Raw genomic sequence first — 42,258 nt, 5'->3', positions numbered from 1 at the left:
AGCTGATCACCGAACCGGGCCAAATCCTCCTGAAACGACACGATCGCCGCAACCTCTCAAATCGAGAGTGTTGCGACGATCGCGTGAACCCGCCAGGAATGCGCCAGGCCGCTTGCTGTCGCGCGTGGGGTCCAGCATGCAGCCGAGCAGCAATGTTCTGGAGATGCGAAAGGCCGCTGACCTCGAACGAATTCGAGGTCAGCGGCCTTCGTCGATGTGCTGGGTCCGGCGGCCTAGGCGCGCCGACGGGTCTTCAACAGGTCGAGGCGCTCCTTGAGCAGTTCCTCGAGTTCGTCCTTGCTGCGACGCTCCAGCAGCATGTCCCAATGGGTGCGCGGTGGCTTGACCTTCTTGGTCTCCTGGGTGGTGCCCTCCATGAGGGTGCCTTCCTGGCCGTTACGGCACAGCCAGGTCGGGGGGATCTCGGCGTCGTCGGCGAACGGCACGTCGAATTCCTCGCCGTTGTCCGTCTTGTACCGAGCGATCCGCCGCGGAGCCAGGTCGTGGTCGCGATCGGTCTCGTAGCTCACCGCTCCGAGCCGACTGCCCCGGAGTACGCGATCTGCCATGGTGTGCCTCTCCCTAGGTGCTCGAGTCTTGTTGCGCTGCGACCGTGTCCGGACGAGCTCGCGCTCGCTGGACCTTACGTGCAACGAACGGGCCTGCGCTAATAGTTCCCGACACGGCGACGGTGAACCGTTCCATTGTAGTCGGTGCGCGGTACCGGCCGTGCCACGGCCGTGGTGTCGCCACGGCTGGGGACCTCCAGGTTCATTCAGTGAGACCGACCACTAATGTTCTGCCTCATGTCGCGCCGCTTGCTGGTGTCCTGCCTGTGGTGTGGGCGGGAGATCGTGGAATCGGAGGCCGGACGTCGTCGCCGGTACTGCCGCCAATCGTGTCGCCAACGCGCCTACGAACACCGCAACAGCTTGAAGGGGACGGGGATTCCCGACGACTCCGTTGTGCTCAGCGCACAGGAGGCGGCGGGCCTCGCCGACCGCTGGTTCGCCGCGAGATGCGCCGCGGAGGACGTCGCCACCGCGATCGGCGAGGGCGCGAACACCGAGGAGTTGAAGGTTCTCAGCACGACGCTGCTGGAGCTGACCAGGGACGCCGAACGCTTGCGCTGATCGCTGATCGCTGATCGCTGATCGCTGGTCGGCACGGCGGAGTCGAATATCGCGGGCCGGAGCCCGGTGGCGCGGCCGGCTCGGCACGAATCGAGCCGAACGAGTCCCGTGGACTGTGGAGTCGTTCGGCTGACGACGGTCACGGCCGCGCGTGCTTCAGCCGAGTGGCTGAGCACTCGCCGTGCGAAGCCGAGACTTGGCGAGTGCGGCGAGCGGCTGCGTGGGGTCGTCTGTCTGGTCGATTTCGGTTGCGCGATTGCGCAGGTAGATGGTGGTGAGTGCCAGCCACATGATTGCCGCGAGCCCACCGGCGGCGGCCAGGGTGGCGCTGTCCGGGTGGATCAGCGGCTGTGCTCGCATGGCCTGCCAGGTCACGATCGACAGCATCCCGGCGTAGCCGAGGGCCAGCACGCCCATGACCGCCGCCCGCGCACGTTCGGTGCGCAGCCATGGCAGCCGCGGGGCCAGCCAGGTCAACGCGAAGGCCGCAAGCAGCAGCACCTGGATACCGTGCAGCCCGACGAAGTGTGGCACCCGCAGATCACCGCCGATCGTGCTCCAGTGGGTGATCGGCATACCGCCCACGCCGTCGCGGGGCACGTTGGCGGCACGCGCAGCGTCATCGACGACAGTGTGTCCGGCGATGAGTTCCACGATGTTGCCGTTGGCATCGCGGACACGCTGCTTGCCCGTGAAACCCATCTGATAGGCGATCGCCATCCCGGCGACCGAGAGTGCCAGGCCGGCGTGAATGGCCCGCGCGATCGGCCGGTCGACGATTCGCTGCCACGAAAGAATCAGCGCGATAATCAGATTGGCGAGAAACAGGCCGGGCACACCGGACATGAACACCTGCTGGCCGATCGAAGTCACGGTGTCGGCGCTGTGGTTGTTGAAGTGACTGAAGGTGCCGCGTGCGGCCTGTACGGCGATGAATCCGACGTCGGCGAATCCGGTGATCGCGAACACCGTACCGAGCCACCAGGTGGCTCGACTTCCTCTGTGCGGCAACGACAACAGCCATGCCAGTGTGAAGCCGTAGAGCATGAAGGCGAAGCCGAACTTGAAGGGTTTGAGCCAGACAGACTCGCCGAGCAAGGTCCGGTCGTCGATGATCATGCCGCCCACCGAGACCAGCATGAGCGCGGCCATCGCGGTCACCATCCACAGCAGTGGGCGGTGCAGTCGGTCTGCCGGGCGGACACGGTTCGGGGTGCGGCGGTGTCGGGGCGTGGAATCCCTGGTTGCGGAGTCGATGTCGATCGTCGGCATGCTACGACGGTAGGAATCGGCACCGCCCGAACACGTCCCGCTACAGCGCCATTCGCGGCTGATACCGGAGTACTAGGGGAACAACCGGAGGCGTTCGCGAGTCCCTCATCGACTCACGAACGCCACCGGACTATCAGAGGCGGCTCAGTCGTCGGCCGCGTGCCCGACCTCGATGCCGCGGGCGGCAAGCCACGGCTGTGGATCGACCGGTCCGAGGTCCGGAATATGCACTTCGTAGTGCAGGTGCGGGCCGGTGGAGAAGCCGCGGTTGCCGACGGTGGCGATGACGTCGCCCGCGTGGACCTCTTGGCCGACACTGGCCAGGATGTCGTTCACGTGGCCGTAGACGCCGACACTGCCGTCGTCCTGCAGGACGCGTACCCACAGGCCGAAGCCGGAAGCGGGGCCTGCCTCGATGATGGTGCCGTCGGTGACGGCCGCGATCGGGGTGCCGAGCGGATCGGCGAAGTCGAGGCCTGCGTGGAGTGTGCCCCAGCGCGTGCCGAAGTTCGAGGTCAGCACACCCATGATCGGGCGGACAGTGTGTGGCCGGGCGGCTTCGGCGGCAATCTGGTTCTGTTCCCAGATCTCGGCCTCGGGCACGTCCTGCGGTGTCGGTGCCTCGGGTGGTGTGAAGGAGATGAACTGCGCGGCGTTGCGGGCTTCGGAGTCGGCCATTACGGCGGGGGACTTGCCTGCGGTCAGCTGGGCCGCGGAAGTCGCGTCGGCCTGATGCTGATCGGTGGCGGCGAGCACGCCGAATGCGGCGCTGACGACCGCAGTGACGGCGGCTGCACGGGTGGCGATGCGGTACCGGCGGGAACGGGTGGTGGCGCCGCTACGGCTGATTGATAACGGAACGGTCACGGGCATGCTTCGAACGTACGGGAGCGTGATGCAGGTTCCGTAATCATGTGGTTACCGTCACAGTGGAGCAAAAGCCCTGTTCGAAGATCACAAGTACATAACGAAACTGCGTGACAATTGAGTCGACCTGGCGAAATGCCGAAATAGGCCGAATTGACCAATCGGATGCCAGTTGATCACACTAGTTAAGTGGCCACTAACGGAGTTCGTGCGCTGGAGGCGCTAGCCGACCCGACTCGCCGGGCGATCTTCGAGTCGCTGCCCACGGCGCCGTTATCCGTCGGTCAGCTGGCGACCGCAGTCGGAGTGAGTAGCTCCGCGGTCTCCCAGCATCTGCGGGTACTGCGGGAAGCGCGGCTGGTGATGGTGCGTCGCGACGGGAACCGACGGCTGTATTCCCTCGACCCGCGCGGGCTCGGTGACGCACGCGACTACCTGGAACAGTTCTGGCCGAGCGCGCTGGCCGCGTACGCGGCCGCGCTCAGCACAGCACGGGCCGAGGAAGGGATCTGATCGCAGGCGGGTGTTCAGCCGACCCGGCGGTAAGTGGCGCGGCGGCGATCGGTGCCGGTGCCGGGCCAGGTGCGCTTGGTGAGCTGCTTGTCGACGGCGTTGATCACCTCGGTGACCCCGATCCGCAGCAGGCCAGGGTCGGGGGTGTCGGCATCGGGGTCGCCGATTTGGCCCGCCCAGAGCACCGCATGCCTGCCGAGCAGGTGCGGGGGCGGTCCGCCCCAGCGCGGCGGGGTCGGGCCGAACATCTGCACCGTCCTGGTGCCGAAGGACGTGGCCAGATGTGCGACGCCGGTATCGCCGGAAATGACGAGCTCGGCCTCGGCGACGGTGGCGGCCAGCTCGATCAGGTTCTGTTCGCCTGCGAGCACCCGCCTGGTAGGCAGGCTCGCGCGTGCGGCGACATTCAACGCGATATCCCGTTCGGTCTCGTCGCCGGTGAGCACCACCTCGCGGCCGAGCACAAGTAAGTGGCGGACGACGGCGGCGAATCGGTCCGATGGCCAGCGCCGGGCCGCCGCACCCGCACCGACATGGACGACGACGCAGTCCCGATGGCTGGTCGTCGATACCGGAGGCACCAGTCCGAGGTTGCGTCGGTCGGCGACGATGCCATCGGATTCGAGCAGATGACACCAGCGCTCGACATCGTGCATGTCCGGTTGCCATTCCGGACCTTCGAGGTCGGTGAAGGCGGCGTTGCGGTAGCTGAGAATGCGGCCGGGATCGGTCTTGGTGAGCGTGACGATGCTTTCGGCGCTCGGACCGTGCAGATTGACGGCGAGTTCGGGCTGTGGGCCGTCCCAGCGGAATGCGCTGAGCTCACCGGTCGGCACCATGGCGTCGACGGAGGCGATCAGGTCGACGATCGGCTTCAATCGGTGCGGCGCCGCCAAGACGATGTGGTCGTGGGGCCTCGCTCTGCGCAGCGCACGTAACGCCGGGACCGCAGTGAGCAGATCACCGAGGCCACGTGCCTGCAGCACGAGTACAACCGCCACCCTCTTCTCCTAGCCACCCGAGACTCACGAACCCGACCCGAACGCGCGCACCCGGTGCACACGACGAGAGTCACTTAGGGATGACTACCCGACCTCTTCCGGCAGTAAACGTCGACGACTCGGACGTTATCTATGCCACAGGCTCGGTATCCATGCCGCGGTCTCCGTCCGAGGACTAACCTCCCAGGTGGTGGCAACTACTCCCAAGGAGGGTCCCATGGTCTCCCGGCTCAACCCCTACATCAGTTTCGGAGACACGGCCCAGGTAGCGCTGGAGTTCTATCGAGAGGTGTTCGGCGGAACCCTGTCCATCGACACGTTCGGCAAGTTCGGCGACAAGGACGCGCCAGGCGCGGAGCTCGTCATGCACGGCATGCTGGAGACTCCGAGCGGTTTCACGCTGATGGCCTCCGACACCCCGCCTGGTATGGAACACACACCGGGAAGCAGTATTTCGATCAGCCTCAGCGGCGACGACAGCGCCGAACTACATGACTACTGGGACAAGCTGGCCGCGGGGGGCGCTGTGACGGTGCCGCTGGAGAAGCAGATGTGGGGCGACGAGTTCGGCATGTGCACGGACAAGTTCGGCGTCGCGTGGATGGTTAACATAACTCCCGCCGCTCAATAGGCGGATCGGGTAGCCCGGCCACTCGGCGCGTTGTTCGGCAAATGGCCAGAAAACCATTCCGGCAGGGCCTAGCATCTCGATATGACGACAAACAGCGTGGTAGAGGGACCGCTGCAAGTGCTTGCTCGCAGTGCGTGGCAATCAGTTCTCGTCACCGGCATCCTCTCGGTGATCCTGGGTGTCCTGATTCTGGTATGGCCGGGCAAAACGTTGTTGGTGGCAGGCATCATCTTCGGCATCTATCTGGTGGTTTCCGGTGTGCTGCAGTTGCTCGCCGCTTTCGGTGCGCCGGCGAGTGCCGGTATGCGGGTGCTCTCCTTCATCACCGGCGTCCTGTCGATCGTGATCGGCGTGTTCTGTTTCCGCGACGAGCTTGCTTCGATTCTGTTGCTCGGCATTTGGATCGGCATTGCGTGGCTGTTCCGTGGCGTGGCCTCGGCGATGGCCGCGATCTCCGAGCCGGGACTGCCGGGGCGCGGTTGGATCGGTTTCTTCGGAGTGATCACCGCGATTGCGGGTATCGTGCTGATCGTCTGGCCGGTCGCGTCGGTGGCGACGCTGGCGTGGGTTGCCGGCATCTGGCTGGTGGTCCTCGGCATCATGGAGATCATCACGTCGTTCGGTGTTCGTAGGGACGCCAAGCGCCTGCAAGAGGGCCTCTGAACTCGCGAAAGAATATCCGGCCCGCATCGGTGGTGCGGGCCGGGTTCGTTAATGGGATCGTCGGGGTTTCGTTGCCGACAATCGATGTCTCCGCGCCGATCTGCCGCACGCCGGTGGCCGCGGCGCCCGTCGATGACCGAGCTGCGCTCGGGGTGACCCTTCGGTTGAAAGCGCTGGCGGATCCGGTTCGGGTGAAACTGATGTCGCTGCTCGCGCAGCGCGACGGCAGCGTGAACACCCGTGATCTGGCGGCGGCCGTCGGGCTGGCGGAATCCACGGCGAGTCACCGTCTCGGGCAGTTGCGTAATTCCGGGTTGGTGGAGTCGCCGCGCCAGGGGAGGAGCGTGCAACTTGCTGCTGGCCGAGATGCGTTGTCCGCCTTGTGTTTCGTCCTCGACCCAGAATGCTGCCGGTAACAGGTGCCTTCGATATTTCCGCAGCGATGTCATCGACGTGATCGGCATCGCGGTTGTGCAAGCTCCGCAAGCGCGGCACGCGTGACCGATACCGGAGCAGAAGTCCGGCTGAACCCACCACTGCGGGAAGGGGACGATGCGCGATGGACCATAGTAACGACAGCACGCCTTCCAGACCGGTCTGGATCCCTGCTGAGCTATATCCATTCGCAAGCCGCTTCGAAGAGATCGACGGTTCGCGGGTGCACTATGTCGACGAGGGCAGCGGGCCGCCGCTGATCCTGCTGCACGGCAATCCGACGTGGTCGTTCCTCTACCGCGACGTGATCAGCGGGTTGCGGGATCTGTACCGCTGTATAGCGATCGACTATCCGGGGTTCGGACTCTCGCAGGCTGCTCCCGGGTACGGGTTCACCCCCGCCGAGCACGCCGACGTGGTCGAACAGTTGGTTATCCGGCTCGACTTGCGCGATGTGACGCTGATGGTGCAGGACTGGGGCGGCCCGATCGGATTTGCCGTCGCCACGCGACACCCCGATCGGTTCGTTGCGTTCGTCGTCGGCAACACGTGGGCATGGCCCAAGTCCGATCTGGGTACCCAGGTGTTTTCACGGTTCTTGGGCGGTCCGATCGGGGGCCGGTTGATCCTGCGCCACAATTTCTTCGTCGAACGGATCATCCCGGCCGGTGTTCGGCGCAAGAAGCTGACCGACGCGGTGATGAACGCGTATCGCGGCCCGTTCCCCACGCCGGAATCACGTCGCCCGGTGCATGTCTTCCCTCGCGAAATACTCGGCAGCAGAGCTTTTCTCGCCGAGGTCGAGCAGGAACTCGCGGTGTTGCGCGACCGTCCGGCGTTGCTGGTGTGGGGTACGAAGGACGTTGCGTTCCGCGTGCCAGAACGCCGCCGATGGGAGCGGCAATTCGCGGACCATCGAACTGTCTTGCTCGATGGTGCGGGGCATTATATCCAGGAGGATGCTGCCGACGAGATCGTTGCCGCGATCATCGCGTGGAACGACCATTGACAGCGTCGAACTGCTCGAACATCAGTGCGGTATCACGAATCGACAATCTCCTTGCCGAATCGGGAGTCCCGAATCGGTGCAGGCCGGTTCATTCCGCTCTGTGTACGGAGCGGGCCAAGATGAATCCGCTGACCACGAGCACCCAGGCAGGGAATGCCAGCTCCACCCACATGCTCGCTTCGCTGATGATCAGTAGCGCCACGGCCAGCACGTAGCTGAGAACCGCCAGCCAGCGGGGCATCAGCCTGGTTTTCAACCAAATCGTCGCGAGCGAGATCATGAACACCGCGGCCATGCGAAGCGCGTAGGTCTGGCTTGCCGAAACCAGGACCATTCTGCCGAAGTTCATCACCTCGGCGTGTGCGGCTGGGTCGGTGACGCTGGAGTTGCTTGCTACCAAGCCGGCGGCGACGGCGGTGGCGACGAACATCATCGCCACGAAAAGCAGCCCGCTGCCCAGGAATACGGACACGAAGAACCTATCTTCGAAGCGCCCGAATCCGTCACGTACGACGCCGATGAACCATAGGAAGCTGATGCCTGCGAACGGCATCAGCACCGTCGCCGTCGTGATCGCGCTCTGTTGGCTCTGCAGCCACTGAGCTGAATCTTCGTGGCCCGCAGGCATGTGGATGCGAATCAGGATCAGCGTCGTACCGAACAACGCCGAGAAGACCACGCCGGCCAGTGCGGCGGCTCGCGGCGTCGACAACTGGCGCGGGGTCGGCGCCGGGTTGCTGTGTTGCGGCGTTGTCGACATGGAATCATCCTGTCAAACCTGGGCGCCGGTGGCAGGTATACGGGTTTCTCCGGAAAATATGTCGGACGTCCAGTATTTCGGCTAGGCCAATAACTTCGAAGCCTGCGGATACTTGAATGATGCAGCCGGATCGAGGAGGGCGGTCGATAATGGCATTGAACTGTCCCACTCGAAACGCAGAAGAGCGCCGGGACTCGAATTTGTGTGCCGGCTCGGTCTCGATCATTGATGATAGCCGGTAGTTTGCGGCGATATATGGCAAGCGCCTACCATGTTAGGGTCCGGCTTTCCCATTGGCGGCCAGGGTAGGTGACGCTATGTCAGCGACCGATCAGGACTGGAGCAAACCGGCAGCGATAGCTATCCCGAGGGAGGGCTATTTCGAGCTGGAACGTGGCCGGTATGGCCCGATCTATCCGCGGACGCCCGCGTGCTATGGGTTCTCGATCATTGCGAAGGTGAAACCTGGTCGAGAGGAGGCGATTCGCGCGTACGGCAAGCAGATCGAAGATGCGGTAGCGGGCAGTCCGGATGTGCTGGCGCCGCTGCGGCTGCACTATCTTCGGTGGGTATTGTTCGACGTCGGCTCGGGATTGCATTTCCAATATCAAGGCATCTTCGACACCGACTTCGACAAGTACACAGAGGATGCCGTTGCGCTCTTCAGTCAAACCGGTATCACCACTGTTTTTACCAACCTCGAGGGATTCCCCGAGGACTGGAAGGAAAACCCGGAGGCATTCGTCGAATTCGTTCGAGAACACCAGTTTCCGAGCTTCCTCGAATACGGCGAGTACCCCTTCGTCACCGCCGACAAGATCAAAAAAGCGCTCCGGCTCGAGGCGGCGTTCTCCGACATGCTCGATCAGATGCAGTAGATGGCCGGGCCCATGCTCGAGCTCGACGATATTCAGCACATCCTGTTGACCCGCACCCCCGCGATGACGGGCCGCTACGAGTTCCTGTCCTTCGATGATCCCGCCGGAGGCCGGGCCTGGCTGACCGCGCTGGTGGATCGGGTGCAGTCGGCTGCGGACGTGCGCGCCACGATGGACAGCTCCGAGCGCTGGATAACGCTGGCCTTTACCTGGGGCGGGTTGCGGGCGTTGGGGGTATCGGAGGAAGCGCTTTCCACCTTCCCCGACGAGTTTCGTGAAGGCATGGCCGCCCGTGCAGACATCTTGGGCGACACCGGCGCTGCGCACCCCGACAATTGGGTGGGTGGGCTGGCCGGCGATGACCTGCACGCCATTGCGATCTTGTTCGCCCGAACCGAAGCTGAACACCAGCGGTGCACCGCCGAGCACCACGAGCTGGTGGCGCGCTGCCAGGGAGTGCGTGTGTTGTCGTTCTTGGATTTGAACGCGACGCCCCCATTCGACCACGCCCATGACCATTTCGGATTCCGAGACCGGTTGTCTCAGCCCGCGATCGACGGATCCGGTGAAGAACCGACACCCGGCTCGGGTGCGCCGCTGAAGCCTGGTGAATTCATCCTGGGTTACCCCGACGAGGAGGGGCCACCCCACGGATTGCCGCAGCCGGAGGTGTTGTCCCGCAACGGCAGCTACATGGCATACCGGCGGCTGCAAGAACACGTCGGTGCGTTTAGGAACTATCTGCGCGAGCACGCCGATACCCCGGACGGTCAGGAGCTACTCGCCGCGAAGTTCATGGGCCGCTGGCGAAGCGGGGCACCCTTGGTGCTGGCTCCCGACCGTGATGATCCGCAGCTTGGTGCAGATCCCCTGCGGAACAATGACTTCAACTACAGGCAGATGGACCCGCATGGCTACGCGGTACCGCTGGGTTCGCACGCGCGGCGACTCAACCCGCGCGATACCGCAGTAAATATGAACCGCCGCAGGATGATTCGCCGCGGAGCCACCTACGGGCCTGCGCTGCCCGAGGGTGCCCCTGATGACGGGGTGGACCGAGGCATCGCCGCGTTCATCATCTGCGCCAGCCTGGTCCGTCAGTTCGAGTTCGCCCAAAACGTCTGGATCAACGATAAGACCTTCCACGAACTCGGTAATGAACACGACCCCATCTGCGGTACTCAGGATGGCGCCCTCGACTTCACGATTCCCAAGCGACCCATCCGCAAGGTGCTCCAGGGGCTGCCTGCCTTCACCACCCTCACGGGCGGTGCGTACTTCTTCCTGCCGGGCATCAGTGCCCTGCGGTATCTGGCCACGCTCGACAGTCGAGAGGTGACGTCATGAGCACCCTGCCGTGGGCACGCACCTACAACCAGAACCACATTCCGCGCAGGCAAGACGGGCGGCGGCGGATAAGCATCTACTGGACGTGGAGTTATCCGTGGGAGGCCCAACGCGATCCCGCCGAAATGTACAACCGCTTCTCCACGATGACCGAAGTCCGCAACGTCACGTGGCCGAGCTACGAAACCCCCGAATACGACGCAGCGCACTTCCTGCAAGGCATCGCGGGCACCTTGGAGCTGTTCCATCGCTCCACGCTGGCGTTTCAGCGGCTGGCCGGCGAGGCTACCGGTCATCCTGTTGCAGTGTTCCAGCGCATCGATCAGGCCGGGTACACATTGCCGATCGACGAGCGGATCTTGGCTGACACCGACACACTGATGGTGTTCGGGCTCGATCATGTTCTCTCCGAACAGGAAGCCGCACCCGAAGAGAGCGCCGCAATCCGGGAGTGGCTGCAACGCGAAGGCACCTGCCTGCTGCTAGCGCCGCACCACGATGTCGGCTTCACCGACGACTACACACAGCGGCAAATCGAATACGAGCATCACGGCGACGCACTGGTTCCCCGCCAGCAGCGATTCGGCCAGTACACGCGCTCGCTGATGCAAGCGCTAGAGGTGCCGGTGCACAACAAGTGGGGCCTGCGTCCCGCGGTCGTCGATGGCACCGATGAGATCGCACCCCTGACCGGGTTCCGCGATCTGGACGCGCCGCGGCTGCTGGACAACGTCACTACATTCAACTTCCACCCCCATCTGCCGCACTACGAGCTCACGGCACCGGAGAGCGACTCGCTCCGAGTCCTCGGCCGTCAGCGCGTCGACCTCGAACGACCCCATCCTTTTACCGCGGCGGGCAGCACGGAGTTCAACGCGCTGATCTGGATGCCGCCCGCGGGCAGGCGTGCAGGCGACATCGTACTGATCGACTCTACGAACTTCACCACACTGTTCGGTGGCACCGAAAGCCTCGAGAACCTCTGGCACAATCTCGCCACCATGAAATGACGTCGCAGCCGTCGAACTCGCGAACCCTCGGGCGCGGTCAAAAAGGCTGGCGTACATCGAATTACCTTTTCGGTGGAAACCTCAGCGCGAGAAAGCCATCATCGCCGCGGTCCAGGGATCTGCCATTCGGTGATGATCGGCACCGGATGCGTTCGCGCGAATGCCGCACGGGCATCCTCGGATTCGAGCGTGACCATTGCGCGCGGCTGCAGGATACACGAGTGAACGATGCGGCAGACGATTTCCGCGCGGGAATGCAGGTCGGCGGAATCGGGTAGCAGCCCGTTTCCGGCAGTGCTTGGCACTACGGTGGCTGTCGCTGCCACCGACATCGTGAACGGGGGTCCGCCATCGGTGGTGAGTTGGGGGAGCACGCGGTCCGGTTCCAGTGCCAGCATCCGGTTGGCGAGCGGGTGTGCCACCGGGTGATCACCGTGACGACGATGTCGGCGACGAGGGTATGGACATCGTTGTTGTGCACAGATATCGCGTCGAGTTCGGCCAGCATCGACTCCATTTCGCGGGTCATGACCGCCCGCACCACATCGTCGCGGGAGCTGATCCGTCGATAAACGGTGACTCGATCGACGTCGGCCTGTCGGGCGATGTCCTCGATCGTCGTCTTCTTGACGCCGCCCTTTCCGAACTGGATCAGCGCAGCTTCCAGGATGCGAGCCTCCATCGAATCATCGATCTCGGGCTTGTTTGTCGAGGTCGCAGCTGCGGAGGTGGCGAATCGAGAATAGCGAGGAGCAGACGTCGTGCCGCATACGCCAGCAATTTGTTCTGCAACATTGCAATGGGAAATGTTGCAAAGTACAGTTTGTGCATGGCTGAGACTGCCGGTGCAGCGGAGCACCACTACTGCGGTGAAGAGCATGCGATCAGCGCTCGGGACGTTCACTTCGACTTCGAGTCGGTGCCGATGCATTACATCCCAGGTGAGGTGCTGGCCACGCACATCGTCAATGTCATGCACCTCGTGCTTCCCGAGGGTGAGCGAGCGATGGCCAACTGTCTGGCCGAAGCATTGCCGCTGATCCAGGACGAGCGGCTACGGGAAGAGGTTGCGGGATTCATCGGCCAGGAGTCGATGCACGCGAGTAGTCACGAAGGTGCCCGCCGCCATCTGCAATCGATCGGTCTCGACGTCGAATCGTATGTGCGAAAGATTGCATGGCTGGTCGATCGGATCCTGGGTGACCGCGGACTGACCGGCCGCGCGAAGGACGCTTGGCTCAAAGAGCGTCTCGGCCTGTTCGCCGGGATGGAGCACTACACCGCTGTGCTGGGCGAATGGCTCCTGGAGGCCGACATCCTCGAGGAAAAGGGGATGCATCCGACAATGCTGGATCTGGTCCGCTGGCACGGTGCCGAAGAGGTCGAACACCGCAGCGTCGTTTATGACGCATATATGTACGTCGACGGCAGCTATGCGCGCAAGGCGCGCACCGCAGTCCTCGCCAGTGCGACCCTGCTACCACTGTTCATCGTTTCGACCGCACACCTGTACCGGAAAGACCCGGAGCCGAACAAGGGCAGGCTGTGGCCGTTGCAGTTCGTGAATGCCACTGTCCGCGGAGTCATTCCGAGCTTTACGGTGTTCTTCACCGAGCTGCCGCGCTACCTGCGCCCGGGTTTCCATCCCTCTCAACTCGGCCCGATGGACGCTGCGCTGCGTTACCTCGCTCGATCTCCCGCCGCGCGAGCGGCAGGCCACTGATGGGAACCGACACAGTGGCATCGGAATTCACACCGCCCGCGAGTACGGCTTCGGCGCCACCGTATTCGCGCGGCGCAACGGCAGGCAGATCGCCGATTGCATCCGATCCGGTGGCACCTCGATCAATGCTTGTGTCGCGCACGCGACCATTCCGACACCGCCCCTCGGCGGAGCCGGTAGCTCCGGGTCCGGTCGCGTGCACGGCCCCGACGGGCTCGAGTAATTTGCCGACGCGAAAGTCACTACACGCCAACGGTTCCCGTCGCGGCTGGCGCTCACCACGTTCACTCGTAGCACCACGGTCGACACCGTCGTCGACCGACTTGTTTCGGTGCTACCCGGAAGGACCCGCTGACCATGGCTACTGACACAGAACACCGGCACATCGCGATCGTCGGGGCCGGCTTCGCCGGCATCGGTCTGGCGATAAAGCTTCGCGAAGCCGGGTTCGACGATTTCGTGATTCTGGAGCGTGCCGATGACCTCGGCGGCACCTGGCAGGCGAACACCTATCCGGGCTGTGCGTGCGATGTTCCATCGCACCTGTACAGCTACTCATTCGCACCGAATCCCGACTGGTCGCGCACCTACGGCCGACAGGAGGAGATCCTGGAGTACATTCGATCGGTGGCGGTGACGCACGATGTGGTGCGCCACATCCGCTACAACGCGGAGATGCTCGATGCGCGGTGGGACGATGCGGAATCGCTGTGGCGCGTCAGCACCGTGACAGGGGATTTCACCGCGGACTTCGTGATCTCCGCGACCGGCGTTTTCAGCGAGGCGAAGTACCCGTCGTTGCGTGGGTTGGAGACATTCCAGGGCAAGGCATTCCATTCACTGCACTGGGATCATGAGCACGATCTGACCGGGGAGCGGGTCGCGGTGATCGGCACGGGTGCCTCGGCCGTGCAATTCGTGCCGGAGATCCAGCCCAGGGTCGGCGCCCTCACCCTGTTCCAACGATCGGCGCCGTGGATCGTGCCGCGAATGGACCGCAGGACGCTCGGACTGGAGCGACAACTGCTGCGCCGAGTGCCGATGGCAGGCAAGGCGATCCGGGGTAGCTTCTATACGCTGATCGAGGGTTTCGGGCTGATCGGATTCGTGGACAAACGGTTCCGTCACCCGTACGAGCTGCTCGGCAAGTGGCAGCTGCACCGTCAGGTCCGCGATCCGCATCTGCGCAAGGCACTGACTCCGGACTACATGATCGGCTGCAAACGCGCGATCTTCTCCGACGCGTATCTACCCGCTCTGGATCGAGACAATGTCGAGGTCGTTACCGACGGCATCGCCGAAGTGCGCGCACACTCGATCGTGACCCGTCGCGGCGTCGAGATCCCGGTCGACACCATCATCTACGGTACCGGATTCGAGCCGGTCTCCGCGGCTTTCGGGCGATTCACCGGGCGAGACGACGTCACCATTGCCGAGCTGTACGCGAAGCGTCCACAAAGCTATCTCGGCAGTGCCCTGTCGGGATTCCCGAACTTCTTCTTCACTCTGGGGCCCTTCGGGGCGGCTGGAAACCAATCGGCGATCTACATGATCGAGTCACAGATCGCCTACATCGTGGACGCGTTGAAGACCATGCGGGCCACAGGCGCACGCCGCGTAGAGGTACGACCGGAAGCGCAGGAGGCGTTTCTCGACGAGATGCAGGAACGTAGCCGCTCGACGGTGTGGCTCACCGGCGGATGCCACAGCTACTACCAGACACCGGAGGGCAACAATGCCGGCCTGTACCCGAACTGGAGCTTCGAATACCGCAGCCGTACAAGTCGATTCGACGCAGGCTCCTATGAGGTGAGTGCATGATGGACATCGGGCAGCTCAACCCGCTGCGCTGGATCGGCAACACCCTGTACGAGGTGCGCGGCAAGTCGGTGCTGATCACCGGCGCCGGACAAGGAATCGGTCTGGAACTGGCGAAGATCCTGTACGCCCGCGGGGCCTCGGTAGCGCTCGTGGACATCGACGAAGGCGCCGCCCGCACCGCGGCGGGAGCACTCGGAAATCGCGCCTGTGCCATCGCTGCCGACGTCGCGGATCGCGAGTCGATGGACAAGGCGATCGCGGAGGCTGTGGCCAGGTTCGGTGGCCTCGACGTCGTAGTCGCGAACGCGGGTGTGGTCCCGCGTCCGGCAACGTTGCGAACCATGGACAGCAGCGATTTCGACCGCGTCATCGGCATCAATCTCACCGGTGTGTTCAATACGGTTCGTCCGGCCCTCAACCACGTCGTCGCCGCGAAAGGCCATGTGGTGGTGGTCTCGTCGGCGGCCGCCTTCGCGCCGGGTATGGGCGGTGCGCCCTATATGATCAGCAAGGCGGGCGTCGAGCAACTCGGGCGTGCGCTGCGGGTCGAATTGGCGGCAGTCGGTGCTACGGCAGGCGTCGCGTACTTCGGCGTTGTGGAGACGGCCATGACACACGACACCCTCGATCGCGACGAGCTCGGCCGCGCGCTCGGCGACCTGCTGCCCTGGCCGCTCAACGTGCGAATCACCGCGGCCGAGGCCGCCGCGACAATTGCCGAGGGCATCAGTCGGCGTGCCGCACGGACCATCGCCCCTAGCGGCTGGGAGCCGTACGCCCTTTTGCGTGGAGTTGTCAACGTGGTGCTGGACAACCGACTCGCCCGCGACGCCGGAGTGCGGGCGCTGGTCCGCGAGGTCGAACAGCGCAACGGGCGGCCTGCATCATGACCACCGTCCGAGGACCGGCGCGCTCCCGGACATCTCGTCAGCTGGCGGGCATGACAGTCCACCCGGCCATCAGTATGGCTTCGGTCGAGAACGAGATCGCGACATGCCGTTCGCATCCGCGGGTACGGCGCGAGCGACCTGTCATAGGCCTTCGTCGAACGGGTATCGGGCATCGAGTGCGGACCGGTCACCGAGTCCGTAGTTCATGACGAGGTCATCGGCGACCTGGACGAGCACATCCCGCCCCTCGACCGCGGATACCCAATCCATCGGCAGCCCGGAGACACCCTGGATGGCGCCGATCAGGTTGCCGGCGACCGCACCAGTGGAGTCGGAGTCACCCGAATGGTTCACCGACAGTAGTAATGCTGCGCGCACATCGTTTGTCTCGACCGCGTGCAAGGCGCAGAACACACCGATGGCCAAGCATTCCTCGGCGATCCACCCCGCGCCCACCTGCTCGAGGAGTTCGGCGGTGGCCGCATGTTCGGACAACTCGACCGCGCGTGTCAACGCTGCCGCTGTTTCGGCCGCCGCGGGTACCTCCGCGAGCTGGGTGACCGTCTGCTGCAAGGCAATTGACAGTTCGATACCGCTCACCACGCGATCGATCAGCGCTGCGAACGCGCCAGCCGCGAGATATCCCGTGGGATGCCCGTGCGTCAGTTGCGCGGCCCGCGCGGCCGTGGTGAACGCACGATCGGGCCCCAAACCGGCCAGTCCGAACGGCGCGGATCGCATCACCGTGCCGCATCCTTTCGACCCCGGGTTCACCGGGCCGGGATCACCGAACGGATGCGGCGTGAGATACCCCCGCGCCTGCTGCCCCAGCCCGGACATGCACGCATTCCCCGGCGCCCGCACCGCATACAGAAAGGGCAGACCCGCTAGCCAGCCATCGGTATCCGAGGTGGGTCCCTCTTGTCGCTGGGTCTGTAACCAGCGTAAATACGCCCGACGCAATGCAGGCACCGGATCTACGCCGGGCACCGACCGTAACAAACCCTCCGCGGTGAACAGGGTCATCTGGGTGTCATCGGTAATCTGCTGCGGCGCGCCCTCGGCATACTGTGGTAGGAATCCCGTCACACCTTCGGGGCCGTACCGCTCGCGAATCTGCTGGAGCTGTAGGAATTCGATAGGCCACCCGAGCGCGTCGCCGACCGCCCCGCCCAGCAGGGAGCCCCGGACCCGGTCGAAGACCGTCATGTAATCCACCACAAGACAACATCATTACGCATATATTCCGCGTAGGTCCCGCCGCCTCGGTCCACTACACAGCGGGCGCATCAATGATGAACACGCGTGTACCTCGGACGGGGAAGGCGATGGCTGCGGTGATCCCCGCTCCGCGACTCCGCTGGGATCCACGCAGCCTGCCTACCAAATCCGCGACTACATCGACGTTATAGTGCCGATTGCGGTGGAGTCCGGCACCAGGTGAGGTTCCCCGGATCGGTACCGGCGCTTCCGCAGGGCTCGGACTGCTCGACAGATCCTAGGTAATCGACATGTGCAACATTCCGTGAACGGAGTACAAGCGTGACGATCAGCAGGCGTGGTTTCTTTGCTCGCGGTGCCGCGGCCGCAACGGCTGCCACCGCGGCGTCGGGCGCAACAGGGGCCGGTAGAGCCCGCGCCGATGTCGACCCTGACCGGCCGAACATCCTCGTTGTGCTCGTAGACGAGATGCGCGCGCCGATGTGGTTCCCCGACCAAGAAGCGTTGGACGGGATACTGCCACAGATCGCTCGAATCCGCCGAGGCGCTGTGTCATTCGAGCAGCACTACACCGCGGCCAACGACTGCACGCCGTCGCGTGGGGTTCTGCTGACCGGCTTGTACTCGCACCAGACCGGTTGCATGATGACCTCGCAGTCGACGTTGTCGCCGTTGTTCCCCACCTGGGGCTCGATGATCCGCGAACACGGATATGAGACGACGTGGTGGGGCAAGTGGCATCTCGGCCACGACTCGGACACGATTCCGGGGTCGTTAGCGAATTATGGATTCACGGGCGGCACCTATCCGTCTCCCAACGGTGCGCCCGGACAGGGCTTGCAGATGGACCCGGCCATCGTCGACCAATTCATCGGTTGGTTCGACGCGGAAGCGGGTCGAGCGCCGTGGTGCTGCACGGTGTCGTTGGTCAATCCGCACGACATCCAATGGTGGCCTCGATGGACCCAACGCCTCCAAGCGCAGCTCGACATTCCACGCTGGATGAACGACCTGCCCCCGAACTACGAAACCCTCGAGCAGCTGGCTCGGAAGCCACGCCTGCAGCTTGCGTTGGTGGAAGCCTCGGCGGTCGCGTTCGGGTGGGCACCCTACGGAACTCCCGGTGCCGAGCAACAGTGGATCGACATGCGCAACTTCTATTTGTGGCTGCAACAGCAGGTCGATATCCAGATCGGCCGGGTGCTCGACGCGCTGTACGAGCGCCCGGACGTCGCCGCCAACACCGTCATCGTCTTCACCTCCGATCACGGGGACTACGCGGGCTCGCACGGGCTGCACGGTAAAGGTGGCGCGGCCTACGACGAGGCGATCAGGGTGCCGCTGTATGTGCACGATCCGCGCGGTCTGCTGAGCCCCAAGTCTTCGACCAGTACCCGTGAACAGCTCACCTCCAGCGCCGATATCACTCCGCTGCTGCTGACGATCGCCTCGGGCGGGAGCGCATGGCGCGGGGACGCGAGGTACGCACACCTCGCCGATCGTCTCGATATTGCCGCCCTGTGCCGCGATCGGAGCAAACCGGGGCGGCCGTGGATCGTCCACGCTACCGACGAACCCACCATTGAAGAGGCGGCCGTGCTCTTCAACCAGAATGCGCCTGCACATGTTGCAGCGGTACGTACCGCCGACGCGAAATACGTGTCTTATTCACACTTCATCAACGGACGGATAGAAATAGACCCAGCTCAGCAACAAGAATACGAGCTCTACGACTACGCGGCGGTGGGCGGGCAACTCGAGCTCGACAACCAAGCCGTAACCAACGGTGATCTGCGCGCCCGGATGGAACCGCTACTGCAACAAGCCATTGCGGAACTGAACCAGCCGCTCCCAGCCCACCTGCACCAAGCGCAGGAGCAAGGCTGGGCGGATTACCTGGCGCAGGAACACAATATCCTCGCCATTGCGCAACACGCGCTCGGCGAACTGCAAAACGCCCTCCCCAAGTAGTCCCGCGGGGACGGTTCGTGCGCTGTCCGGTCGTGAAGATCCTCTGGCGATCTTCGGTTGGGCGGCACACGTGGATCCGATCGCTGAACTGCAGCGTCCGCTGCCGGAAAGTGTGAGACCCGGTCCGAATCGGGCCGGGTCACCGGGTTTCGAGCTGTTCAGCGCGGGGCGAGGCGGTGCACGACGATGCCGGACTCGAAGGTGGTCGTGTCGAGCAGTTCGAGGTGGCTGACGTCGCGGCCCTCGAAGAGCCGGGTGCCCGTGCCCGCGATGGTCGGGAAGATCCAGAAGTGGTACTCGTCGACGAGCTTGTTGTCGAGCAGGAGGTGCGACAAGGAGCCGGTGCCGAATTTGAGAATGTCAGCCCCGTCCTGTTCTTTCAGCACGCGAACCGCTTCGGTGACGTCGCCCTGCAGGACTGTCGCGTTCCAGGTCGCGTCTTCTTGCCGCAGGGTCTGTGAGGCAACGTATTTGGGCATGGCGTTGATCCGGTCGGTGTACTCGTCGCCTGCGGGCCGGGTCGGCCACACACCGGCGAAGCCGATGTAGGTTTCGCGGCCGAGCAGAAGTGCATCGGAGGCGAAAAGCAGTCCGGCGGCGTAGTCGGTATGCTCGTTGTCCCAGTACGGGGCGCCCCACCTGTGCGGTTCGGCGATGACGCCATCGGTGGTGACAAAGGTGGATTCGATGAGTTTGCGCATTGGCTTGTCCTTGATCGGTGTGCTCGGTTCGTTGACCCAACTGTGCCGACAGGGGTTTACGGTTTCCTTTCGGTCGGTTGACGGACTGCGCTCACGCTCATTGAGTCACCGTCGCGGGCGCCGACGAGTCAACCGCGAACGTCTGTCACCGGACATCCCATAGGTCCGATCGGTTACCCGCCCGTCGGCCGACCCCGTCCAGAGCGCCCGTCGGCAGAGGGGCGAATCAGGATCGGTTCAAGGTCAGATCCAGCCGGGCGATGTGGAACCGAATATCGGTGACATCGACAGAGGTTTCCGTGAAACGGTTCCCGCCCAGTACGTTTCGGACGAATTCGCGTACCACGGCGGGCTGCGCTTCCAGGCCCGACAGCAGCTCCGGCGACAGTTCTATCGTCCCGTCGAAATACCGTGGCTGACTGGAGATTCCCGGCCGCTGTGGCGTCTGGCGCAACCCGTCGACAGTGTGCAGGATCAGATCGAGCTGCGTGCCGTCGCCGAAGTCGATCTGAAGCGGTGTCGGGGTGACTGCCACATCGAAGGTACGCACGTGCGCTCTCCACCCCTGCACAGAGACGCCGTCATAGTCGTATGGCGACGGGGTGGCCAGCGTTTCGAGCGAACGATCGGCAGGCGAATTCTCCAGCACAGTCCCGGCGAGGGGTTGATCGGTGCGGACGAATGTCCACGACTCCGCGTTGAGTTGCTTTGTCCAGTAGCCGTTTCGACCGCCGTCGCGGCCCTCGACTCGCAGTTCTCGGGCCGACGAGCCGGGCCCGGTCCGGTGAATGGAGATGCGGTCGGTGATTTCACCCGGCACCTTCGGCTGTCGCATCCAGTCCGGTGCGGGCAGCTGAATCGCGGCGTATCGGCTGTCCATGCGTTCCGACAGCATGTCGGGAGCCTCGGGCAGACCGCGCTGATCGTGGTAGGAGTAGCGGAAGAACACCTTGTCGGCGCCGGAGATGTCGAAATCGTAGAGGCGCGTGTAGAAGTCGCCGAAACGGTTGACGATCAGCGAGGTCGAGGCGCTCGTTGACAGCGCGACCGCCTGGAACCGACCGCCGTAGGGCGTCGCCATCTCGTAGCTGTGATCCACCGGCAACCAGGGATCGATGTACTGGATTCGTTGACCATCATGGGTGAGCGCATAGACATGCGAAACCTTCGCTCCGCCGACCGGGTGATCGTTGCCGGCGGTATCTTGCCAGACGTGGTCCTCGTTGGGCGAGAGAACCGACCAGGACCAGGTGCGAGTGCCGGCGGGCAGTGTGTTTCCTGGGCCGGTCCACAGCGGGGTGCCGTAGCGGCTGCTCCAGTTCCAGTTCCGGGGTGCGCTGAGCGCGTGGTCCATGGTGTAGAACCGGCCGTCGCGGTCGACCATCATCACCTCGTCGTCGTCGGCGGAGACACCGACGACGCGACCCTCCAGGCAGCCCGGCAGCGACACGGTGCGCCAATTGCCTCGAGCGGTGGCCTCTTTCACGTATACGCGGCCGTCACGGTTGGCAAATGTCCAGCGTCGGTTGAACGACTCGGTCGTGGTGCGGAAGTGGACCCGGTCGGGCAACTCGACAGCGGCAGGAGCCAATACCTCCAGCCCGGAGGTGGATTCGTCGACAATCACTTCGGGGGTGCCGACCGTGCCCACCGGCGCACAGCCGGGGTCGGCGACAGTCACCGATTGCGTTGCCACCCCGGCCAATACCAGCCCCGTCACTGCGACAACGGCGGTCCGCCGGATGGCGTCGGGTCGCATCACAGCCACCCCGCGGCGCCGAAGCCCAGGATCGCGACGGCGTCGACGCCGAGGATTGCGCCGACGGTGAGTGCTTTGGCACGCACGGTGGGCAGATCATGCACAAAGAAGCAGGCCGCGAAGAACGGTACATAGCCGATGAGCCAGATGAGGACGGGGAAGCTCGGCTGCCACCACGACCATTCCCAGGTAAGTACTCCGGCCTTGTTGAGCAACACTTCGACGCCGACCGCCGCGGCCGAGTTGACGGCGATGAGAACCGGCCGGTTGGGCAGGCCGAAGATGCGGGTCTCGCGGGGCGGCAACATCTTTGCCGCCGCGATTCCCATGACGGCGAACATGAAGCAGATCTCGATATTGAGACCGATGAGGATCTGATACGCGGTGGGGCCGGACGCGCCCCAGACCGGCGCGCGATCGGTGAAGTGAAAGACCAGGGCATTCCAGATCTCGTTGAACCAGTCCATGCCCCACAACGCGATTCCCGCGAACAGGACATTCCAGTTCCGCCGCTCGATTTCGACGGCATATATGTAGATGACGAGCAGTAGAAGTGGGATCACATACCACTGGAATTGACTCGCATCGCGAAGTATCTCGAGCGCCTCTCGGGCGTTGTCGGTCAACGGCGCACCTCCCTCTCGTGATCGCCGGGCCAGGCGAGTATTACACATCGACACAAAACGTCAACATGTAACGTACGGTCGAGTGATCGAGCGCGCGAGGCTCAGGACCGGGTTCTTTCAGGCCGAGCCGGTAAGGTGACCGGCATGCGGGTCGGGCAACCGAGTAGAACCGCAATGGTCGTAGCACGCGCGAGGGCCCACCATCAGGTCCTCGACGAGCAGCGGATGTTCACCGATCCGTTGGCTCTGCAGATCATCGGCGAATCTGGCTTGCAGGCAACTGAATTCGACAACGATCTCGATCAGGATCTGGCTCGTCGCCGGCGGTTGTTCATCGGGGCGCGCAGCCTTTTCGCTGATGACACCGTGACGGCCGCGGTTGCCCGGGGGGCTGGTCAGGTGTGATCCTCGGTGCTGGGCTGGACACCACCGCCTACCGCAATACCCATACGCGGTGTTCATCTGGCTCGGCGTTGTCGTGTACCTGACCAGGCCGTCGGTCGCGGACACCCTTCGTGTGACTCGCAGCATTGTGTGGCGGTGTTTTCGCGGTGTCAGGTGGCGCTGCTGGGAGCGGATTCGTAGTAGCCCCGAGATTAAAAGTGCTGTTCTGTTGCGCGGGGGAGTGCCGGTAAGGATCGGGTCACCGCCACCGGCAAGGGGAATGGCGGTAGGCTCGGGTCACGATCGCTTTGCCTTAAGGCAAGTAGTCGGTGGCGGTTGGGGTTTCGGTGTTGAAGCCCTTGGGCTTCCTCCTGGCAGAACGGTAATGACTGATCAAGATGTCGGTGGGCCGGGAGTTCGCCCATCGGATCGGTGAGCGTCTCGACACTGCCGTCAGCAACCTCGCGCACGCTGTACACAGGGCGTACACGGATAAAACCGAGAAGCTAGGCGCCCAGGCGAAAAGACGGTCGGAGGCCGACCACACTCTTGCCGCCCGGATACGACAGGACTTCGGTGACCGAAGCGGACGATCGACAGCCGGGACCGGCCCCCATGGCGATGGGCCATTAATGCTGCATGGAGTAATGGCCCTGCAACAGCTTGTCGATCGCTACGGCGACGAGATCGTCTTTCACGGCTCGGATCTCCGTCTCACGACGCTGGAACCGCGCCAAGCCACTTGGAAGCGAGGGCTTTACCTTGACGGCGATCCCGCAATCTGTGCCGACAAGACTAGCGACATTCCGATTTTCATGAGCCTGTTCAAGCGTTACGAGACCTCCTATGGCCCCGACGCTGACGGAACGATGATCTACCGGGTCAAAGGACTCGACACCGGCGATGTGGATCTGGACGGTACCGTCGGTTACGTCCACGTATTGAAGCGGTCAGACTTCTCCGAGGTCACCCTCCCCCTCCCCGAGGGTTACCCAGGCCCCCTGACGACGCGGACCCCCGAACTACGAGCGTTCTTCCCCCTTCAGCCGCTGGCCATCGTCGAAATCCGAGCAGATGATTTCCCTTTTCCGCTTCTGCCGAAGTAGTAGTCGCAGATGAGACATGGGGCCGCGTCTCCTGTAGCTCGAGCGAGTGCAGCCCAACCGGCGGCCGCTCACCGAAACGCCGGGACCTCCAGCGCAGGCAGAGAGCTCGACCGCTCCGCCAGAGTCGAGAGAATCGGACCGGACGAGCGTAGACAAACGTTCTTGAACACCAGGCCGGTCTCTGCACGAAGCCCTCGACACCACCACTCTCGGCGGTCGGCTGGTCTTCCATGTTTTCGCCGCGCTCGCGGAGGTCATCCGCGAGCATATCTGAGCTGACCGAGGCGTTCGCCAAATCGGTTGTGGTGGATGGCGGTTCGCCCAGAGCTCTAGTTTCGGCTTCGGCGGAAGCAGAACAATCCGCGTAGGGTTGTTCGACCTCGGGCTCCCCTGCTTACAGTTTCTCGGTCATAAACTGCGATAGCACCCTGTCCACATCGCCGAGGGCGACAGCGAGATCCCGCTCCGGCCCGCGGTGCGAGGTTCGAACTCCATGTGACCGGCGGCGACACTGTCTGCTCCTCGTGCCCGAGTATCCGGCAAGGTCAATGATGGTACCAGGCAATGGATCTCACTCCAGAACGGGATTCACACACCTCGCGGACTGAGTGCAGCCCGGGCATCGTTCAGCAGCGCCCGTGACCAGCGCCGGTCACCGACCGCTGGGGCCTGGGAACCGACGGCGACGGAGCCGGGCTCGGTGGCGGGGCTGACCGCGCCGGTAGAAACGGCGATGTGAACCCAAGCGGCTGTCGAAGTCAGAATTTCGAGGGTGGCCCCAGTCTCATGACGCGCCGCCGAGAGCGTTGTCGAGCAGGACGGCGAACCGAGGTAGACCGATCGGACCGGGGTCGATCCCGGACATCTGAAGACGATGACGTTGGGCGGGTGGACGCCGTGGTTGCTCAACAAAGTCGGCGTGCGTGATTTCGAAGCGCAGGAAGTGTTCGACACCTGCCTGCGGCAGAATTCGGTGCTGGTTGACCCCCTGTCCGATTGATCCTGGCTTCAACCGAGCTAGGAGGACGAAGGGATGCTTTCTGTGGAGGATTGGGCTGAGATTTGTCGTTTGCGCAGGTCCGAGGGGTTGCCGATCAAGGCGATCGCCCGGGTTCTTGGCGTGTCCCGCAACACGGTGAGAGCCGCGTTGGCCTCGGATCGGCCGCCGAAATATCAACGGCCGTCGAAGGGGTCGATCGTGGACATTGTCGAACCGCAGATCAGAGAGTTGCTGCAGGCTTATCCGACGATGCCCTCGACCGTGATCGCCGAGTGGATCGGCTGGACGCGGTCGGTCCGGGTGCTCTCGGGTCGAGTAGCGGAGTTGTGGCCGGTGTATTTGCCGCCGGATCCGGCGTCGCGGAGGCGTATGTGGCCGGGGAGATCGCGCAGTGCGATGTGTGGTTCCCGCCGATCACGCTGCCGGTCGGGTTCGGGCAGGTTCGTGATCCGAAGCGGTGCCGGTGCTGACGATGGTGACGGGGTATTCGCGGTGGCTCTCGGCTCACCCGGATCAGCCTGTGACACCGGTGCCGAGCCGCGCGGCTGCGCAGTCGTTTGGCCGTCGATGTCCGACAGCTGTCCGCAAATCCGTTCTCCCCCAGGCATTTCTGTGCTTTCATGCTGATCTAGCATCGACCCTCCGTTGCGCTGGGGCTGCAGGAGGGCAGATGACCGAATCGTTTGGGCCAGGTGCTGGTGGGGCATCGGCTGCCGCGGCACGAGAGATCGCCGGGCAGGTCACCCGAGAGCTGACCGCCGGCGCATCCCACACCAGCAGGCGTTTGCATGACCTGGCGAGCAGAACTCGGGAGTCTGCCGGGAATCTGATCCACACCGACCACCAGAGCGCGATACCTATCGATTCTGCTGGTCGTGCTCTGATTCACGATGATCAGGTCGTTGGGGGACGCAGCGAAGCCGCGTACACAACATGGTTGCAGCAACTGCGGGCACGGGGTGTGGACACCGACCGAGCGATGTCAGATCTGGGAACCGTATGGGACTACCTGCGTCACGACCCCAAGTGGGCCTTCGACCCTGAACGCAACTACGGGGGTGTGGTGATGTTCGGCAGCCCGGACAGCGGCGGTGCAGCGGTGCTCGCCAACTTCATCCGTGACCACGGTCTACAGGACACGCCTGCCGTGTTCTCCGGCTACGCGGACCCAGACAAGGGCGCGATGATCCCCGAAGCTATCCGGTTCAGGAAGGCGGCGCAACGGGTCGGGTTGGGATCCCGTCACGTCATCGAAGATCATTCGGCCCGCAATACCGGCGAGAACGTCGTGAATTCGTTGGCATTGCTACGAGAACACCGGCGAGATGTCGGATCGATCGTTGGGGTGTGTACACCCCAACACGCTCGACGTGTGTGGGCCACGATAATGAAGCAGGGCCCCGATGTGGAGCACGCGGCGATGATCACCGCCGATGTCTCGGTGGAGAATTACTTGCGCTACGGGCTGCGCGATGATCCCACGCGGGTGACACCGCCAAATGAGGTCACCTCGGCGATTATGGGAGAGATCAAGCGTCTGGACGACTATCCCGGCGAAGGACACATCATCACACAGGAAGTGCCGTGCGACGTGCGCGAGGCATACGACAGGCTGAGCGAGACATTCCGCCCCTCCGAGCGCAGGTTCTGACGCGGCTCCAGGTCAATAGATCACCATCGCCCACCACACATCCGCGCGAAGCCCGCCGATCGGCCCGTCCTCCCGGACAAACGAGGACGCTTACGGACTGGCAACGTGGATACACCCCGATCCCGCAGCACCAACAAAGAGCGTTCTCGAGCACGTGGGGGCTTGGTCGCTGAGCTTGGTCAGCTCGAAACGATCAACGGGCTCGTGCGCGGTGGTCCGCAGTTCATGATCGAGATCGTCGATGACGCGGCGTAGCGCGTCGACCACCTCGATGCTCGGTTCGCTGTCGAGCCTCTTGATCGCGCTAATGGCGGCGCTGAAACGTTCTTGCAGACTGCTTATTTCGTGATCCCTCGCAAGGTCCCCGTGCTCGACCAGCATACGACCGCCCATGCCCCCGCCGTACCGGTTCGTACGCCCCCGCGCTAAAGCCTCGTCGGCTGGGCTGTATCCAGAACATGCGACAGCCCTGGCGGATACGACCCGCGAGGGCTGTCGCTCGACAACATCAGGCAACCGTGGATCGCGTCGCCGCGGTGGGCGAACCGTGGCTCAGCTTCTTCACCGCGGACGAAATCCGCGGTGACTTGCTGTCCTTCGGTTTCGTCGGGTCGAAGGCCATTCCGCGGCACAGCTTTTAGCCGCCCACGGCATCCGAACAACCGCTCGCCCTATGGATTCCGGACCGCACCTGATCCACGCAAGCACGGCGTGAGGGGGCCAGGATCCCTTGTCCCGGGACGTCATTCGGATCACGTCACATGCCTGCTACCACCGATCTGAGGGCCGCGCGCGGACTCACGGCACCGAGCGAGATCGCAGTGCGTTCGGAGCGGCGGCTTGCTCACGCGGTGGGATCGGCGCCCGGTGGCGCCGGAGGCGAGGCCGGCTGGTGGCCGATGAGCGGGATCCGTCGCAGGTCGATGTTTCGGCGCTCGTGCCTGCAGGAACAGCGCGGGATGAGGTCGGCTGAGAACCGGAATCGCCGAACCGTGCGGCTCAGTGGTGTGACTGTGGTGGCCGCATCCGCTATCACTTCGCGCCGAGAGTAACTGGGACCGAATCTCTTACGGCTCATAGGCGCAACACCGGAGCGTATGGCATCTCACCGATTCGGTGTCAATAGCACCAGCGGGATCTCACGGGTGGTCTTGCGCTGGTAGCCGGCGTAGCCGTCGTACGCCGCGACAACCCGGGGCCACAACGCCGCGCGTTCTTCCGCGGTGGCCACGTGCGCGGCCATCGGTTGCTTGGGGCCACTCTGCAGCGACACCTCGACATCGGGATTGTCACGCAGATTCAGAAACCACGCCGGGTGGGTGGGGTCGCCGCCGCGCGAGGCCACGATCACGATCGTCTCGCCGTCGATGACCGGCGCAGTCAGCATGACCCTTCGCGGCTCACGGGTCTTGCGACCGATGGTGGTGAGCTCGAGAGTCGGCATCCCCACAATGGTCTTGCCCAGCTTACCGCCGCTTACTTTGAGCAGGGCACGGTGGATGGCATTCTGAATCTTCAGCTGGGCATCACTGGGCATGCTGTGAAATCTACACCTGGGAGTGACACAGGGGCTTGGGCGTGCCAGATCCGCTCTGCTGCTCGGGGCCTTCCCCGGACGATGTCGAGCCGAGCGGCGACATCCTTCGGCATTTGGTTTGCCAAACCGTTACCAAATTTGTCCGATTCGTCGAATTCTCGTGTCAGATAGGCGTTTTCCTGTTTGCGGTGAATGCGCTTGTGGAACTGTGTAGCGCATGGATTCGACGAACGCCGCCGCGCGGTTGCTCGCAGAGGTCCTCGCGGCCGGATTCACTATCGATGGGTTCATCCGCGCTCTACGCGCCGACCCGAACGCCGACACCGCCGTCCTACCTCCACTTTCGGAGCTACGCATACCACCACCCGGACACAGCCACCGATCCGCCCAACAAGCGCGACACTATGGTCGACATCCCGAGCGGCTGTAGGCCCGGCGTATCGAGCGGGCCTGCCCTGTGACCGTGCGCGACCCCGTCTTGACCCCGTGGGACGCAACTTCGATGTAGCCGATCCGCCGTCACGGTGGCACTTAAGCTGCGGCTCATGCCTATTAGTCGTATGAGCGTCCTCGGACTCGTCAGCTCGGCCCTCGTCGCGGCGGCCATCGGACCGGCCCCGATTGCGCTCGCGCATCCCGCGCGCCCGGTCGCGGTCGCGGCGGCGGCCTGCGGAACGGCGCTTTCCTCGGCTGAACTGGACGCCATCGTCCGGTCGTCCGACACCGCAACGTTGGCCGGAGATTCTCTCCAGCGGTTGGAGACCGCTGTGTGGCGCCATCGTGAGATCACCCGGATCCTGATTGCGCACGGTGATCGGCGTGGGGTGTTCTCGCTGGGGCTCGATGCGGTAGAGGAGTCCGCGGTTATGCCGCTGCAGCGCGATCCGAGCACGTTCCTCGACCCGGAGTACGCACATGCGATCAGTCTCGAACTGCTGAGTCGCTATCTCGACAACGTGCACGCCGCCTTCGGTGGAGGAGTGGTCGAACCGCAGTGGGCGAACTACTTCGAGATGGCGCAACGCTGTGATGTCTCCGCGGCGCGACTCGCCATGGCGGGCTACAACGCCCACCTCACCGTCGATCTGTCGTATTCGGTGGCCGCGGTGGCCAGTGCGCCGCAAAACGCGCCCGACTACTTCAAGATCGTCGACGCCATCGCCACTGCGGGACAGGTGATCGTGTATCGCACCGAGCAGGTCTACCACGGTGACCTCGGTCCGCTGTGGCGGTTCTACTTTCTCGGCGACGGCCTGGACCTGCTGTTGGGTCGCGGGGTGGCGACCGGTCCGCTGCTACGGCTCGCGGACCTCGGTGCCAATGTGGTGATTTTCGGTAACGGTCTGGCATTGCGGGATTCGGCGCTACACGATCCGACGACCGCGGAAATCCATCTGCTGACCGACACTGCTGAAGTCGCCTTCGATGTCCTCGTGCAGCTTCGCAGTCTTTGACCCTGGTATGGCGCGTTGTCGCGGCACAGCGGCCGCGGAAGCAACGGGCCCCACCACATCCTCGGCCCACGCCGGACATCGTCGCAGAGACCGGCACGACCGGCAGGTCGAATGCGGCGGCTAGAACCTTTTACCACTACCGAAACCGTGGATATTTGCCACCTGAACCTGTCGGAATGACGGAGTGGTCGGTGTTTGCCTGCGTCGACGGACGGTGATCTCGTACTCGGGTTGGGCGCCGGTGACGCTGCCGTCTGGTCAGCATTACGTTGCTGCATCATTGCTGGAGATTGCTTCGATGTTGCCAATTATCCGGTCGTCGAGACCGTAGTCTCGGGCTCACCAGTGGATGCGGGACGCAGTGGTCTCGCGAGGAGGAGGCGACACGAGATGCCCAAGTATTTGTGGCGGGTCAGCTACTCCCAGGAAGGAGCACGTGGCCTGCTCGCTCAGGGCGGTAGCGCCCGCCGAGCGGCCATCGCGGAGATGGTCGAAAGCGTGGGTGGCCAGGTAGAAGCCTGCTATTTCGCTTTCGGTGAGGACGACCTTTTCGTCATCGGCGATGTTCCGGACGAGGTTGCTGCCGCCGCGCTCGCAATCCGAACTGCGGCGTATGGAGCGGCGGTCTCACATACCGTGGCACTACTGACCCCTGAGCAGATCGATGAGGCAGTCGCGCGTGACGTCACATACTTGCCGCCTCAGGTCGGTCCGTAGTTCCTCCTGCCTGGTGTAGGGATTGTCATTTCGACCTGCTGAGCATGACAGCGCCCACCGGCCCCCGCCCACGGTCGCAGGCCGAGGATTCGGTAATCGCCGCGGGTGGCCGAGGTTTATCAGTTCCCAGATCGCGTCGGTCTTGTAGGTTTCGATCAGGTTGTCACCGCCAACTCGCCGGGCAAGACGAACTCGCCGTGCCCGGCTGGTTGGCGGGCCTGTGGCGGCGTCGATACCGATACTTGCGTGGGTGACGAGCGTGACAGTTCCGGTCGACGTCGATGTGTGTCGTCCAGCGCTCTCGATGTTGGGGTAAGCCAACGGGGATGGGCCCCAATTCAATTGATCAGCGGGGATACGAACCGAGTGCCAGGGGAGAAGGCGCTGGAGTTCGGGCACGTCCCAGATCCGACTATCGGATGGGTGTTCGGACAGCATCGGATGCGGCCATGAGAGGGCGTTTGTCCCATCGCGGTGCTGGAAGCAGCGCCAGGATCGTGGGCAGGCCTTGGATTGTGGGGGCAGTGCACCGAGTCGTCATGTCGATCAGTCGAGGCCGGGCTATCTCAGTGCTTCGGTCACTGCTGTCGGTGTCGGCGCAGAACTGTTACCGGCCAAGGGATCTCGACGGGAAAACGTCTGCGCCCACACCGCTGTGGGAATGCCTCAACATCCTCTGAACCGAGCTTGTTCGATAGGCTCACTGCTGGAACGACTTCCGCTACTCGCCGCTGCGATGTCGGTGGGGTCCGCCCCCGGCCGTATGGCTGGTGCGGGTAATAGGCCCGCGAGTGTTGTTACGTGGGAAGGACATCGACTGATGATGGTGCGGCGAAGGGTCGCGGGGGTCATGGTCTCGGTAGGGATCGGTGCGCTGGTGTGCGGAACGGCGGTGACACCGGCGCAGGCGGATCCGCTACCGCAGTGGACGCCGATCGGTACCACGCTCTACACCTTCGGCGATGCGAATTTTTGTACCGGAGCGATCAACGTGTCTGTGGAGGCCGCACCGCATCTGCCCGGCCACGTGCTGGCGCATGTCACACCACTGGGTTATCAGCGCGGGCCCTGCGGCAATCACGTGATGCTGGGGTGGGTGGGCTCAGCGGGCGGGCGGACCCAGGACGTGTACGTGCACACCGATGTGGCGCAAGGTGACACCGTGACCGTCGACCTGTGGGTAGGGATGGGGCCGGCCAAGATCATGGCCGACACCTGGCCGATCCAGGGCACGTTCGCGGAGTGGTATCTGCTGGTGCCCTAGCCCCGCGCCGGGTGCCGAGACTGTTTCAGAAGTGCCGCTGGTCAGCGCTACGGTGTTGTGTCCTGCGGCAGTGGTGGCGTGAAAGATGTTGTCTGCGTTAATGCCGGGCCACGATCCGCAACGCAGCCATCGACCAACGGCTCCGCGACCACTGAGGGCGGGCAACCGCCCGCCCTCAGTCCGCTTCGAAACCTGCCTAGGAGGCGTCGCTCAGTCTTGCTGCTCCGGGTAGATGGTCCGCCCCTCCTTGATGGTCTCCAGCACCTGGATGTTCTTGATCTCCTCCGGTGCGACCGTCAGCGGATTGCGGCTCAGCACAACGAAGTCGGCCAGCTTACCCACTGTGATAGAGCCTTTGGTCGCCTCCTCGAAGTACTGGTGAGCGGCGTGCAGCGTTGTCGCCTTGATCGCGTCCAGCGCCGAAACCCGCTGCTGCTCGCCCAACACATGCCCGCTGCGGGTGACCCGGGTAACCTGGCTGGCCAGAACCGCGATCGAGCTGGGCAGCGCTACCGGCGCATCATGGTGCGAGGTGTAGCGCAGCCCCCGCTGCAACGCGGACGCGGCAGGCGAAATCCGGGCTGCGCGCTGGTCGCCGAGCACAGTTTCGCGGTACCAGTCGCCCCAGTAGAAGGTGTGCATCGAGAAGAACGACGGAATCACGCCCAACTCCCGCATGGCATCGAGCTGATCCTCCCGCGCGGTCTGCGCATGGATCGCCACCGGCCGCGGGTCGATGGGCCGATAACGTGTGGTGGCCTGACGCAATGCGGCAATGAACTGATCAAGAGCGGCATCGCCGTTGACATGTGCCAGGATCTGCCACCCTTTGCTGTATGCGTCACCGACCGCCTCCAGCACTATGTCGTCGGTCATCGCCGGATACCCCCGGTAGTGTGGGTCCTTACCCTCCGGGGGTGTCAGGTACGGTTGGGTCAGCCAGGCGGTCCGCCCTTGCGGTGACCCGTCGAGCCCGAGCTTCAGCCCGCCGATCCGCAGTCTCTCCCTGTACTGCGACGCGGGCGCCTCTTCGAGCTTCGCAGCCAGCGAAGAGTCCGGGTAGGCGACAACATCGATATCGAATAGGCCGTCGTCGGCAGCCGCTCGCAGAGCGTCCAGATCCGTCGTCGTCATTACCCGGCCGTCCTGCGCGGTCGTGAATCCGAACGCAGCCATCGCCCGCTGACCGAGCCCGATCAGCCGGCGGCGTTCCTTTTCGTCGAAGTCTTCTGCTGATTTCCCCCATGCCGCAAAAAGGCAGTTTCCTCGAGTACCCCGTTGGGCACCCGGGTTCCGGGCCAGCGGCGGATCACCCCACCCTCGGGATCCTCGGAGCTCTCGTCATACCCGAGCAACTCGAGGCCCTTGCTGTTGACAGCCCCCAGATGGCTGGACTGGTGGATCACCAGGACCGGCCGCTCCACCGAAACGGCGTCCAGATCTTTACGAGTCGGATGTGCGAGGCCCGCCAATTGGGCATCGTCATAACCGAATCCGATGATCCAATTCCACGTCCTCCCGGTCTCGGTATCCGTCCAGGCCTCCAGCGCGGCCTGCAGCGCAGCAAGGTCGTTGACCACGCCGTCGGGCGCGGGCAGCAGATTCGCCGTGCCTGCCTGGAATCCGATCAGCGACAGATGGCTGTGGGCGTCGACGAACCCGGGTAGCAGCGTCCGACCGCGCAGATTCACCAGCCGCGTATCGTCACCGGCCTGCACCAGCACATCAGCCAGGTCCCCGACGGCCGCGATCCGACCACTCTTCACCGCGACCGCCTCCGCGCTGGGCCGGGCGTCGTCGACGGTGACGATCTCCCCGCCGAAGTAGATGGTGTCAACTGCCGTGATGGGAACGATCTCGGTCATGATTCCTCCGGAGTTGGTCGCGAAGTCGATTTTCCAAGTATCGAGCGGATTCCCAACGCACACAGGCCAATTGGCGGACCGGTCAAGAGGTTTCAGACAAATGGATGGCGCCCGCTTCGCGCTCGAACGCGAGTCCGCGTCTTGGCGGCAGGGTCACGGAGATGTTCTGCCGAGGCAGGGTGCCGCCCCCTCGTTCCACACCTGTACACCTGGATATCCCGGGCGTCCTGAACCTGCAACCCGTCCGACCGGCCCCCGGGCGACATCGAGAACTGGACTCGAGCAGAAGTTCCGAAGACCATGTCGTTCTCCTTGGGCTTGGGCGTTTTGGAGAGAAGCCACAGTTCGCATGAATTCTGCCTCGAGGACAACTCGATAGCGCTCATACGAGCAAATGCTAACTGGGGCAACATGATTCGATCACCACATCGGGGATGCCATCCGCAAATTGCAGGGAACATACGTTCGATCGGTTGCGTCTCTGGCGCGTCAAACTTTTTGGCAGGGTTGCTCGGTTTACGCTCCGAGCACAGCGAGCCAGCAAGGAGCCGGTCTGTGGCGAGGTCACGGCGGTTGAAGATCCCGGTCGCGGACAAGGTGTGGGTCGTGTTGTCGGTGCTGGCCGGGGAGATGAGCGCTGCGGAGGCAGCACGGCGGCGCGCGGTGAGCACGGCATCGGTCGGGAAGTGGAAGCAGGCGTTCCTGGAGGCCGGGACGAAGGCGCTGGACGAGGTGCCCTCCGGTCCGGCCGGGGCGCAGGGCGCGCCGGAGCAGCGGCGGCTGCGGATGGAGAACGAGCAGCTGAAGTTGGCCCTGGCGGAGGCGACGGTGCAGTTGCGGGTGTGGCAGCACGGTGCTGCCTTGGTGGATCAGGTCCCTTCGCTGACCTCGAAGCCCTGAGAGCGGCAGAGGGACTGCCGGTTTCGAGGTTCGCTTGTCTGATCGGCACCCCCGGAACGCACCTACCGGCGACGGTTGGCGCGGCTCCGTGCTGGTGACGCACCGTACGGCCCGTGGCCGTCACCGAAGGCGGAGCGGTTCGAACCGATCGCGGCCAAGTACGCCGAGGAATGGCCGGCGTGGGGGCATCGCAAGATCGCGGCGTTGATGCGTGCCGACGGCTACGAGGTTTCCACCTCGACGGTGCAGCGAGCTGCCTGCAGCTCGCGGTCACTGAGGCCGAGCGTGTCCTTGGGCTGGAGGATCTGCGGGCCGATCGTGGACTGGCCGAGGTTATCGGTCCGGGCGGGGAGTTGCTCGGCATGGCACCGGCACCGATCGCGGTGGTATCGGACAACGGTCCCTGCTTCCGCGGGGGAGGTGTTCAAGTCTGCGTTCGCCGGGCCGGACCCGCTGCTGCGGCACGTTCGCACCTGGGTCGATCACCACAGACCAACGGTGTGATCGAGCGGTTCTTCGGCATTTTGAAATACGAGCACCTGTTCCGAGGCGTCATCGCCGAAGGTGATGCCCTGGACATGGAGGTCCACCGATTCCGGATCATCTACAACACGGTCAGGCCGCACCAGGCGCTCGGCGACCGAGTGCCCAGCGCGGCCTTCACATGCTGCGACCAGCGGAAAAACTCTATAAGCGGCATGTGCGGATGTCTGCGATGCTGGTTTCCTGGACGGAGTGAACGACTTCTCGAAGACTAGAGTCGGATCCATGAAAGACCGACCTGTCCTCGTCGTGGCCCTGATAGGGGGCTTCATCGGCGCAATGCTGTCGAGTCCGTTCGCCGTGTACTTCGGCTTCGGTACTCCTGTGCTCGCTACCGTCGTTGTCGGCATGGGAATCTTGCTGGCTGGAGGCGTAATGTTCGGCGGCCTCTGCGCTGCACTGGCATGGGCCGTCAGGGCCGATCGGCGTAACGGTGGGCTACCGCTGTCGCGGTGCGAGCCGGGCATAACTTTTCGAAGCTACGGTCTGGCGACGGTCGGTACGCAGCAGCCGTAGAGGACGCGGTGATCGGCAATACCGGACGCAGGCAGGTGACCTCGACAGCCATGGCATCAACCATGTGTCCGGCCAGCTGCTGCCAAGATCTTGACTCGAGACACGTCGTAAATGTCAGCGCCTAGCTGCTGGTCGGCAGCTGTCCCCAGTCGACCGCGAGTTCACCTTTGTCGGCCAACACGGCCTCCCACCAGTCACGGTTGTCGCGGTACCAGCGCACCGTCTCCGCCATCGCGGGCTCGAACTGCCGGGTCGGTCGCCACCCGAGTTCGGTCTCGAGTTTCGTCGGGTTGATGACGTAGCGGCGGTCGTGGTTCGGGCGGTCCTCGACATGCTCGACCCACTCCGCGGGATCCACACCGAGCTCGATCGCCACGATGCGCGCAATCTCCAGGTTCGTGACCTCGTGGCGGGCGGAGATGTCGAAGATCGGCAGCCGTCCGGGATCTGTTGCCGCGGCCGCCGGGAGATGGGGTCGAGCTCGGCGTGCAACACCTGGTGTACTGCGCTGCAGTGGTCGGCGACGTGCAGCCAGTCACGGCTCTGCAAGCCGTCCCCATAGACGGGGATCTTGCGGCCGCGCAGGACATGGGTGACAGCGAGCGGGATCAGCTTCTCCGGCAGCTGGTAGGGCCCGAAGTTGTTGGCGCAGTGGGTGAGTCGAATGTTCATGTCGGAGTAGGTGGCCATGTAGGCGCGCACCATCTGATCCCCAGCGGCCTTGGCGGCGCTATAGGGTGTTTTCGCGTTGAGCGGTGAGCGTTCGGTGAACCATTCCTCGGCTGTGGGGAGTTCGCCGTAAACCTCGATCGTCGAGATGTGCAGGTGCGACTTCACCGGCATGAGGCGGCTGCATTCGAGCATCACCTGTGCGCCGAGAGCGTTGGAGCGCATGAACGAAGACGGACCGAGGATGGCTCGATCGTTGTGTGATTCGGCCGCGAAATTCACCACGAAATCAGGTCGATGCTGTCGGTAGATCGCGGCCATCGCTGCGAAGTCGGCGATGTCGGCCTTCTCGAAGGAGATGCGTTCACGGACCTGGTCCAGGTTGGCCACGTTGCCTGCGACACCGATGTAGTCGACCGCGATCACCTGCGCATCCGGTTCCTGCTCCAGCAGAAAGTGCACGTAGTTCGCGCCTATGAAGCCTGCGGCGCCGGTGACAAGGTAGACGGCCATGGGCGCCGAGCCTAGCTGATCACCATGGCTCGTCTGATCGAACGACGGATGCGCTGGGACTGGTGCCGGTCGCCGTTCTGGGGCGGTTTCCGAGCTGCCGTTGCCGGGGGAAGAGTCACCGTGTCCAATTCGGTGACCGTGCTCGACAACGCGATATCGACGTCCCCCGGGCTGCGCAGGATCGGTGCGGGTTTCATTCGAACGGTCCGCGGCCGCTTCGCGTTCGGGCCGGCCACCCCAGAAGAACTGCGCAGCGTCTTCACCACCGAAGACGGGCTCACTGAATACGACGATGAGCTGCTGAACTGCACCGAACTCGGCGACAGCGTTCGGCGCGTGCTCGGCGTAGATCTCCCCATGACAGATCCGATTCGACTGTCACGCTTTACCTTGAAGGATCGGCAGGCGCAGCGATACCGCGGTGGACGGAAGAGTAGACGCGGCATGGTCGGTCGGATAGGTTGCCCAACTGCGGTACAACGAATTACGGGGATTGGAGTGCTGGCAGCATGGTGTGGTGGCACTGCGCCGGCCTAGGTGCAGTCGGTGGTTCACTCGTCAGTGTTCTCACTCTGGTCCGCTGTGTCTCGCAGTGGGAAGCTGCCAGGCGCACTGCCAAGGGGGCACTCAAAACCACACTGCCACAGTGGAACACATACATCGATGCGCCGGTGCTGCTGTGGACACTGGCGATACGCGCCCCACTCGGGGCGGGGACGGGCTTGCTTTTCGGGCTATCCGATCAGATCAGCGGTCCCTATGCCGCTGTCGCATTCGGTTTCGCGGCTCCGACGATACTCGCTCAGCTGGGGTCGATTCCCGCGGTTGCGAACGCGGTGAGGCAGAGGCCGGGATCCGGTGCTGTGCTCGATGCTGGTCCGATACGGGGGAGGGCAGGGCGCAGACGATCTGAAGAGACCGGGCTCGGAGAGGGTGAGCGCAGGTGAAGTGGCCGTATGCGGCGCGACTTGCCGTTTCGGAGGTGCTCGGTGGCACCTCACAGTCCTTTCCCGGCCCGTCGGCGACGCGAGGTTTCTCATTGCCTCAGCGGGTGGCTGCCGAGGTATTCGGTGTGCGACTGGCACCCGAAACTCCTGTGTGGGCACCGACCGACGCTTCCTATGATCGGCCGTTTTCGGTGCTCGATCTCGCCGAGCCATATCGGGTCGATCTGGAGGAGCTGCATTCGCGTGAAGCGGCTCGAAATAGACACCGCGTCGCAATCGGCAAAGACGCCGACGGCCGACCGGTCATCGTTGATCTGATGGGCGCCGAGGAGGGGGGAGATGGTCCGCACGGCCTTCTGGCCGGCGTCATCGGTACTGGAAGGTCGGAGCTCCTGCGCAACCTTGTGCTGGATGCGGCGGTCGTACATCCGTCGACGTCACTGAATTTCGTCCTCGCGGATTGGCATGGCGGAGCGACGTGGTCAGGTTTCGAGAGGCTTCCGCATGTCTCCTCCATCATCACCAACATGACTGCGGAACCGCCGCTGATCGGGCGATTCGAGGACGCGCTTCGCGCGGAAATGCATCGCAGAACCGAGGTGCTCCACCACGCGGGATTCACCGCGCTCGGCGCATACGAAGCGGCACGCCGGGCAGGCGACGACCTCGACGAGATGGCGACTCTGCTGGTCGTCATCGAGAACTTCACCGAGTTTGTTGCCGCACGGCCCGCTTTCGCCGGCTTCCTGTCCGAAGCGCTCGTGATCGGGCGTTCCGTGGGTGTCAACCTGCTGCTGGTGGCATCGCGTTTACCTGAGAGCTTGATCGGCGTCCTGCGCGGTGTCATGGATCAGCTGACCTACCGCATCGTGCTGGCCATGCACTCTCGACAGGAGTGGGCGACCGCTCTTGGCGTGGTCGCTGCCCCCGAGATGCCAGCAATTCGCTTGGGACACGGCTACTTTCGCAGTCGAGATCGGGCACCGACACCGTTCGGATTCTCGGAATTCCCGGCAAGTGAAGCAGTCGTTCGTCAACTCTCCGACCATGGTCCATACGCGCCGCGCTTCCTCTGACACCGGCGTCGAAGCTGCGTCTACGGCGGCACGGCCGCGTCATCGGCGAAGGGCTGATACATCACAGGGACGCCAGGTCGCAAATCGGGCTCAACCGGGGGACGCAACACCCGAGGTCACGGAGGGTGTTATGGGACGGCCATCGGACTGGATGCGGGAGGTCACCGGGCGGGCGCCGATGAAGTCGCCTGGCGCTCCCGGGCTCCAGCGCTCGCTGGAGCGGCTCTTCTGGGACAAGGTCGCCGAGGGGCTGCTTCCGGCGGAAGCTGGTATCGCAGTTGGGGTATCGCCCGGGCCCGGGCGAGACACGCGCTGCGCGGAAGCAGTCGTCACCACCGAATCGTTGCCTCTTCTGTCGGATTATGTATCCATTGGCGCGGTTCGTACTCGATGGGCGGACTCGGGTCCGTGCTCTGGTGCGGCCTGTAGCTCCGGCGCGGCAGCGGCCAGCAATGCGTCGCGGTCGCGGTTCAACGGAGGATAGATACGCTGGGTGTTGATAGCGCGCTTGGTATCTTTGGCCTCCTCGCCGCACGCGACCACGTGGCGGTCCCAGCCCTCGGTATACACCGCGCCTGCCGGTCCCAGATCGAGAACGGTGACATACCACGGGATCCGCAACGGCTTCACGGGCTTGCCCAGAAGATCGCCGATGACGTTGTACCCGGCCCATCGGCCCATCGGGCGGCTGTGCTGGCAGGACATCACAGACATATGCTGGTCGTCCATTTTTGCGGCGGCGACATCACCAGCGGCGAAAACCCCGGGCACACCGCAGACCCGCAGATAATCGTCGACGGGGAGTCGACCCAACCGGTCACGGTCGACCCCGAAGTCCGCGGTCAGCGGGTTGGCTCGCATGCCGGCACACCAGACGACGGTGGCGGCGGCCACCACTTCACCCGAGGAGAGCGTCACCCCGCGCTCGTCGATGGCGACGACCCCGACGCCCAACTTGGTCTCGATCCCGGTGGAGGCCAGCGCCGCCTCGATGACCGGCCGTGCCGATGCGCCCATGTCCGAGCCGACGAACCGGTTGCGGTCGACCAGGATGACCCGCGGTGCGACGGTGCGCGTGGCAAAGGCGCCGGCGAGCACCGCGGGCAGCTCAGTCGCCTCTTCGATCCCCGTCAAACCTGCCCCGACGACAACTACTGTCGCGGCCGCCGGGTCAGCGGGGCCTTCGGCGAGTCGGCGCAGGTGGGCTTGCAGTCTCGTTGCTGCGTCATGGGTGTCGATGTCGAAACCGAACTCCCGCAGGCCAGGGATATGGGGCTTGACCACCTGGCTGCCCAACGCGAGCACCAGCCGGTCGTAGGCGTGAGCGCCCGCGGTGGATTCCACGATCCGCGCCCCCGCATCGATCGCCGTCACTTCGCCGATAATGTGCTCGATTCCGACCGGATCGAGAAGAGTACTCAGCGGGATGCGGGATGTGCTCAGATCGGTCTCATAGTCGCGCACGCGGATGTCGTGGTACGGCGTGGAACTGATCATCGTGACATCGACGGTTCCGACCGCCACACCGAGCTCGTCAAGCCGCCGAGCCGCCGCGAGTGCCGCCCACAGACCCGCAAACCCGGACCCGAGAACCACGACATGCGAAGGATCGGTCGCTGCAGCGCGCTGCACATCGTCATTCTAATACTCCAGCCGGACTTCGCGATCGGTGATGCTGCTGGTCCGGGCGCTGGAAATGGTCCGGCCGCCGCGTGATCATGCTGTGTTTGTGTGGGACACAGCCGAATGGCGGTGGCCGTGTTCGACAGCGCGGCCGTTGACCGGTGGCAGGAACAGTTCGATGAGTTCGGCATGATCGGGGTTCGGTTCGGGTTCGCCACATTGGCCTCACCCGGGGCGGTGCCCGCGGCGACCGGGTGCGAGGGTGACTCCGGCGACGCGCGCGCCCGCATCGCGGCCGATGCAGCCGCTACCAGCTGCATCGTGATCGACGGCTCCGTACGACGGCCGGTTGTACGGAGCTTGCCACCACGAGCATTGGGGACCAGCTATGGGACCGCGACGAGTGTCAGGCAGCTGGCTGGTGGATCGACCAGGAAGCAGATGGCAGGGCTGCGGGTGGGATGGTAATCGGCGGGGACGCCATTTGCGGCGATGAGCTGCGTGTAGGTGCCGACCGCGTCGGTTGGGCGGCGAGTGAGGGCGGGGTCGGTGCGCACATCGACGGTGTAGAGGCCAAATCGTGGTGTGTAGCTTCCCCATTCGTAATTGTCGGTGACGCTCCAGTAGTTGTACCCGATGATGTTCATGCCGTCGGCCTTGGCGCGCTGGATCCAATAGACGGTGTCGCGCAGATGATCGCTGCGGGAGTAGCCATCGGCTCGGGGGCGGCCGTTCTCGGTGGGCATGCCGTTCTCGACGATGTAGAGCGGTTTGTTCGGGAAGCGGTGCGAATAGTGTTGCAGTGCATAGTAGATGCCCTCCGTACGCAAGGGCAGATCCCACATGTTCGGGCCTGGCAGGTTTAGAAGAGCAGATCCGGTGGCTTTGGTGATGGACCCGAGCAGCGACTGCGCGGGATCGTAGGCGAAGTAGTAGTCGATGCCGACGTAATCGAGCCGGTACGCGACGAGATCGAGGAATGCCGAATTGACTTCGGCCTCCGCGCCGGCGACATAGCCGACATTGCTGGTCACCTGTGCGCCGGGCTGGATTTGGTGGATGTAATCGTAGATGGCGTTGTGCGCCTGCGCGATCCGCTCCTGCATCTCGTCGGGATCGGCGGCGCCTCTGCGGACCTCGTGCGAGATATAGGCGGCCGGCTCGTTCACCGTGACCCACAGCGGATTGTCGGAGGCGTAGCGATCGACCACCGTACGCATGTTGGCCAGCCAGTCGTCGATCATGCCGGGACTGCGCCAGCCCCCGCGATCGACCGCCCAGCCCGGGTACACCCAGTGGTCAAGGGTGATCATCGGTCGCATCCCCGCTCGCACGATATTCGCGATGACGGCATCGTAGAAACGGAACGCCTCCTCGTCCCGAATCCCCGGTGCCGGCTGCAGCCGGGCCCATTCGATCCCGATCCGGAACACCCGCACGCCGAGCGCGGCCGCCAAGTCGATGTCCGACGCAAAGCGGTGATAGAAGTCGACCGAATCGTGCAATGCGTCGTAATCGTGATGCGAGGGAATGTACCGCGTCCAATTGCTGTCGGGCGCATGGCCTTCGGACTGGAATCCGGAGGCCGCGACACCCCAGAGAAAACCCGGGTCCAGCGGCGGTGTGGCAGCGACGGGCCGAATCGGCGGGGCCGCCGGAGCGTTCGTACATAGCAGCATGGTCGACGCGGCGGCGGCGAGTACGGCCAGGGCATACCGACGAAACCGGAATCGCATCACGTCAGAGTAAGTGGATGCGCACCGGCGACACGCCGATTGTGCGATAACTGTCTTCCGCTTCCGCGAGTTGCTGCTCACAGTGACCACATTCGTCAGGGACGCAGGCGGTTTCGGATGCGCGGCCCGCATCGCCGGCGAGCAGGGTGACATCGGACAGGGGCCCGAACACCACCGCCCGCGCCCAGTGAGTGTGGTGGGTCGAAGAAGGCCCAACGGATTCTCGGATGCCGAATCCCACACCTGCACGGTGTCATCATCGGAACCGCCGGCCAGCAACTTGCCGCATGCCGCGCGGTTCTCAACAGCCACGCTGTCGTAACCGTGTGGCGGGGTTCTGTCCGAACCCCGCCACACGGCCACCAGCCGTGCTGCACCCCGCACCCCTCAGACGGCGTCGAGGGCCGCGACGATCTTGCGCGCCATCGCAACCACAGCGGGGGTGGGCTCACCCTTGCCGGACCCGGCGGCCGCTTCGACAGCGACCAGCACAGTGCCACGGAAGTTGTCGACCTCACCCGGATAC

The 42,258-nt window shown here is 64.0% G+C and carries 42 protein-coding genes and 2 pseudogenes; 27 read left to right on the top strand and 17 right to left on the bottom strand.

Annotated features, from left to right (window positions below; all coding sequences use genetic code 11):
- Positions 1-233: 233 nt before the first annotated feature.
- Complete coding sequence (locus AB0M74_RS33510; protein ID WP_328400575.1) at positions 234-569, bottom strand: RNA polymerase-binding protein RbpA; 336 nt, start codon at positions 567-569, stop codon at positions 234-236.
- Positions 570-806: 237 nt separating this feature from the next.
- Here AB0M74_RS33510 and AB0M74_RS33505 point away from each other — a divergent pair, with 237 nt between their 5' ends.
- Positions 807-1,133 carry a hypothetical protein gene (locus AB0M74_RS33505; RefSeq protein ID WP_366530322.1) on the top strand — a complete coding sequence of 109 codons (327 nt, stop codon included), beginning with the start codon at positions 807-809 and terminating at the stop codon, positions 1,131-1,133.
- 156 nt (positions 1,134-1,289) lie between these two features.
- Here AB0M74_RS33505 and AB0M74_RS33500 read toward each other — a convergent pair whose 3' ends face one another.
- Positions 1,290-2,405: a hypothetical protein gene (locus AB0M74_RS33500; protein ID WP_366530321.1), complete on the bottom strand. Its 1,116-nt coding sequence runs from the start codon at positions 2,403-2,405 to the stop codon at positions 1,290-1,292.
- A 144-nt stretch (positions 2,406-2,549) separates the two neighbouring features.
- Positions 2,550-3,278 carry a M23 family metallopeptidase gene (locus AB0M74_RS33495; protein WP_366530320.1) on the bottom strand — a complete coding sequence of 243 codons (729 nt, stop codon included), beginning with the start codon at positions 3,276-3,278 and terminating at the stop codon, positions 2,550-2,552.
- Positions 3,279-3,461: 183 nt separating this feature from the next.
- Here AB0M74_RS33495 and AB0M74_RS33490 point away from each other — a divergent pair, with 183 nt between their 5' ends.
- Entirely contained in the window at positions 3,462-3,785 is a 324-nt protein-coding gene (locus AB0M74_RS33490) for a metalloregulator ArsR/SmtB family transcription factor (RefSeq protein ID WP_366530319.1), read from the top strand.
- 14 nt (positions 3,786-3,799) lie between these two features.
- Here AB0M74_RS33490 and AB0M74_RS33485 read toward each other — a convergent pair whose 3' ends face one another.
- On the bottom strand, positions 3,800-4,786 hold the full coding sequence (locus tag AB0M74_RS33485; protein ID WP_366530318.1) for a glycosyltransferase family 9 protein: 987 nt from the start codon (positions 4,784-4,786) through the stop codon (positions 3,800-3,802).
- A gap of 217 nt (positions 4,787-5,003) precedes the next feature.
- On the opposite strand from AB0M74_RS33485, the gene AB0M74_RS33480 reads away from it, so the two are divergent.
- The 4 genes from AB0M74_RS33480 (at position 5,004) to AB0M74_RS33465 (ending at position 7,524) form a co-directional block, all read left to right on the top strand.
- Complete coding sequence (locus AB0M74_RS33480) at positions 5,004-5,417, top strand: VOC family protein (RefSeq protein ID WP_366530317.1); 414 nt, start codon at positions 5,004-5,006, stop codon at positions 5,415-5,417.
- 81 nt (positions 5,418-5,498) lie between these two features.
- Positions 5,499-6,080 (top strand): HdeD family acid-resistance protein, encoded by a 582-nt coding sequence (locus AB0M74_RS33475; protein WP_366530316.1) that lies wholly within the window; start codon positions 5,499-5,501, stop codon positions 6,078-6,080.
- A gap of 71 nt (positions 6,081-6,151) precedes the next feature.
- Positions 6,152-6,496: a metalloregulator ArsR/SmtB family transcription factor gene (locus tag AB0M74_RS33470; protein WP_366530315.1), complete on the top strand. Its 345-nt coding sequence runs from the start codon at positions 6,152-6,154 to the stop codon at positions 6,494-6,496.
- A gap of 143 nt (positions 6,497-6,639) precedes the next feature.
- Positions 6,640-7,524 (top strand): alpha/beta fold hydrolase, encoded by an 885-nt coding sequence (locus tag AB0M74_RS33465; protein ID WP_366530314.1) that lies wholly within the window; start codon positions 6,640-6,642, stop codon positions 7,522-7,524.
- Positions 7,525-7,612: 88 nt separating this feature from the next.
- On the opposite strand, the gene AB0M74_RS33460 is transcribed toward AB0M74_RS33465, so the two are convergent.
- Entirely contained in the window at positions 7,613-8,284 is a 672-nt protein-coding gene (locus AB0M74_RS33460) for a hypothetical protein (RefSeq protein ID WP_366530313.1), read from the bottom strand.
- A gap of 317 nt (positions 8,285-8,601) precedes the next feature.
- Here AB0M74_RS33460 and AB0M74_RS33455 point away from each other — a divergent pair, with 317 nt between their 5' ends.
- From AB0M74_RS33455 to AB0M74_RS33445, 3 genes are read left to right on the top strand one after another with little or no spacing between them, the layout of a single operon-like run.
- Positions 8,602-9,162 (top strand): hypothetical protein, encoded by a 561-nt coding sequence (locus AB0M74_RS33455; RefSeq protein ID WP_366530312.1) that lies wholly within the window; start codon positions 8,602-8,604, stop codon positions 9,160-9,162.
- 12 nt (positions 9,163-9,174) lie between these two features.
- Positions 9,175-10,509, top strand: coding sequence for a peroxidase (locus AB0M74_RS33450; protein ID WP_366530325.1), 1,335 nt, complete (start codon positions 9,175-9,177; stop codon positions 10,507-10,509).
- Positions 10,506-11,519, top strand: coding sequence for a hypothetical protein (locus tag AB0M74_RS33445; protein WP_366530311.1), 1,014 nt, complete (start codon positions 10,506-10,508; stop codon positions 11,517-11,519). Before AB0M74_RS33450 ends, AB0M74_RS33445 begins: the two co-directional genes overlap by 4 nt.
- Before the next feature lie 304 nt (positions 11,520-11,823).
- Here the strand turns inward: AB0M74_RS33445 and AB0M74_RS33440 are convergent, their stop codons facing one another.
- A complete protein-coding gene (locus AB0M74_RS33440; RefSeq protein ID WP_366530310.1) occupies positions 11,824-12,201 on the bottom strand; it encodes a helix-turn-helix domain-containing protein in 378 nt (125 codons plus the stop codon).
- A 147-nt stretch (positions 12,202-12,348) separates the two neighbouring features.
- Here AB0M74_RS33440 and AB0M74_RS33435 point away from each other — a divergent pair, with 147 nt between their 5' ends.
- The 3 genes from AB0M74_RS33435 (at position 12,349) to AB0M74_RS33425 (ending at position 15,953) form a co-directional block, all read left to right on the top strand.
- Entirely contained in the window at positions 12,349-13,242 is an 894-nt protein-coding gene (locus AB0M74_RS33435) for a metal-dependent hydrolase (protein WP_366530309.1), read from the top strand.
- 357 nt (positions 13,243-13,599) lie between these two features.
- Entirely contained in the window at positions 13,600-15,063 is a 1,464-nt protein-coding gene (locus AB0M74_RS33430) for an NAD(P)/FAD-dependent oxidoreductase (RefSeq protein WP_366530308.1), read from the top strand.
- Positions 15,060-15,953: a short-chain dehydrogenase/reductase gene (locus AB0M74_RS33425; RefSeq protein ID WP_366530307.1), complete on the top strand. Its 894-nt coding sequence runs from the start codon at positions 15,060-15,062 to the stop codon at positions 15,951-15,953. The genes AB0M74_RS33430 and AB0M74_RS33425 overlap by 4 nt, the downstream gene beginning before the upstream one ends.
- Before the next feature lie 141 nt (positions 15,954-16,094).
- On the opposite strand, the gene AB0M74_RS33420 is transcribed toward AB0M74_RS33425, so the two are convergent.
- The gene (locus tag AB0M74_RS33420; RefSeq protein ID WP_366530306.1) at positions 16,095-17,162 is read right to left on the bottom strand and encodes an ADP-ribosylglycohydrolase family protein; all 1,068 of its coding nucleotides are present in this window, start codon (positions 17,160-17,162) and stop codon (positions 16,095-16,097) included.
- Between the two features lie 333 nt (positions 17,163-17,495).
- Here AB0M74_RS33420 and AB0M74_RS33415 point away from each other — a divergent pair, with 333 nt between their 5' ends.
- The gene (locus AB0M74_RS33415; protein WP_366530305.1) at positions 17,496-19,145 is read left to right on the top strand and encodes a sulfatase-like hydrolase/transferase; all 1,650 of its coding nucleotides are present in this window, start codon (positions 17,496-17,498) and stop codon (positions 19,143-19,145) included.
- A 158-nt stretch (positions 19,146-19,303) separates the two neighbouring features.
- On the opposite strand, the gene AB0M74_RS33410 is transcribed toward AB0M74_RS33415, so the two are convergent.
- The 3 genes from AB0M74_RS33410 to AB0M74_RS33400 form a co-directional block, all read right to left on the bottom strand.
- Positions 19,304-19,846 carry a dihydrofolate reductase family protein gene (locus AB0M74_RS33410; protein ID WP_366530304.1) on the bottom strand — a complete coding sequence of 181 codons (543 nt, stop codon included), beginning with the start codon at positions 19,844-19,846 and terminating at the stop codon, positions 19,304-19,306.
- A gap of 226 nt (positions 19,847-20,072) precedes the next feature.
- Entirely contained in the window at positions 20,073-21,605 is a 1,533-nt protein-coding gene (locus AB0M74_RS33405) for a hypothetical protein (RefSeq protein ID WP_366530303.1), read from the bottom strand.
- On the bottom strand, positions 21,605-22,231 hold the full coding sequence (locus AB0M74_RS33400) for a hypothetical protein (protein ID WP_366530302.1): 627 nt from the start codon (positions 22,229-22,231) through the stop codon (positions 21,605-21,607). Before AB0M74_RS33400 ends, AB0M74_RS33405 begins: the two co-directional genes overlap by 1 nt.
- A 144-nt stretch (positions 22,232-22,375) precedes the next feature.
- Between AB0M74_RS33400 and AB0M74_RS33395 the strand changes: the two genes are divergently transcribed.
- From AB0M74_RS33395 to AB0M74_RS33370, 6 genes and pseudogenes are all read left to right on the top strand, one after another.
- Complete coding sequence (locus AB0M74_RS33395; protein WP_366530301.1) at positions 22,376-22,636, top strand: class I SAM-dependent methyltransferase; 261 nt, start codon at positions 22,376-22,378, stop codon at positions 22,634-22,636.
- Positions 22,637-23,262: 626 nt separating this feature from the next.
- Complete coding sequence (locus AB0M74_RS33390; RefSeq protein WP_366530300.1) at positions 23,263-23,721, top strand: hypothetical protein; 459 nt, start codon at positions 23,263-23,265, stop codon at positions 23,719-23,721.
- A gap of 175 nt (positions 23,722-23,896) precedes the next feature.
- A pseudogene (locus tag AB0M74_RS33385) lies at positions 23,897-23,986 on the top strand (recombinase family protein); the annotation flags it as partial.
- A 609-nt stretch (positions 23,987-24,595) separates the two neighbouring features.
- Positions 24,596-24,721, top strand: a complete 126-nt coding sequence (locus tag AB0M74_RS33380) for a hypothetical protein (protein WP_366530299.1) — start codon at positions 24,596-24,598, stop codon at positions 24,719-24,721.
- A gap of 33 nt (positions 24,722-24,754) precedes the next feature.
- Positions 24,755-25,226, top strand: a pseudogene (locus AB0M74_RS33375) (helix-turn-helix domain-containing protein); the annotation flags it as partial.
- Between the two features lie 474 nt (positions 25,227-25,700).
- Positions 25,701-26,372, top strand: coding sequence for a YdcF family protein (locus tag AB0M74_RS33370; protein WP_366530324.1), 672 nt, complete (start codon positions 25,701-25,703; stop codon positions 26,370-26,372).
- Positions 26,373-26,462: 90 nt separating this feature from the next.
- Here the strand turns inward: AB0M74_RS33370 and AB0M74_RS33365 are convergent, their stop codons facing one another.
- Together AB0M74_RS33365 and AB0M74_RS33360 are read right to left on the bottom strand one after the other, a co-directional pair.
- Positions 26,463-26,765 (bottom strand): hypothetical protein, encoded by a 303-nt coding sequence (locus AB0M74_RS33365; RefSeq protein WP_366530298.1) that lies wholly within the window; start codon positions 26,763-26,765, stop codon positions 26,463-26,465.
- A 712-nt stretch (positions 26,766-27,477) separates the two neighbouring features.
- On the bottom strand, positions 27,478-27,909 hold the full coding sequence (locus AB0M74_RS33360; RefSeq protein WP_366530297.1) for a nitroreductase/quinone reductase family protein: 432 nt from the start codon (positions 27,907-27,909) through the stop codon (positions 27,478-27,480).
- A 545-nt stretch (positions 27,910-28,454) separates the two neighbouring features.
- Here AB0M74_RS33360 and AB0M74_RS33355 point away from each other — a divergent pair.
- The 3 genes from AB0M74_RS33355 to AB0M74_RS33345 all read left to right on the top strand — a co-directional run bounded on the left by AB0M74_RS33355 (position 28,455) and on the right by AB0M74_RS33345 (position 31,344).
- Positions 28,455-29,363, top strand: a complete 909-nt coding sequence (locus tag AB0M74_RS33355) for a DUF5995 family protein (protein ID WP_366530296.1) — start codon at positions 28,455-28,457, stop codon at positions 29,361-29,363.
- 390 nt (positions 29,364-29,753) lie between these two features.
- Positions 29,754-30,080, top strand: a complete 327-nt coding sequence (locus AB0M74_RS33350; protein ID WP_366530295.1) for a GYD domain-containing protein — start codon at positions 29,754-29,756, stop codon at positions 30,078-30,080.
- A gap of 820 nt (positions 30,081-30,900) precedes the next feature.
- The gene (locus AB0M74_RS33345; RefSeq protein WP_366530294.1) at positions 30,901-31,344 is read left to right on the top strand and encodes a hypothetical protein; all 444 of its coding nucleotides are present in this window, start codon (positions 30,901-30,903) and stop codon (positions 31,342-31,344) included.
- 210 nt (positions 31,345-31,554) lie between these two features.
- On the opposite strand, the gene AB0M74_RS33340 is transcribed toward AB0M74_RS33345, so the two are convergent.
- Both AB0M74_RS33340 and AB0M74_RS33335 read right to left on the bottom strand, forming a co-directional pair.
- Positions 31,555-32,541, bottom strand: a complete 987-nt coding sequence (locus AB0M74_RS33340; RefSeq protein ID WP_366530323.1) for an amidohydrolase family protein — start codon at positions 32,539-32,541, stop codon at positions 31,555-31,557.
- A complete protein-coding gene (locus AB0M74_RS33335; RefSeq protein WP_366530293.1) occupies positions 32,541-33,209 on the bottom strand; it encodes an amidohydrolase family protein in 669 nt (222 codons plus the stop codon). Before AB0M74_RS33335 ends, AB0M74_RS33340 begins: the two co-directional genes overlap by 1 nt.
- A gap of 555 nt (positions 33,210-33,764) precedes the next feature.
- Here AB0M74_RS33335 and AB0M74_RS33330 point away from each other — a divergent pair.
- The 3 genes from AB0M74_RS33330 (at position 33,765) to AB0M74_RS33320 (ending at position 35,168) form a co-directional block, all read left to right on the top strand.
- Positions 33,765-34,109 (top strand): helix-turn-helix domain-containing protein, encoded by a 345-nt coding sequence (locus AB0M74_RS33330; RefSeq protein ID WP_366530292.1) that lies wholly within the window; start codon positions 33,765-33,767, stop codon positions 34,107-34,109.
- A 113-nt stretch (positions 34,110-34,222) separates the two neighbouring features.
- Positions 34,223-34,867, top strand: coding sequence for a transposase (locus tag AB0M74_RS33325; RefSeq protein ID WP_366530291.1), 645 nt, complete (start codon positions 34,223-34,225; stop codon positions 34,865-34,867).
- Positions 34,868-34,877: 10 nt separating this feature from the next.
- Positions 34,878-35,168 carry a hypothetical protein gene (locus AB0M74_RS33320; RefSeq protein ID WP_366530290.1) on the top strand — a complete coding sequence of 97 codons (291 nt, stop codon included), beginning with the start codon at positions 34,878-34,880 and terminating at the stop codon, positions 35,166-35,168.
- 114 nt (positions 35,169-35,282) lie between these two features.
- Here the strand turns inward: AB0M74_RS33320 and AB0M74_RS33315 are convergent, their stop codons facing one another.
- On the bottom strand, positions 35,283-36,350 hold the full coding sequence (locus AB0M74_RS33315; protein ID WP_366530289.1) for an NAD-dependent epimerase/dehydratase family protein: 1,068 nt from the start codon (positions 36,348-36,350) through the stop codon (positions 35,283-35,285).
- Between the two features lie 120 nt (positions 36,351-36,470).
- Between AB0M74_RS33315 and AB0M74_RS33310 the strand changes: the two genes are divergently transcribed.
- Positions 36,471-36,887 carry a hypothetical protein gene (locus AB0M74_RS33310; RefSeq protein ID WP_366530288.1) on the top strand — a complete coding sequence of 139 codons (417 nt, stop codon included), beginning with the start codon at positions 36,471-36,473 and terminating at the stop codon, positions 36,885-36,887.
- A gap of 406 nt (positions 36,888-37,293) precedes the next feature.
- A complete protein-coding gene (locus AB0M74_RS33305; RefSeq protein ID WP_366530287.1) occupies positions 37,294-38,373 on the top strand; it encodes an FtsK/SpoIIIE domain-containing protein in 1,080 nt (359 codons plus the stop codon).
- A gap of 360 nt (positions 38,374-38,733) precedes the next feature.
- Here AB0M74_RS33305 and AB0M74_RS33300 read toward each other — a convergent pair whose 3' ends face one another.
- Together AB0M74_RS33300 and AB0M74_RS33295 are read right to left on the bottom strand one after the other, a co-directional pair.
- Positions 38,734-40,005 (bottom strand): FAD-dependent oxidoreductase, encoded by a 1,272-nt coding sequence (locus tag AB0M74_RS33300; protein ID WP_366530286.1) that lies wholly within the window; start codon positions 40,003-40,005, stop codon positions 38,734-38,736.
- 377 nt (positions 40,006-40,382) lie between these two features.
- Complete coding sequence (locus tag AB0M74_RS33295; protein ID WP_366530285.1) at positions 40,383-41,732, bottom strand: family 1 glycosylhydrolase; 1,350 nt, start codon at positions 41,730-41,732, stop codon at positions 40,383-40,385.
- Positions 41,733-42,258: the final 526 nt, after the last annotated feature.

Origin of the sequence: Nocardia sp. NPDC051463, assembly GCF_040681975.1 — a bacterium.
In the GTDB taxonomy this organism is placed as follows: Bacteria; Actinomycetota; Actinomycetes; order Mycobacteriales; family Mycobacteriaceae; genus Nocardia.
The sequence above is the reverse complement of the archived record's forward strand: the minus strand, read 5'-3'. Positions and strand labels throughout refer to the sequence as shown.

Bases quoted from the DNA above. Each gene is read 5' to 3' on its own strand.
- AB0M74_RS33315 (WP_366530289.1), bottom strand. From the start codon at position 36,350: ATGGCCGTCTACCTTGTCACCGGCGCCGCAGGCTTCATAGGCGCGAAC.
- AB0M74_RS33505 (WP_366530322.1), top strand. From the start codon at position 807: ATGTCGCGCCGCTTGCTGGTGTCCTGCCTGTGGTGTGGGCGGGAGATC.
- AB0M74_RS33350 (WP_366530295.1), top strand. From the start codon at position 29,754: ATGCCCAAGTATTTGTGGCGGGTCAGCTACTCCCAGGAAGGAGCACGT.
- AB0M74_RS33410 (WP_366530304.1), bottom strand. From the start codon at position 19,846: ATGCGCAAACTCATCGAATCCACCTTTGTCACCACCGATGGCGTCATC.
- AB0M74_RS33455 (WP_366530312.1), top strand. From the start codon at position 8,602: ATGTCAGCGACCGATCAGGACTGGAGCAAACCGGCAGCGATAGCTATC.
- AB0M74_RS33420 (WP_366530306.1), bottom strand. From the start codon at position 17,162: ATGACGGTCTTCGACCGGGTCCGGGGCTCCCTGCTGGGCGGGGCGGTC.
- AB0M74_RS33390 (WP_366530300.1), top strand. From the start codon at position 23,263: ATGGCCCTGCAACAGCTTGTCGATCGCTACGGCGACGAGATCGTCTTT.
- AB0M74_RS33355 (WP_366530296.1), top strand. From the start codon at position 28,455: ATGCCTATTAGTCGTATGAGCGTCCTCGGACTCGTCAGCTCGGCCCTC.
- AB0M74_RS33510 (WP_328400575.1), bottom strand. From the start codon at position 569: ATGGCAGATCGCGTACTCCGGGGCAGTCGGCTCGGAGCGGTGAGCTAC.
- AB0M74_RS33465 (WP_366530314.1), top strand. From the start codon at position 6,640: ATGGACCATAGTAACGACAGCACGCCTTCCAGACCGGTCTGGATCCCT.
- AB0M74_RS33450 (WP_366530325.1), top strand. From the start codon at position 9,175: ATGCTCGAGCTCGACGATATTCAGCACATCCTGTTGACCCGCACCCCC.
- AB0M74_RS33365 (WP_366530298.1), bottom strand. From the start codon at position 26,765: ATGGGCGGTCGTATGCTGGTCGAGCACGGGGACCTTGCGAGGGATCAC.
- AB0M74_RS33360 (WP_366530297.1), bottom strand. From the start codon at position 27,909: ATGCCCAGTGATGCCCAGCTGAAGATTCAGAATGCCATCCACCGTGCC.
- AB0M74_RS33445 (WP_366530311.1), top strand. From the start codon at position 10,506: ATGAGCACCCTGCCGTGGGCACGCACCTACAACCAGAACCACATTCCG.
- AB0M74_RS33380 (WP_366530299.1), top strand. From the start codon at position 24,596: ATGACGTTGGGCGGGTGGACGCCGTGGTTGCTCAACAAAGTCGGCGTG.
- AB0M74_RS33460 (WP_366530313.1), bottom strand. From the start codon at position 8,284: ATGTCGACAACGCCGCAACACAGCAACCCGGCGCCGACCCCGCGCCAG.
- AB0M74_RS33395 (WP_366530301.1), top strand. From the start codon at position 22,376: ATGCGGGTCGGGCAACCGAGTAGAACCGCAATGGTCGTAGCACGCGCG.
- AB0M74_RS33430 (WP_366530308.1), top strand. From the start codon at position 13,600: ATGGCTACTGACACAGAACACCGGCACATCGCGATCGTCGGGGCCGGC.
- AB0M74_RS33425 (WP_366530307.1), top strand. From the start codon at position 15,060: ATGATGGACATCGGGCAGCTCAACCCGCTGCGCTGGATCGGCAACACC.
- AB0M74_RS33335 (WP_366530293.1), bottom strand. From the start codon at position 33,209: ATGACCGAGATCGTTCCCATCACGGCAGTTGACACCATCTACTTCGGC.
- AB0M74_RS33475 (WP_366530316.1), top strand. From the start codon at position 5,499: ATGACGACAAACAGCGTGGTAGAGGGACCGCTGCAAGTGCTTGCTCGC.
- AB0M74_RS33435 (WP_366530309.1), top strand. From the start codon at position 12,349: ATGGCTGAGACTGCCGGTGCAGCGGAGCACCACTACTGCGGTGAAGAG.
- AB0M74_RS33345 (WP_366530294.1), top strand. From the start codon at position 30,901: ATGATGGTGCGGCGAAGGGTCGCGGGGGTCATGGTCTCGGTAGGGATC.
- AB0M74_RS33500 (WP_366530321.1), bottom strand. From the start codon at position 2,405: ATGCCGACGATCGACATCGACTCCGCAACCAGGGATTCCACGCCCCGA.
- AB0M74_RS33405 (WP_366530303.1), bottom strand. From the start codon at position 21,605: ATGCGACCCGACGCCATCCGGCGGACCGCCGTTGTCGCAGTGACGGGG.
- AB0M74_RS33320 (WP_366530290.1), top strand. From the start codon at position 34,878: ATGAAAGACCGACCTGTCCTCGTCGTGGCCCTGATAGGGGGCTTCATC.
- AB0M74_RS33480 (WP_366530317.1), top strand. From the start codon at position 5,004: ATGGTCTCCCGGCTCAACCCCTACATCAGTTTCGGAGACACGGCCCAG.
- AB0M74_RS33495 (WP_366530320.1), bottom strand. From the start codon at position 3,278: ATGCCCGTGACCGTTCCGTTATCAATCAGCCGTAGCGGCGCCACCACC.
- AB0M74_RS33370 (WP_366530324.1), top strand. From the start codon at position 25,701: ATGTCAGATCTGGGAACCGTATGGGACTACCTGCGTCACGACCCCAAG.
- AB0M74_RS33295 (WP_366530285.1), bottom strand. From the start codon at position 41,732: ATGCGATTCCGGTTTCGTCGGTATGCCCTGGCCGTACTCGCCGCCGCC.
- AB0M74_RS33440 (WP_366530310.1), bottom strand. From the start codon at position 12,201: ATGGAGGCTCGCATCCTGGAAGCTGCGCTGATCCAGTTCGGAAAGGGC.